The organism is Metapseudomonas resinovorans (assembly GCF_002003485.1).
GTDB classification, from domain to species: domain Bacteria; phylum Pseudomonadota; class Gammaproteobacteria; order Pseudomonadales; family Pseudomonadaceae; genus Metapseudomonas; species Metapseudomonas resinovorans_D.
The window spans coordinates 56,273-113,943 of record NZ_BDMA01000050.1 but is presented as its reverse complement, the minus strand read 5'-3'; the positions used below and the strand labels follow the sequence as shown (position 1 = coordinate 113,943).

The following is a 57,671-nucleotide window of genomic DNA, read 5'->3' as shown; positions in this document are numbered from 1 at the left end:
CCGAAGGATTAGACTCAAGTGGCCAGTCGCCACCAGTCACTCGGTATGCCGTCCCGACATCACTACATCCAGCCTGAACAGCTCTGCATCGGCCTGTACATCCAACTGGAGCTGGGCTGGTGGGAACACGACTTCGCGTTCAGCAACTTCAAGATCAAGGACGACGCACAGGTTCGGGCCCTGCAGGCCCTCGGCCTGAACCGGCTGCGCTACGACCCGGCACGCAGCGATTGCGAGCCCTTGCCGCCACCCGCCGAAGCGGAATCTCCGCCCCAGGCGCCACTCGCCGAAGACCCGGAAACAAAGGCGCGCCAGGTTCGCAGTGAAAAGCTCCGCCAGCTTCGCCAGCGCGTGGCCGAGGTGGACCGTCGGTTCATCCAGGCCAGCCAGCAGGTCAAGACGCTCAACCAGACACTGCGCAGCCGGCCGGAAGAGGCCGTGAAGCAGGCGGGAGCGATCGTCGTAGAACTGGTCGACACCCTCCTCGGCGGGCCCGGCGCGGTGCTCCACAGCATCACCGGGAAATCCGCCGAAGACAGTTACTTCCATGCACTCAACGTCACGGTGCTAGCCCTGCTGCTGGGCCGTCAGCTCGGTCTGGATGCGGAGGACTGCCATAGCCTGGGCCTCGGTGGCCTCCTGCACGACATCGGCAAGATGGAAGTGCCGACCAAGGTACTGCTGAAAAGCGAGCCCCTGACCAAACCCGAACTGCAATTCCTGCAGCTGCACACGGATTTCGGCCTGAAGATGGGCCAGCGCCTCATGCTCGACGACGAAGTGCTGCGCATCATCCACGAGCACCATGAGCACTGCGACGGCAGCGGCTATCCCCGCGGGCTGAAGGAAGCCGGCATCGGCCGCCTGAGCAAGCTGGTGGCCATCGCCAACCAGTTCGACAACCTGTGCAACCCGCTCGACCCACGCACCGCCCTTAGTCCCCACGAGGCCTTGGCGCTGATGTTCAAGCAGCAGCGCCAGCGATTCGACGAAGTCGCGCTGAAAGCCTTCATCCGCGCCATGGGTGTCTATCCGCCCGGCAGCCTGGTGCAACTGGATGACGACCGCTTCGCCCTAGTGCTGGGCGTGAACCCGTCCCAGCCGCTGAAGCCGACGCTGGTCGTCCACGATCCGGAGATTCCCAAGCAGGAAGCGCTAATCCTGGACCTGGAGCAGGAACCTCGCCTGTCCATCGCCCGCAGCCTGCGCCCGTCCCTGCTACCGCTGGAGGTGCTGGAGTATCTCAGTCCGCGCCGGCAACTGACCTACTACATCGAACCGCAACCAGGCCGCAGCTGATATCAGCAGCGGCCTGCTCCGTTCACTCTTCGATCAGCCAATCCAGCCGCCAGCCGCCCTGGCTCTGCGCCAGGCGTTCGGCGAGCCACGGCAGGGTCTGGCGCAGCTCGTCCTCGATGCCCCACGGCGGGTTGGCAATGGCCAACCCGGAACCGTTCAAGCCGGAGTCGGCGGTGTCGGCCGCATGCACCCGCAGTTCCACGCGCAGCAATTTGGGTGCGCCGCTGGCCTGCAGGCCTTGGTAGAAGCGGCGGAGCTGACGCTGATCCTTGATCGGATACCAGATGGCAACCACGGTCTGGCGCATGCGCCCAATGGCTTCCTTGAGGGCGGTGACGCAACGCTCCAGCTCATCGGCCTGTTCGAACGGCGGATCGATCAGCATCAGCGCGCGCTTCTCCGGCACCGGCAGTAGCGCTCGCGCCAGGTGCCAGCCCTCGCCCAGGTGCACGGCGACGCGGCGGTCGCCGGCCATGTTGTCCCTGAGCAGTTGGCCGTCTTCCGGGTGCTTCTCGTTCAGTTGCAGGCGGTCCTGCGGGCGGGTCAGCCGCCGCGCCAGCTCGGGCGAGCCCGGGTAGAAGCGCAGGCTGCCATCCGGGTTCAGCTCGTGGATCACCCGCAGGTAATCGGCCATGGGCGCGGGCAGATCGGGCAAGTCCCAGAGACGGCCGATGCCTTCGCGCCATTCGTCGGTGCGACTGGCCTGGTCACCCAGGAGGTCGTAAAGGCCAACGCCGGCGTGGCTGTCGAGGATGGCAAAGGGTGCCTCCTTGCGCGACAGCAGGGCGATCAGGCGGGCCAGGGTGAAGTGTTTGAGCACGTCGGCATGGTTTCCGGCGTGAAAGGCATGGCGGTAGTTCATGGGGAATCCTCGCAAGGCGCGCATTCTACCAGCCAGCGCCCAATCACGGCTTCACCCCCTTTATCACGCTCGTGGATGTTGCTAGGCGCCTTTCATTCACCGATCTAGACTCGGCTGATTCCATCCGGAGAGCCACCATGTCCGAGACCCTGCTCAGTTCCCGCAACCTGGCCTTCGAACTCTACGAAGTGCTGGACGCCGAAGCCCTGACCCAACGGGAGCGCTTCGCCGACCACAACCGCGAGACCTTCGACGCCGCCCTGGGCACAGCCCGCAGCATCGCTGAAAAATTCTTCGCTCCGCACAACCGCAAGGGCGACGAACAGGAGCCGGAGTACGTCAACGGCGCCGCGACCCTCATTCCGGAAGTGAAACCCGCAGTCGACGCCTTCCTCGAAGCCGGTTTCCTGAATGCCACGCGCAGCTTCGAACAGGGCGGCATGCAGCTTCCCACCCTGCTGTCCCAGGCCTGCTTCGCCCACTTCCAGGCGGCCAACGTCGGCAGCTCGGCGTACCCCTTCCTGACCATGGGCGCGGCCAACCTGATCGAGAGCTTCGGTAGCGACGAGCAGAAACAGCGCTTCCTGCAGCCGATGATCGACGGCCGCTTCTTCGGCACCATGGCCCTCACCGAGCCCCATGCCGGCTCGTCGCTGTCGGATATCCGCACCCGCGCGGAGCCGGCCGCTGACGGCACCTACCGCATCAAGGGCAACAAGATCTTCATTTCCGGCGGCGACCACCCGCTGTCGGACAACATCGTGCACATGGTGCTGGCCAAGCTGCCGGACGCACCGCCCGGTGTGAAAGGCATCTCGCTGTTCATCGTGCCCAAGTTCCTGGTCAACGATAACGGCTCCCTGGGCAAGCGCAACGACGTGATCCTGGCCGGTCTGTTCCACAAGATGGGCTACCGCGGCACCACCTCCACGGCGCTGAACTTCGGTGATAACGGCGAATGCGTCGGCTACCTGGTCGGCAAACCTCATGCCGGCCTGTCCTACATGTTCCAGATGATGAACGAGGCGCGCATCGGCGTCGGCATGGGCGCGGTGATGCTCGGCTACGCCGGCTATCTCTACTCCCTGGACTACGCTCGCGAACGTCCCCAGGGCCGCCTGCCGGACGGCAAAGACCCGGCCTCGCCCCAGGTGTCGATCATCCAGCACGCCGACGTGCGTCGCATGCTGCTGACCCAGAAGGCCTATGTGGAAGGCGCCTTCGACCTCGGCCTGTACTCCGCGCGCCTGTTCGACGACACCCAGACGCTGGCCACCGAGGAAGAACGCCAGCAGGCACACGAACTGCTCGACCTGCTCACGCCCATCGTCAAATCCTGGCCTTCTGAGTTCTGCCTCAAGGCGAACGAACTGGCCGTCCAGATCCTCGGCGGCCACGGCTACACCCGTGAGTACCCCGTTGAGCAGTACTACCGCGACAACCGCCTGAACCCGATCCACGAAGGCACCCATGGCATCCAGTCCCTCGACCTGCTGGGCCGCAAGCTGGCGCAGAACAAGGGCGCCGGCCTCAAGCAACTGACCCGACTGATCAATGACTGCTGCGCACGCGCCGCCGAATACGAGTCGCTGAACGCCCTGCGCCAGCCGCTGGAGCACCTGCTGGCAAGTCTTTCCAACGTCACCCTGGCGCTGCTGGGTGACCTGATGCAGGGCAAGGTCAACCAGGCGCTGGCCAACTCGGCGCTGTACCTGAAGGTCTTCGGCCATACCGTGATCGGCTGGCGCTGGCTGGAACAGGCGATCCGCGCCGAACAGGGCCTGGCCCGTGGAAACGCCGCCGACGCCGACTTCTATCGCGGCAAGCTGCAGGCCGCGCGCTACTTCCTCACCTGGGAAGTACCCGGCTGCCATCACGAACTGGCGCTGCTGGAAGCCCGCGACGACACGTGCCTGGCCATGCAGGACAACTGGTTCTAGCCCTTATTCAGGGTTCTTCATGCCCCGCGCACATGCGGGGCTTTTTTATTGCGCGCAGCACGCCCCCGATAACAGCGCCCGAAACGCCGTCAGTCGTTTCGTCATCCGCATTGCCCCCCTCTCCGGAACCTCGAACCCGTTCTCCTGCCCAAGGGCTTCCCAACGCTGGCAAGAACCCTGCATGAAATCTTGCAGAGCCTTGCCACCGGCAGGTTAGAATTCCTCGGCATGCGCCCCTGCATGCCGTTCCCAATCCCCATTTGCTAGGAGCCGCCAGTGGATGCCACCACCGTCAATAGCCTGTTCCTGATCGGCGCGGTGCTGGTAGGCATGAGCATTCTGGTCAGCGCCTTCGGATCTCGCTTCGGCGTCCCCATCCTGGTGGTGTTCCTCGTCGTCGGCATGCTCGCGGGCAGCGACGGCCCTGGCGGCATCGTCTTCAACAACTATTCCCAGGCCTATCTGGTCGGCAACCTGGCATTGGCGATCATCTTGCTCGACGGCGGCATGCGTACCCGCGCGGCGACCTTCCGCGTGGCGCTCTGGCCTTCACTGTCACTGGCCACGGTCGGTGTGCTGGTCACCGCCGGCCTGACCGGCATCGCAGCCGCCTGGCTGTTCAACCTGACTACCCTGGAGGGCCTCCTGATCGGCGCCATCGTCGGCTCCACCGACGCCGCGGCGGTGTTCAGCCTGCTCGGCGGACGCGGTCTGAACGAACGCGTCAGCGCCACCCTGGAAATCGAGTCGGGCAGCAACGACCCCATGGCCGTGTTCCTCACGGTGACCATGATCGAGATGCTCGCCACCGGCCAGAGCGGATTCAGCTGGACCTTCGTCGTGCATATCGTCCAGCAGTTCGGCGTCGGCACCGTCATGGGCTTCGCCGGCGGCTGGCTGATGCTGCAAATGATCAACCGCCTGACCCTGGCCAACGGCCTCTACCCCTTGCTGGTGGTCGCGGGCGGGCTGCTGGTATTCGCCCTGACCAACGCCGTGCACGGCAGCGGCATCCTTGCCGTCTACCTGTTCGGCCTGTTCCTCGGCAACCGGCCGATCCGCTCGCGCCACGGCATCCTGCATATCCTCGATGGCCTGACCTGGCTGGCGCAGATCGGCATGTTCCTGGTGCTGGGGCTGCTGGTCACGCCCCACGAACTCTTCCCGATCATCCTGCCGGCCCTGGGCCTGGCGCTGTGGATGATCGTGGTCGCCCGTCCGCTGTCGATCTTCCTCGGCCTGGCACCGTTCCGCGCCTTCCATGGACGCGAGAAGGCCTTCATCGCCTGGGTCGGCCTGCGTGGCGCAGTACCAATCATCCTGGCGGTGTTCCCGCTGATGGCTGGGCTACCCAATGCCCAGCTGTTCTTCAATGTCGCCTTCTTCATCGTTTTGGTCTCGCTGGTGCTGCAAGGCACCAGCCTGCCTTGGGCGGCCAAGCTGTTGCGCGTCACCGTGCCGCCGGAGCCCGCGCCCATCTCCCGCGCCGGCCTGGAGGTCCATCCCACCAGCGAGTGGGAGCTGTTCGTCTACCGACTGGGCGCCGAAAAGTGGTGCATCGGCGCTGCCCTGCGCGAACTGAAAATGCCGGACGGCACGCGCATCGCGGCACTGTTCCGGGGCAAGGAACTGCTGCACCCCTCGGGCAGTACCACCCTGGAAGCCGGCGACATCCTCTGCGTGGTTGGCCATGAGCATGACCTCTCGGCCCTGGGCAAATTGTTCAGCCAGGCACCGCAACGCGGCCTCGACCTGCGCTTCTTCGGCGATTTCGTGCTGGAGGGCGATGCCCAGCTGTCCGCAGTGGCTTCGCTTTACGGCCTCAAGCTTGGCGAACAGGACGGCCACTTGCCCCTGGGTCGCTTCATCGCCCACGAAATCGGCGGCGAGCCGGTGGTGGGCGACCAGGTGGAATGGAACGGCCTGACCTGGACCGTTGCTCTGATGGAAGGGAACAAGGTGCGCAAAGTGGGCGTCAAATTCCCCGAAGGTCAGAGCCGACCGGGGCTGTTCCTCTAGGGGGACGCTCAAGGACGGCACTTTCAGGTCCAGGTCCCCGCCACGGAAACGATGGGGTTCGCCAACAGGGCGACCCCGGATCACAACCGCTCGTGCCCGGCAGCCCCGCAAAGGCCGTCGTGGCATATCATTAGCCGCATTCGAACCCGAGCTGCCCGATCGCGATGATTGCTTCCTTGCGCACCTTTTTCGCTGCTGCCCTGCTGGGCTTCTGCCTGACGCCGGCCTACCTGCAAGCCGCCACCACCGTTACCCCCGGCCTGCCCAAGCCGGCCGCCGCGCCCGCCGAGAGCAAGGCCGCCGGTGCCGAGTCCGCGGCCAAGCCCTCGATCGAGGAGCAGACCCAGTCCTTCGTCGCCAGCCAACAGGAGAGCGAGCAGGCCCTTGCCGCCCTCAAGCGCCAGCTGGAGAGCGCTCCCCGCCTTGTCGGCGAATCCCAACGCGAGCTGGCGCGGCTGAAGACCAGCCCGACGGTGCCGGTGAAGGAGCGCTACGGCAAATCCGATCTCGGACAGCTGGAAAAGCTGCTGGACACTCGCAGCAGTGAACTGGCCGAGCTGCAGAAGGAGCTCACCGAAGCCAACAGCCTGATCATCACCTCCCAGACCCGCCCGGAGCGGGCCCAGGCCGAGATCAGCAGCAATCAGTCGCGCACCCAACAGATCAACGCCACGTTCAAATCCGGCAAGGAAGCGGGCAAGGCCATCAGTGAAGAGCAGCGCACCCTGCTCAATGCCGAGCTTGCCGCTCTCGCCACCCAGACCGAACTGCGCCGCGAGGAACTCGCCGGCAACAGCCTGCTGCAGGACCTCGGCAACAGCCGCCGCGACCTGCTCATGGAGCGCATCCGCCGTCTGGAACAGGAAACCCAGGACCTGCAGTCGGTGATCAACGGGATGCGCCGGGAGAGCTCGGAGCAGACGGTGGCGGAACTGGCCCGCGACGCCGACAAGGGCACGCCGGACAGCGTGGTGGCGAAGGAAAGCGCCATCAACCTGAAGATGTCCGATTACCTGCTGCGCTCCACCGACCGCCTCAATGAGCTCACCCAGCAGAATCTGCAGACCCGCCAGCAACTGGACAATCTCAGCCAGGCCGACCAGGCCCTGGAGGAGCAGATCAGCGTGCTCAAAGGCAGTCTGCTGCTGGCCAAGATCCTCTACCAGCAGAAGCAGGCCCTGCCCCAACTGCACCTCGACTCGAACCTGGCCGATGAAATCGCCGACATCCGCCTCTACCAGTTCGAGCTGAATCAGCAGCGCGACAAGCTGGGCAATCCCCAGGCCTACGTCGACAGCCTGCTCGCCGATCAGCCGCCGGAACAGGTCACGCCGGAACTGCGCACCACCCTGACCAATCTGATTTCCACCCGCAGCGAACTGCTCGATCGCCTGAGCCGCGAGCTGAACAACCTGCTCAACGAATCCATCACCCTGCAGCTCAACCAGAAGCAGTTGCAGGAAACCTCCCAGACCCTGCGCAACACACTCGACGAGCAGATGTTCTGGATTCCCAGCAACAAGCCGCTGGACTTCAACTGGCTCAAGTCCGCCCCGCACCTGCTGGAACGCCAACTGGCCGAGATGCCCTGGGGCGCGGGCGTGCGCGAACTGGGTGAAGGCCTGCTGGACCGCCCCTGGCTGTTCCTGCCCCTGCTGCTGGTGATCGGCGGCCTGCTGTGGAAGCGCCGCTACCTCTACGCCAAGCTCAACGAAATCAACCAGGACGTCGGCCACTTCAAGCGTGACAGCCAGCTGCATACGCCGATGGCGCTGTTCCTCACCGTGTTGCTGGCCCTACCCGTCAGCCTGTTCCTGTTGCTGTGCGGCCTTGCCCTGCAGATCGACGCCCGCGGCCAGAACGCCACGCTGGGTGCCGCACTGATGGAAATGGCCCAGGCCTGGATGGTGTTCTACACCCTCTACCGCATCCTCGCGCCGGGCGGCATCGCCGAACTGCACTTCCACTGGGACCGCCCTCAGGTCGCCTTCCTGCGCAGCCAGATACGACGCCTCGGCGGTGTGGTCATGGCGTTGGTGGCGATCGTCACCGTGGCCGAACACCAGCCGGCAGCCCTGGCCGACGACATCATCGGCGTGCTCGTGGTCCTCAGTTGCTATGCCCTGATGACCCTGGTGCTGAGCAACCTGCTGCTCGCCGAACCGATGCGCGAGCAGACCTCGCCGTTCCGCCTGCTGATCGGCGTCGCCTTCACCCTGCTGCCACTGGCGCTCATCGTCGCGGTGGGCTTCGGCTACTACTACACCTCGCTCAAGCTCACCGACCGCCTGATCACCACGCTCTACCTGCTGATCCTCCTGCTGCTGGTCGAAGCCACCTTCGTTCGTGGCCTCGCAGTGGCCGCGCGGCGCCTGGCTTACCAGCGCGTGCTCGCCAAGCGCCAGGCGCAGACCAAGGAAAACGCCGAGGGCGAGGAAGTGGTGGTGGAAGAGCCGGCCCTCGACATCGAGAAGGTCAACCAGCAATCGCTGCGCCTGATCCGCCTCGCCCTGCTGGGCGTGTTCATCACCTGCCTGTACCTGGTCTGGGCCGACCTCATCAGCGTGTTCGCCTACCTCGACCAGGTCACCCTCTACCAGTACTCCAGCGGCACCGGCGACGCTGCCACGCTGGTACCGATCAGCCTGCTGGACGTACTCGGCGCGTTGATCATCGCCGGCATCACCACGGCCCTCGCGCGCAACCTGCCGGGCCTGCTGGAAGTGCTGGTGCTGTCGCGGCTCAAGCTCGCCCAGGGCAGCGCCTACGCCACCACCACGCTGCTGTCCTATGCCATTGCCGGCATCGGCTTCGTCAGCGCGCTGTCCACCCTCGGGGTCAGCTGGGACAAGCTGCAATGGCTGGTGGCCGCGCTCTCCGTCGGTATCGGTTTCGGCATGCAGGCGATCTTCGCCAACTTCATTTCCGGCCTGATCCTGCTGTTCGAGCGCCCGGTGCGTATCGGCGACCTGGTGACCATCGGCACCGTCACCGGCACGGTGAACCGCATCCGTATCCGCGCTACGCACATCACCGACAGCGACCGCAAGGAAGTGATCGTGCCGAACCAGATCTTCCTCACCAGCCAGCTGATCAACTGGACCCTGACCGACACCGTCACCCGCATCGTGCTGGTGTACAACGTCAACCGCAGCTCCGATCTCGACCTGGAACTGGTGCGCAAGCTGCTGCTGCAGGCCACCCAGGAAAACTCGCGGGTGCTGCGCGACCCGGCGCCTACCGTACAGCTGAAGACTTACGGCGCCAGCGCCCTGGAGCACGAGCTGAAGATCTACGTTCGCGAGCTGGGTGATCGCGGCCTGGCGACCGATGAACTGAATCGACGCATCGATGAGCTGTTCAAGGAACACGACATCAACACGTCCAGCACGCCGAGGATGGATATCACCCTCTCCCGCCCAGTCGAGAAACAGGTCGAGGGTGAAGTCGAAGAAGTGACAATCAAGGGCAAGACCCCGGTTCCGGAGGCCCGATGATCTGTGCACTTCCTGTCGGCACGGCGGCGTGACAAGCTGAACCCATGAAAAAACTCGACGAACTGCGCTTCGACAACCGCTTCGCCCGCCTGGGCGACGCCTTCTCCACCGAGGTGCTGCCCGAGCCCCTCGCCGAGCCGCGCGTGGTGGTATCCAGCCCGGCGGCCATGACACTCCTCGACCTGGACCCGGCTGAAGCCGAAAACCCGGTGTTCGCCGAAGTGTTCACCGGACACAAGGTCTGGGCGGATGCCGAGCCGCGGGCAATGGTCTATTCCGGCCACCAGTTCGGCGTCTACAACCCACGCCTTGGCGATGGGCGCGGCCTGCTCCTGGGCGAAGTGCTGAACGACACGGGCGAGTACTGGGACCTGCACCTCAAGGGCGCCGGTCAGACACCCTATTCACGTATGGGCGATGGCCGCGCCGTGCTGCGCAGCTCGATTCGCGAATTTCTCGCCAGCGAGTACCTGCATGTGCTGGGCATTCCCACCAGCCGCGCGCTGTGCGTTACCGGATCCGCGACGCCGGTGTACCGGGAAACCCGCGAAACCGGTGCCATGCTGCTACGCCTGTCGCCCAGCCATGTGCGCTTCGGCCACTTCGAATACTTCTACTACACGCGTCAGCACGAGCAGCTCGAAGCCCTGGGCCGGCACGTCCTCGAATGCCACTTCCCCCACTGCCTGGAACAGGAGCAGCCCTGGGCCGCCTTCTTCCGCGAAGTGCTGGAGCGCAACGCCGAGATGATCGCCCTCTGGCAGGCCTACGGCTTCTGCCACGGCGTGATGAACACCGACAACATGTCGATCCTGGGCATCACCTTCGACTACGGCCCCTACGCCTTCCTCGACGACTTCGACGCCAACCACATCTGCAACCACTCCGATGACGGTGGCCGCTACAGCTTCAGCAACCAGGTGCCCATCGCCCACTGGAACCTGGCCGCACTGGCCCAGGCGCTGACGCCCTACATCGACGTGGAACAGCTGCGGGAAACCCTCAACCTGTTCCTGCCGCTCTACCAGGCCCACTACCTGGACCTGATGCGCCGCCGCCTAGGCTTCACTTCCGCAGCCGAAACGGACGACGCCCTGGTGCAACGCCTGCTGCAATTGATGCAGGGCAGCGCAGTGGACTACAGCCAGTTCTTCCGCCGACTGGGTGATGAAGCACCGGAACAGGCGCTGAACAGGTTGCGGGACGACTTCGTCGACCTCGCCGGCTTCGACGCCTGGGCGACGGACTACCGGGCCCGCGCGGCGCAGGATGGCGACGACCAGCAAGCACGACGCACGAGGATGCATGCGGTGAATCCGAAGTACGTCCTGCGCAATTACCTGGCCCAGCGCGCGATCGAGGCCGCCCAGCAAGGCGACTACGCCGAAGTGCGCCAACTGCACGCGGTGCTTTCGCGTCCGTTCGACGAACAACCGGGCATGGAGCGCTTTGCCGAACGCCCGCCGGAATGGGGCAAGCACCTGGAGATCAGTTGCTCGTCCTGAGCCCCGATCCCTGTAGGAGCTAGCTTGCTAGCGAATGGCTTTTTTTCGCCAGCAAGCTGGCTCCTACAAATCATGGCTAGTGGCCCAGCATCCACTCCAGCCCCATCGCCACGTGCCGCTCGGCGCTGTCCACCAGCGGCAGGGGCGACTCGCAGCCGTCCAGCAAAAGACCGATTTCGGTACAACCGAGGATGGCGGCCTGCGCACCTCGTGCCTTCAACTGCGCCAACTGGTCCAGGTAGAAAGCGCGAGCATCGGGAAGGAACTGGCCGACGCACAGTTCCTGGAAGATCACCCGGTCGATTTCGGTGATGGCCTGGTCATCCGGCACCCGCACTTCGATGCCGTAGCGCTGGCCCAAGCGCTCGCGATAGAAGGCTTCCTGCATGGTGAAGCGGGTACCGAGCAGAGCGGCGCGTTCCACCCCTTGCCCATGCAGTGCCTGGCCGACGGCATCGCCAATGTGCAGGAGCGGGATATCCACAGCCTGTTCGATGGCCGCAGCAACCTTGTGCATGGTGTTGGTCGCCAGCAACAGCGCCGTTGCGCCAGCCCCCTCCAGCCCCCGTGCGGCCTGCGCGAGCAGCTCGCCGGCCGCCTCCCATTCGCCGGCTTTCTGTTGCGCGGCGATCTGCGCGAAATCCACTGAATGCAGCAACAGCGGCGCGGAATGCAGCCCACCCAGACGGTCACGAACACCGCGATTGAGCAACTGGTAATAGGTCACGGTGGACTCCCAGCTCATTCCGCCCAACACACCCAACATGCGCATGACACCCGCTCCCCTGTAGGAAAGCTCCAGCCTAGTCCAGGCTCGTCGCAAGCCGGGCATACAGTTGCCGGGAAACGCGCAGATACAGGGCGGCCGACGGGGCAATCGCCGCCGTTGCTGCTTACAAAATGGAATATAAACCTGCACAAATCTTCTTAGACTCTCTAAGAAAAGCCAATTATCTTCAGCCCCCTGCTTATTCCAGCCTGTTCTACCACCCACTGTCAGGCGCTGTGCCCGCATGAAGATTCGCGACCTCGACCTCAGCCAGAGTTCGATCAACACCGAACACGAAGCGCTGGGGATCCCGCCAGTCGAAGATTTCGTTTCCCACCCCGACGACCACCCGGTCCTGCGGGCTGCGATGTGGGCGGCGATCCTCATCCTGGTGGGTCTGCTCTGCTTCCTCGCCTGGCGCCTGTTCTTCGATAACGGCGGCAACAGCGGCCTGGAGATCATCGAGAACGCGCTGACCAGCAAGGGCTTCTGGAGCGCGGTCGCCGTGGGCTTCTTCGCCCAGGTCATCGACGGCGCCCTGGGCATGGCCTATGGCATCACCGCCACCACCTTCCTGCTCACCACCGGCGCCTCGCCCGCCGCGGCCAGCGCCAGCGTGCACATCGCCGAAGTCTTCACCACCGGCCTGTCCGGCATCTCCCATGTGAAGTTGGGCAACGTCAACAAATCCCTGTTCCTGCGCCTGTTGCTGCCGGGCATCATCGGCGCAGTGCTTGGCGCTGTGCTGATCACCCAATTCGACGGCGCGGCGCTCAAGCCCTTCATTTCCGCCTACCTGCTGCTGATGGGCCTGTACATCCTGAGCAAGGCCTACCGTCATGTGGCCAAACGCAGGGCGCCCAAGCACGTTGCCAAGCTGGCCCTGTTCGGCGGCTTCGTCGATGCCGCAGGCGGCGGCGGCTGGGGGCCGGTGGTGACCAGCAGCCTGATCGGCTCCGGTACCGATCCGCGCACCACCATCGGTTCGGTGAACTTCGCGGAGTTCTTCCTGACCATCTCCAGTGCCACTTCCTTCATCCTTCTGGCCGGCGCGCCGGACACCTGGAAGATGGTTGCCGGCCTGGTGTTCGGCGGCCTCTTCGCGGCGCCCCTCGCCGCCCTGCTGTGCAAGAAGCTGTCGCCGCGCACCCTGCTCATCATCGTCGGCTGCCTGATCACCCTGATCAGCGCCTACAACATCTACATGGCGCTGCGCTGAAGCTGTCTTGATTTCCGCCCGGCGCGACTCCAGATAGGCGGAGTCCGCCACCGGTAATCCATCATGACCGACCCGATGTTGATCCCCTGCGCCCAGTGCGCCGGGCTGAACCGTATTCCCGCTGCCCGCCTGGGCGATTCCCCGCGCTGTGGCCACTGCAAGAGCGCCGTGATTCCTGCTGCACCCTTCGACCTGAATGAAGCCGACTTCGCCAAGCAACTGCGGGGCGACCTGCCCCTGCTGGTGGACGTCTGGGCGGACTGGTGCGGCCCCTGCAAGTCCTTCGCGCCCATCTACCAGCAGGCCGCCGGCCAGCTCCAGGGGCGCTGCCGCCTGGGCAAGCTGGACAGCGAAGCCAATCGCAATCTGGCCGGCCAGTTGGGCATCCGCTCCATTCCGACGCTGATCCTGTTCAAGGACGGCAAGGAAGTCGCCCGCCAGAGCGGCGCACTGCCCCTTGCGCAACTGCTCGGCTGGCTCAGCGCGCAGGGCGTCTGATCGCTCCGGTCAATTCGACTGACCGTCCCGGTCATTGCCGGGACGGTCAAGGTCGCTAGGCTCTGTGAATCGCCACGCCGGAGCCCGACATGTCCATGCCAATCGAGCTGGTTCGCCAGCTGACCGAGGAACACATCGCTTTCGTCAAACGTAGCGGCCTCCAGGCCGACATCCTGGAGCCCGGGCACGTGCGCCTGCGCATGCCGTTCGAGGGCAACCAGAACCACATCGGCACCCTCTATGCGGGCGCGCTCTTCACGCTCGCCGAAATGCCCGGTGGCACCCTGTTCCTCACCAGTTTCGACAGCCGGCGCTTCTACCCCGTCGTAAAGGAAATGAACCTGCGCTTCCGCCGCCCGGCCAAGGGCGACATCACGGTGGACGCCCGAATCGACCCAGCGGAAATCGCACGCATCCAGCGGGACGCCGAGGCAAACGGCAAAGCGGAATATTGGCTGGAGCTGCAATTGCTGGACGCCAGTGGCGAAGTGGTCGCCGAGAGCCGCGGGCTCTACCAGATGCGGGCCCACTGACGGCCTTGCCCTGGATCAATCCGTAGCCCGGAAAAAGGCCACAGAGTGTGGGTCTCAGAGGAGGCCCACACCATGTTCAAGCACATCCTGGTTGCCCACGACCTCAGCCATGAAGCCGACATCGCCCTGCAACGCGCCATCCAGCTAGCCCGCCAACACGGCGCAGCGCTCACCCTGCTGCATGTGCTCGAAGACCACCTTCCCAATGCGGTACAGGGCAACCTGCGCGATGCCGCGCAGCAGCACTTCCACGAGCATCTGGCGCAACTGGGCGCCGAAGACTGTCGACTGTTGCTACGCAAGGGCCGCCCCGCCCAGCAGATTCTCGAGGAGATGGGTGACAGCGGCGCCGACCTGCTGGTGATTGGCCGGCACCATCACAATGCACCGGAACTGTTCATCGGCACTACGCTGGAGCGCGTCGCCCGTCATCTGACCGCCCCCCTGCTGCTGGTGGTGGGCGAGCAACCGGAAAGGCCCTATCAGAAAGGCGCCGTGGCGCTGGACTTCTCCCTGTGCGCCTGCGACGCCTTGCGCAAGTCTTATGCGCTGCTGCCGCACGACGCCAGCCTGGTCGCGCTCAATGTGATGGAGCTCGGCAGTCGCCTGCTCTCGAAGAGCAGCCAGTCAGCTGACTTTCTCGCCACTCAACGGGAACTGCTGGAAAGGCTGCTGGAGGACGAGCTCGTCGGACTTGGTGACTCTGCACCGGCGGTGCAGCTTGAAGTGGTGCGCGGCGCCCTGCCCCGCGCGCTGGACGACGCCATCGCCGAGCAACGTCCTCAACTGCTGGCCCTCGGCAGCCACGGCCGCAGCCTGATCTCCCAGGCGCTGCTCGGCAGCCTTGCCCTGCGCTACCTGCAGAACCCGCCCTGCGACCTTTTGCTGGTCAAATAACGCATTCGCCCCGGCAAGCCGGGGCGAACAGGGTGATCTTCACTTCCGCCGGTTTCAGCTTTCCAGCAGATCGTGCAGTTCCACGAATTGCTGGGTCAGCTTGTGCCGAGGCTCCAGGAAGATCAGCGGTTTGCAAGCCTGGTGCGACTCGCGCATCTTCACCGACATCATCAGGTTCACTGGCAGTACCGGCAGCCCTTCCTCCACCAGTTCATCCAGCAACTGCTGCGGCAACGACGCACGCGGCTGGAACTGGTTGACCACGATGCCTTCCACTTCCAGGCCCTCGTTGTGGTCCTCCTTCAACTCCTCGATCTCCGCCAGCAGCCCATAGAGCGCATTGCGGGAGAAGCTGTCGCAGTCGAAGGGAATCAGGCAGCGATCGGCAGCGATCAGCGCGGAAACCGTATAGAAGTTCAAAGCTGGCGGTGTATCCAGATAGATCCGGTCGTAGTCCTCACTCAGATCCTCCAGCAACTTCCGCAGCTTGTTGATCTTGTGCTTGGCCTCCAGCTTCGGTTGCAGGTCGGCCAGCTCCGCCGTGGCGGTGACCACGTGGAGGTTGTCGTAGGGCGTCTCGTAGATATCCACCTTGCCCTTGCGGAAGGCGGTGGCCGACAGCGTCTGCTTGAAGAAATCGGCAATGCCCATGGGGATATCCTCACCGGTCAGACCGGTCAGGTAGTGTGTGGAGTTGGCCTGGGCATCCAGATCGATCAGCAGGGTGCGATACCCCTGTGAAGCACTCACCGCTGCCAGGTTGCAAGCAATGCTGGACTTGCCCACTCCGCCCTTCTGATTGAAAACCACGCGCCGCATCCCACACCTCCCAAAGCCTGACTAGTAGCGGATTCTATGCAACGCCCGTGACAAGGGCGAGGTCAGACACAAACAAAAAGGGTCGCTTTCGCGACCCTCGATGATTAGCAATGGTATTGCGCCGACAGCTCGTGCACCGCCTCGAAGAAGGCGCCAGCGTGGGCCGGGTCGACTTCCGGGGTGATGCCATGGCCGAGGTTGAATACGTGGCCAGAGCCCTTGCCGTAGGCGGCCAGGATGCGGCCCACCTCGGCGCGGATGGCGGCCGGGTTGGCGTAGAGCACCGAAGGGTCCATGTTGCCTTGCAAGGAGACCTTGTCGCCGACGCGGGCACGTGCGCTGCCGATGTCACAGGTCCAGTCCAGGCCCAGGGCTTCGGCGCCACTGTCGGCCATGGACTCCAGCCAAAGACCGCCGCCCTTGGTGAAGAGGATCACCGGTACGCGACGGCCGTCGTGCTCGCGGATCAGCCCGTCGACGATCTTCTTCATGTAGGCCAGGGAGAATTCCTGGTAGGCCGCCGCCGAGAGGCTGCCACCCCAGGAGTCGAAGATCTGTACCGCCTGGGCGCCGGCCTTGATCTGGCCGTTCAGGTAGACGGTCACCGACTGGGCCAGCTTGTCCAGCAGGGCGTGCATGGCCTGGGGATTGTCGTAGAGCATCGCCTTGGATTTGCGGAAATCACGGCTGGAACCGCCTTCGACCATGTAGGTCGCGAGCGTCCAGGGGCTGCCGGAGAAGCCGATCAGCGGCACACGGCCATTCAGCTCGCGGCGAATGTTGCGGACGGCGTCCATCACGTAGCCCAGGTCCTGCTCCGGGTCGGGAATCGGCAGGGCTTCGATGTCGGCGAGGCTGCTCACCACTTTCTTGAAGCGCGGGCCTTCGCCGGTCTCGAAGTACAGCCCCTGGCCCATGGCGTCGGGGATGGTGAGGATGTCGGAGAAGAGGATCGCCGCGTCCAGCTGGGGGTAGCGATCCAGCGGCTGGACGGTGACCTCGCAGGCCAGCTCGGGGTTCTTCATCAGGCTGACGAAGTCACCGGCCTTGGCACGGGTGGCACGGTATTCCGGCAGGTAACGACCGGCCTGGCGCATCATCCAGACGGGAGTGACATCAACGGGCTGCTTGAGCAGGGCGCGGAGGAAACGGTCGTTCTTCAAGACGGTCATGGCAGTGTCCAACGAAAAAGTGCGGGCATTTTCGCAGAGCCCAATGCAAAAGGCACGGCGGGTGCCGTGCCTTTTGTCCATCGCGACATTCGGTCGCTGCGCTCCCAGTCCCTTAAGCGCTTAGACGCCCAGGTAGTCCAGGATGCCTTCGGCAGCCGTGCGGCCCTCGAAGATCGCCGTTACCACCAGGTCGGAACCACGGACCATGTCGCCACCGGCGAAGATCTTCGGGTTGCTGGTCTGGTGCTTGAACTGCGACTGCGCGGGCGCGACCACACGACCCTGGCTGTCCACGCTGATCTCGAACTGCTCGAACCAGGGTGCCGGGCTCGGACGGAAACCGAAGGCGATCAGCACGGCTTCAGCCGGGATGATTTCCTCGGAACCCGGGATCGGCTCGGGGCTGCGACGGCCACGGGCGTCCGGCTCGCCGAGACGGGTCTCGACCACCTTCACACCTTCCACCTTGTCTTCGCCGACGATGGCGATGGGCTGGCGGTTGAAGAGGAATTTCACGCCCTCTTCCTTGGCGTTTTTTACCTCTTTGCGCGAACCCGGCATGTTTTCTTCGTCACGGCGGTAGGCACAGGTAACGGCCTTGGCGCCCTGGCGAATGGAGGTGCGGTTGCAGTCCATCGCGGTGTCGCCACCACCCAGGACCACTACGCGCTTGCCCTTCATGTCGACGAAGTCCTCGGGGGACTTCTCGAAGCCGAGGTTGCGGTTGACGTTGGCGATCAGGAAGTCGAGCGCGTCGTGCACACCCGGCAGGTCTTCGCCCGGGAAACCGCCCTTCATGTAGGTGTAAGTGCCCATGCCCATGAAGACTGCATCGAATTCCTCGATCAGTTGGTCCATGGTCACGTCCTTGCCCACTTCGGTATTCAGGCGGAACTCGACACCCATGCCGGTGAAGACTTCACGGCGACGGCTCAGCACGTGCTTCTCGAGCTTGAACTCGGGGATACCGAAGGTCAGCAGACCGCCGATTTCCGGGTTCTTGTCGAAGACCACCGGGGTCACGCCGTTGCGCACCAGCACGTCGGCGCAGCCCAGGCCCGCCGGACCGGCACCGATCACGGCAACACGCTTGCCGGTGGGCTTGACCTTGGACATGTCCGGTCGCCAGCCCATGGCGAAGGCGGTGTCGGTGATGTACTTCTCCACCGAGCCGATGGTCACTGCGCCAAAGCCGTCGTTCAGGGTGCAGGCGCCTTCGCAGAGGCGGTCCTGCGGGCACACCCGGCCGCAGACTTCCGGCAGGGTGTTGGTCTGGTGCGACAGTTCGGCGGCGGCCAGGATGTTGCCTTCCGATACCAGCTTCAGCCAGTTCGGAATGAAGTTGTGCACCGGGCACTTCCACTCGCAATACGGGTTACCGCAGCCGAGGCAGCGGTGAGCCTGGTCAGCCGCTTGCTGCGGCTTGAACAGGTCATAGATCTCGACGAATTCCTTCTTGCGCTGGCGCAACAGTTTCTTCTTCGGATCCTTGCGCCCGACCTCGATGAACTGGAAGTCGTTGTTCAGACGTTCAGTCATTAAAAAAACCTCATCAAACCACTTCAGGCGCTGTTGTTATTGCGGGTTGGCACGGGTGCTGGAAAGCAGCGAAGCGAGGCTCGCGGCCTTCGGCTTGACCAGCCAGAACTTGCGCAGGTAATCGTCCAGGTTTTCCAGCAGGTGGGCACCCCAGTCGCTGGAAGTTTCCTTCACGTACTCGACCAGCACGCTGTGCAGGTGACTACGGTAGGCCTCCATGGACTCGTTGCTGATGCGCTGGATTTCCACCAGTTCATGGTTGACCCGGTCGACGAAGCTGTTGTCCTGGTCGAGCACATAGGCGAAGCCGCCGGTCATGCCGGAACCGAAGTTGTAGCCGGTCTTGCCGAGCACGCAGACGAAACCGCCGGTCATGTACTCGCAGCAGTGGTCGCCAGTGCCTTCCACGACGGTGTGGGCGCCGGAGTTACGCACTGCGAAACGTTCGCCTGCGGTACCCGCGGCGAACAGTTTGCCGCCAGTGGCGCCGTAAAGGCAGGTGTTGCCGACGATCGCCGACTCCTGGCTCTTGAACGGGCTGCCCTTCGGCGGAGTGATCACCACCTTGCCGCCGGTCATGCCCTTGCCGACGTAGTCGTTGGCATCGCCTTCGAGGTACAGGTTCAGGCCGCCGGCGTTCCACACGCCGAAGCTCTGGCCCGCGGTACCGCGGAAGCGGAAGGTCACCGGGGCGTCTTTCATGCCCTGGTTGCCATGGCGACGGGCGATCTCACCGGAAATCCGCGCGCCGATGGAACGGTCGCAGTTGCAGATATCCAGGTCGTAGACGCCGCCGGTCTTGCCTTCGACGGCCGCCTTGGAGATGTCCCACATCTTCTCGGCCAGCAGGCCCGGGTCGAAGGGCGGGTTCTTCTCCACTTCACAGAACTGCGGCTTGTCGGCCGGGATGTGGTCGCTACCCAACAGCGGGCTGAGATCCAGGTAGCCCTGTTTCTCGGTATCCCCCGGCAGCATTTCCAGCAGGTCGGTACGGCCGATCAGCTCGCTCAGACTGCGCACGCCCAGCTTGGCCAGCCACTCGCGGGTTTCTTCGGCGATGTAGGTGAAGAAGTTCATCACCATTTCGACGGTGCCGATGAAGTGGTCCTTGCGCAGCTTGTCGTTCTGGGTGGCGACGCCAGTGGCGCAGTTGTTCAGGTGGCAGATACGCAGGTATTTGCAACCCAGGGCAATCATCGGTGCAGTACCGAAGCCGAAGCTTTCGGCGCCGAGGATGGCCGCCTTGATCACGTCGAGACCGGTCTTCAGGCCGCCGTCGGTCTGTACACGCACCTTGCCGCGCAGGTCGTTGCCGCGCAGGGTCTGGTGGGTCTCGGCCAGGCCCAGTTCCCACGGGCTGCCAGCGTACTTGATGGAGGTCAGCGGGGATGCGCCGGTGCCGCCGTCGTAGCCGGAGATGGTGATCAGGTCGGCATAGGCCTTGGCCACGCCAGCGGCGATGGTGCCGACGCCGGCCTCAGCCACCAGCTTCACCGAGACGAGCGCCTGCGGGTTGACCTGCTTGAGGTCATAGATCAGCTGGGCCAGGTCTTCAATGGAGTAGATGTCGTGGTGCGGCGGCGGCGAAATCAGGGTCACGCCGGGCACTGCATAACGCAGGCGGGCGATCAGGCCGTTGACCTTGCCACCGGGCAGCTGGCCACCCTCACCGGGCTTGGCGCCCTGGGCGACCTTGATCTGCAGCACTTCGGCGTTGACCAGGTATTCCGGGGTGACACCGAAGCGGCCGGTAGCCACCTGCTTGATCTTGGAGCTCTTCACGGTGCCATAGCGCGCCGGGTCTTCGCCGCCCTCACCGGAGTTGGAGCGACCGCCCAGGCGGTTCATGGCCTCGGCCAGGGCCTCGTGGGCCTCGGGGGACAGCGCGCCCAGGGAAATACCCGCGGCATCGAAGCGCTTGAAGATGGACTCCAGCGGCTCGATCTCGTCCAGCGACAGCGGCTGATCGATGGTCTTGACCTTGAGCAGGTCGCGCAACATCGACACCGGGCGGTTATCCACCAGCGCGGTGTATTCCTTGAACTTCTCGTAGTTGCCCTGCTGCACGGCAGCTTGCAGGGTGTTCACCACGTCCGGGTTGTAGGCGTGGTACTCGCCGCCGTAGACGAACTTCAGCAGGCCGCCTTGCTGGATGGCCTTGCGGTTGTTCCAGGCTTCGAAGGCCAGCAGCTTCTGCTCGGACTCGATGTCGACGAAGCGCGCACCCTTGATGCGGCTGGCGACGCCACGGAAGCTGAGGTCCACCACTTCTTCCGAGAGGCCGACAGCTTCGAACAGCTGGGCGCCACGGTAAGAGGCGATGGTGGAGATGCCCATCTTCGACAGGATCTTCAGCAGGCCCTTGGAGATGCCCTTGCGGTAGTGCTTGAAGACTTCGTACAGGTCGCCCAGCACTTCGCCGGTGCGGATCAGGTCAGCCAGCACTTCATAGGCGAGGAACGGGTACACAGCGGACGCGCCAAAGCCCACCAACACGGCAAAGTGGTGCGGGTCGCGGGCGGTGGCGGTCTCGACCAGGATGTTGCAGTCGCAACGCAGGCCCTTTTCCACCAGACGGTGGTGAACGGCGCCGACAGCCAGGGAGGCGTGGGCCGGCAGCTTGCCGGGGGCGATGTGACGGTCGGTCAGGACCAGCAGCACCTTGCCGGCACGCACGGCTTCTTCGGCCTGGTCGGCCATGTTGCGCACGGCCGCTTCGAGGCCGAGGCTCTCGTCGTAGTTCAGGTCGATGATCTGCCGTTCGAAGCCCGGGGTGTCCAGGCTCATCAGCGCGCTCCACTTGGCCGGGGAAATCACCGGGCTGCTGAGGATCACGCGGGTGGCATGGTCAGGCGACTCGCTGAAGATGTTGCGCTCGGCACCGAGGCAGATCTCCAGGGACATCACGATGGCTTCACGCAGCGGGTCGATCGGCGGGTTAGTGACCTGCGCGAATTGCTGGCGGAAGTAGTCGAACGTCGAACGCACACGCTGGGACAGCACGGCCATGGGCGTGTCGTCGCCCATGGAACCGACGGCCTCCTGGCCTTGCTCGGCCAGCGGGCGCAGCACCTGGTCACGCTCCTCGAAGGTGACCTGGAACATCTTCATGTACTGCTTGAGCTGGTCGCTGTCGTAGCTGGCCACGCCATGGTCGTCATCCAGCTTGGCCTGGATGCGCACGGCGCTCTGGCGCAGCCACTGCTTGTACGGGTGGCGCGACTTCAGGCGGCTGTCGATGTCGTTGGTGTTGAGGATCTGGCCGGTCTCGGTATCCACCGCGAGGATCTGGCCAGGACCGACACGGCCCTTGGCGAGTACGTCTTCCGGCTTGTAGTCCCACACGCCGATTTCCGACGCGAGGGTGATGTAGCCGTTCTTGGTGGTGACCCAGCGGGCCGGGCGCAGGCCATTGCGGTCGAGCAGGCAGACGGCGTAGCGGCCGTCGGTGAGCACGACGCCGGCCGGGCCGTCCCAGGGCTCCATGTGCATGGAGTTGTATTCGTAGAAAGCGCGCAGGTCGGCATCCATGGTTTCCATGTTCTGCCAGGCCGGCGGGATGATCATACGCACGCCACGGAACAGGTCGATGCCGCCGGTGACCATCAGTTCCAGCATGTTGTCCATGCTGGAGGAGTCGGAACCGACGCGGTTGACCAGCGGGCCCAGCTCATCGATGTCGGGCAGTTGCTCGTTGGCGAACTTGGTGCGACGAGCCACCGCCCAGTTGCGGTTGCCGGTGATGGTGTTGATCTCGCCGTTGTGGGCGAGGAAGCGGAAGGGCTGCGCCAGCGGCCACTTCGGCAGGGTGTTGGTGGAGAAGCGCTGGTGGAAGACGCAGATGGCGGTCTGCAGGCGTTCGTCACCCAGGTCCGGGTAGAACTGCTGCAGGTCGGCCGGCATCATCAGACCTTTGTAGATGATGGTCTTGTGGGAGAGGCTGCAGATGTAGTGGTCGGCGTCCGCGGCATTGGCCACGGAGGAACGGCGACGGGCACTGAACAGCTTGACTGCCATTTCCTGGTCGCCCAGGCCTTCACCACCGACGAACACCTGCTCGATCTGTGGCAGGCGCTCCAGGGCCAGGCGGCCGAGGACGCTGGTGTCCACCGGCACCTTGCGCCAGCCGATCAGTTGCAGGCCGGCAGCGAGGATCTCGCGATTCATGTTTTCGCGAGCGGCTTCGGCGCGAACCGGGTCCTGGTTGAAGAAGACCATGCCAACTGCGTACTGGGCAGGCAGATCGACCGAGAAGGTTTCCTTGGCGATGGCGCGCAGGAAAAGGTCGGGCTTCTGGATCAACAGACCACAACCGTCGCCGGTCTTGCCGTCGGCGTTGATGCCGCCGCGGTGGGTCATGCAGGTCAGGGCTTCGATGGCGGTTTTAAGAAGATTGTGGCTCGCCTCGCCCTGCATATGGGCGATCAAGCCGAAACCGCAGTTATCCTTGAATTCATCAGGATGGTACAGACCTGCTTTCATAGGGGAACTCTCACCAGGGTTGCCTTCAGAAAAAGGCAGAATTGCTTTGTAATTCAACTCCTTACCATACGCGCCGGACTTGACGCCAGCTTTTGCGTAGGGCAAAGGGAGGTCATTGTACATAGCGCTTTGGTCGACCACAAATCTTCGTGGCCAACCTATGAAAGCCAATGTCGCAAAAATGAATGAATGAACCGGGAGGTCGTGCTAGCGACCACCCAGTCAAAAGGCGGGGGATCAGGCTCGCAGAATACTAGCGAGCCATTTCCTGCTGGATGCTGGCGAAAGTCTTCGGCCAGGGTTTGCCCGCCTGAACCTTGGCCGGCAAAGACTTGACCGCGGCCTGCGCTGCGGTGCGACTGGGGAAGCTGCCGTAGGTCACGACATAGAGCGCCTTACCCTGGTGCTGCTTCTTGAAGTAGCGGTACTGGCCACCGTTCTGCTGAACGAAGGCTTTGGCGCTGCCCTCGGAACTGGTGCCGAGCACCTGCAGGGCGAAGTGGCTTCCCGTCTGACCGCTGTACCAGCCATTACCCGATGCTCCACCGGTCGACGCGGCTGCTGCCGGCGCAGGTTTCTCAGTCGGCTTGGCGACCTGGGCAGGCGCGGCAGCGGGCTTGGCTGTGGCGACTGGCTTGGTAGCGGAGGTCGGCGCAGCGGCCGGAGCCGCAGCCGGTACGGCCGGCTTGGGGGCTGCAACCGGCGCGGCGGGCACAGCCGCGATGGGCTGGACCGGCTGGGGCAACGGCTGCGCTGACGCGATCGGCTCTACCGGCGCTGCTGGCACCGGACTGGCAATCGCGCCCTGAGGCGGTGCGATGGTAGTAACGGTAGGCGGCACGTTGGCAGCCCCTTCAGGCGCCGGGCCATCCTCCTGCTCCCCCTGACCAGCGGCCTGGGCCAGCGGCTCACGAATCACCGGCTGGGCCTCACCCACCAACGGCAACGGCAGCGGTTGCGAGGAACCCGCGAACTCGACGGCCGGCGAACCGGAATCCGTTTCGCTGGCTGGCTGGCCTGCAGGCGCTTGCCCCTGGGACAACTGGGCGGCAGTTGCCGGCGCGGTCTCGGCGCCACTTTCGTTACGGCCCTGCATCATCCAGGCAGCAATCACACCGACCCCGACTACGGCGAGGGCCAGCAGGTGCTTCTTCGGCAGACTGAAGCCACCCGCGGATTTCCGCGAGGCACCGCGCTCCGCAAGCATGGCCTCGATCATGAGATCGTGTGCTACCTGGTTGATCGAACCGGGCCAGCCTCCGGACTGCAGGTGGATGTCTTCCACCTGCTCATCGCTGAGCAATTCGATGCCACGCCCCGCACCCTCAAGGCGCTGGGCGAGGTACTCGCGGGTTTCTTCCGGGCTGTAGGGCTGCAGCTCAATGATATGGAAGCGCTCCTCGCCCTCGGCCAGCGCATCCAGGCGCGCCAGCAGGGAATCCTCACCAAACAGGAATACATGGGTGCGCGCTTCGACACTGCCCTCGGCCAAGGCCAGCAGATTGTCGAGGGAAGCGTCGTCCAGCTCCTCGGCGTCATCCACCAGGAGGTAAACCTCCTGGCCAGTCAAGGCAAGCTGGCCGACCTGGGCGAGAATGGAACGCACATCAGCCTGTGCAACATTCAGCCCTTGGGCGATCTGACGCAGCATTCCACCCGCCTCGACCGAACTGCGAGCCGAAACCACCAGGCTCTGGACCGCCTGCTTGTTGGTGCTCGCCACCAGGGCCTGACGCAGCAGCGTCTTGCCGCTGCCATGCGGGCCGCTCACCACCAGCATCAGCTGGCTGTAGCGAGCCAGGTGGTGCAGTTGACCCAGCACCGGCTTGCGCTGGGCCGGAAAGAACTTAAAGCCAGGCACCCGCGCCGCGAATGGGTCATGGGTGAACTGGTAGTGACCGAGGTAGGCCTCGTCGGCGTGCAGGCTGCTCATAGGAATCCTTTACTCTCCAAGCTTGTCGGCCAGGGCGCGATAGTCAGCGGCCAAGGTGGCCTCGAGCACGTCACGCGAATAATCGGCAGTCACGACGGCATCGCCAATCCGGCGCAGCAGCACCAGGCGCAATTGGCCATCGAGTACCTTCTTGTCTACGGCCATGTGCTGGAGGAAATGTTCCGGCGTCATGTCCATTGGCGGTACGACCGGCAAGCCGGCACTACGCAGCAAGCGAATCGCCGCGTCGCGCTCGTCGGTGGAAATCCAGCCCAAGCGGCAGGACATCTCCAGGGCCATGACGGTACCCGCCGATACCGCCTCGCCGTGCAGCCAGGAGCCATAACCCATGTGGGTCTCGATGGCGTGGCCGAAGGTGTGGCCTAGGTTGAGGATCGCACGCAGCCCGGACTCACGCTCATCGACGCCGACTACCCGCGCCTTGGCGGCGCAGGAGCGTTCGATAGCATCTGTCAGTGCGCCCGCATCGAGACCGCGCAGGGCAGTCATCTTTTCCTCCAGCCAAGGCAGGAAAGGTTCGTCGCAGATCAGGCCGTACTTGATCACCTCCGCCAGACCAGCGGACAACTCGCGCTCCGGCAAGGTGCGCAGGCTGTCGGTATCGATAATCACCGCCTTGGGCTGGTAGAAGGCACCCACCATGTTCTTGCCCAGCGGGTGGTTGATCCCGGTTTTGCCGCCAACCGAGGAATCCACCTGAGACAACAGCGTCGTAGGCACCTGGATGAAGTCCACACCACGCTGGTAGCACGCAGCGGCAAAGCCGGCCATATCGCCGATGACCCCGCCGCCCAGGGCGATCACGGTGGTGCGTCGATCATGACGAGCGCCCAGCAGGGCGTCGAAGATCAACTGCAAGGTTTCCCAGTTCTTGTGCGCCTCGCCGTCGGGCAATACCACCGGCAGCACCGAGTAGCCCTGCAAGGTCTGGGTCAGCGTTTCGAGATAAAGGGGTGCCACGGTCTCGTTGGTGACGATGGCCACCTGACGACCGGCGATGTGCGGCGTGAAAAGCTCCGGGCGCGACAGCAACCCGAAACCGATATGGATGGGATAGCTACGCTCGCCAAGATCGACTTGAAGTGTCCGCATGGGGCCCCCGTTATAAAAAGGGCTAAAGGATAGCGCAGTTCCGCCCGCGCTTTAACGGGGCGGAAGTGCCTGGAGGCGCGCCAGTATTTCTTGAACCACCATGCGCGGTGGCCGTTCATCGGTTTCGATGATGATGTCGGCGATCTCCCGATAGAGCGGATCGCGAATGGCCATCAGGTCGCGCAGGACCTTGCCTGGATCAGCCGAACGCAACAGGGGCCGATTACGGTCACGCGAGGTGCGTTCAATCTGCTGCTCCACCGAGGTGTGCAAATAGACGACCCGCCCCCCGCCACGCAGAGCCTGGCGATTGGCCGGACGCAGAACCGCGCCACCACCGGTCGCCAGGACCACGCCGTCATGGCCGCAAAGTTCCTCGATCATCGATTGTTCGCGATCGCGGAAACCCTGCTCGCCCTCGACGTCGAATATCCATGGGATATCCGCTCCAGTGCGCTGTTCGATTTCCTTATCGGAGTCCTTGAAGGGAAGTCGCAGTTCTTTAGCAAGCAAACGCCCGATGGTGCTTTTTCCTGCCCCCATCGGGCCAATCAGAATCAAATTTCGCACCGATATCAGCGACTCACCGCAATGGCCTGGTTGTTCATGATGCGGGGAGTGAGGAATACCAGGAGCTCGGATTTCTTGTCCTGAACCACGTCGCGACGGAACATGCGGCCGAGGAAGGGCAGGTCGCCGAGGAAGGGCACCTTGTCCACCGCCTTGGTTTGGGTGTTGGAGAATACCCCACCTATCACGATGGTTTCACCATCATTGACCAGTACCTTGGCGTTTACCTCGTTCTTGTTGATCGGCGGTACACCGTTCAGGGCGTTGCCGAAGTCCGGAGCGTCCTTGGTGACCTTGACCTCCATGATGATGCGGTTGTCCGGAGTGATCTGCGGAGTCACTTCCAGAGAAAGGGCCGCTTCCTTGAAGGACGTGCTGGTGGCGCCGCTGGAACTGGCTTCCTGATAGGGCACTTCCTGACCCTTGAGGATCTTCGCGGTTTCCTTGTCGGAGGTGACCACCTTGGGCTGCGACACGATTTCACCGTTACCGGTCTTCTCCATCGCAGACAGTTCGAGGTCGAGGATGGTGTTGTCGGTAATGAAGCCGATGCCGATGCTCGAGGTTGCGCCAGTGGCACCCAGGTCGACGAAAGGCGCGTTGGCCAGGTTCACGTTGCCAGCCTGGTTGGCAGCTGGACGACCGAGACCACCGCCACCGACGACGAAGTTGTTGTCGCCGATGCTCGCACCGCGCCAGTTGACGCCCAGAGCCTTGTCATAGTCGACGTTGGCTTCGACGATGCGCGCCTCGATCATTACCTGACGAACCGGGATATCCAACTGGGTCACGATGCGACGCAGCTCTTCCAATTTGTCCTGGGTCTGGTAGGCGATGATGCTGTTGGTACGGTCATCCACAGTGATGGAGCCGCGCTCATCTGTACCAGCGGCGCTTGGGTCACCGCTGGTGACGGACTGGAACAGCTTGGCGATGTCTGCTGCCTTGGCGTAGTTCACCTGGATCAGCTCACGGCGCAGGGGCGCCAGTTCGGCGATCTGCTTCTGCGATTCCAGCTCTTGGCGTTCGCGGGCGGCGATCTCGTCTGCTGGCGCAACCAGCAGCACGTTACCCACTTTGCGCTTGTCCAGGCCCTTGGTCTTCAGCACCAGGTCCAGCGCCTGGTCCCAGGGCACATTCTGCAGGCGCAGGGTGATGTTGCCCTGCACGGTATCCGATGCCACAAGGTTGAGGTCGGTGAAGTCGGCAATCAGCTGGAGAACAGAACGTACGTCGATGTCCTGGAAGTTCAGCGACAGCTTCTCGCCCGAGTAGGCGAAACGCTCGGTCTTGCGCTTTTCCACGTCATCCTGGGTCAGCGGCTTGATGCTGACGGTCAGCTTGTTGTCGGTCTGATAGGCCAGGTAGTCGTAGTAACCGGTGGGTTCGATGCTGATGCTGGCATTGGCGCCGGAGCCGGAGGCGCTGACGAACTGCACCGGAGTGGCGAAATCCTTCACGTCGAGACGCACACGCAGCGGCTCGGGAATCTGGGTCTTGGAGAAGTCCAGGCGAATCTTGCCGCCCTGTTCCTGAATATCCGGACTGACGCTGGGATCGGACAGGGTGATGACCACGTTCCCCTCACCCTGCTCGCCACGCTGGAAGTCGATGTTCTCAATAGCGCGCCCAGCGCTGGCATAACTCTTGGTCGGCTGGGAGGCACTCAGGGTAGTGGCCACGGGAACTGGAGCGGACGCCACGGCGCGAGGTGCTGCGGACGAAGCCGCGGAATCACCCACCAGAACGTAGAGGTTACGGCCATCCACACGGGTGCTGTAGGGCACCAGGGTCGACAGGTTGATGATCAGGCGCGTGCGGTCCTTGGCTTCCACCACGGTCACGCTGCGGGCGTTCCCCACACCCAGCTCGCGATTCTTGGAGCCCAGCTTGTTGGTCACACCCGGCAAGTCCAGGGCGATACGCGCCGGCTGCTCGATGGTGTAGCCGCGGGGAGCCGTCACCGGCTCGTCGAATGCCAGCTTGAGTTCAACCCTGTCGCCTGGGAGAGCCGCGACATCCAGTGCCTGCAGGTTCGCAGCCAATAGCGCTGGCGACATCAGGGCGGCCAATAGCGTGATACCAAGGCGCGATAGCGAGCTTTTCATCATCTGGTTCCGTTGTGCAGACCGGTAGTTATTCTTCATCGGTGGTTAACCTCGCCCTCAAGAGCGCTCCCTGAGCGCGAGACTACGTGGACGCTCCAGCCATCCACCTTCCCCGTCCGGGACGATCTCGATCACGTCGACCTTGGCTTCGTCGATCCCGACGACACGACCATGGTTACGTCCCAGATAATCCCCAACCTTGACCCGGTGCACCCCTCCAGCACCACTGACCAAGGCAAAGGTCCCCGAGCCGTTGGACAAGGTGCCCACCATCTCGAAGGACTCGATATTGAAGCCTTCGAGGAACTGTTTGACCCGGGTTTCGTCCGGGTGAATGTCCTTCGAACCCTTCTGCTGCTTTGCCAGATCGATCTTGATCGGCGGCTGGAAGGGGCTGCGCAGGGCGGCAGCGCTGTAGGTGAACGCCTCATAGGGCTGGAATTTCGGCAAGGGCTCGATGGAGCCCTTGGGGCGGGCGCGAACTTCGTCCATGTAGGCTTGCAGATCGCCGAAGTCGTTGCCGACACCGCAGCCGGAAAGGCCGGCCAGCATCAGGGCACAGAGCGCCAGACGGGCGCGAGGACTACTCATTTCTGCAGCCCCTTGTCGTTGTAACGGTAGGTCTTGGCCAGGATCGACATACGCAGCTTGGAACCGCTTTCGCTCGACAGCGGCTTGATCTCGAAATCATGCAAAGTCACGATTCGCGGCAGGCTGGCGACGCCACTGACGAAGGTGGCCAGGTCGTGATAGCCGCCCACCACCGAAATCTGGATCGGCAGCTCGATATAGAACTGCTGCACCACTTCAGGCAGCAGCTTGATTTCTTCGAACTCGAGGCCACTGCCCAGACCGGTACGGGTAATGTCTTCCAGCAGGCCCGGCACCTCGGTATCGCTGGGCAGTTGGCGCAGCAAGGCACCGAAGGAGGTTTCCATCTCCTTCATCTGCTCCTTGTAGGCTTCCAGGTTTGCGGCCTGGAACGCCTTCGCGGCGAACTGTTCCTTCAGCGTCGCCTCTTCGGCGCGCTTCGAGTCCCACTGGAGCTCGAGGTCCTTGAGGTGGAAGTTGTAGCCCAGCACCAGCACGAGAATCAGCAGCAGGATGCAGGCAATCACCTTGACCGCAATGGGCCAGGAACCGAGGTTGTTGACGTCGAGATCGGCGAGGTCGATCTTGCGCAGGCTTTCCAGGGAGTCGGAGAAACTCATTTCGCGGCTCCTTTGTTGGCGGTGATCGCAGTTCCAGGCTTGCCGCTTTCTTCCTCAGAGCCTGGCTGGGTCTGCTGCACAGTCAGCTGGAATACGTTGGCCTGGTCTACCGCGCCGGCCGTGACCGCCTTGACTCCGGTGAGGTTTGGCGAGGTCAGCCACTCAGAAGCATCCAGGTTACGCATCAGGTTGGAGACACGGTTATTCGACTCGGCTGCACCGACGATGTCGATATTCTTGCCATTCATCTTCACGCCCGTGAAGAAGACGCCATCGGGCAGCGTCCGCACCAATTGATCGAATACACGACCGATGATCGGCCGGTTGCCCTGCAGATCCTGGATGATCTTCATCCGCTCGAGAAGCTGCTGGCGGCGGGTCTTCAGCTCGCTGATTTCCTTGATCCTGGCGTCCAGGACGGCGATTTCCTTGCGAACGAAGTCGTTGCGTGCCTGCTGGTTCTCGATAGCGTTGTTCAGGTATTGGTCACCGAGGAACACCGCGCCGGCGCCCAGCGCCAGTACGGCTCCCAGCGCTACCAGGAACCGCTGCTTGCGCTCCTCGCGTAGCTGCTCACGCCAGGGGAGTAGGTTGATGCGCGCCATCAGTCGAAACTCCTCATCGCCAAGCCGCAAGCAATCATCAGGGCAGGGGCATCGCTGGCCAGGGCGCCCGCATTGACCTTGCTACTGAGCGCCATATCGGCGAATGGGTTGGCAACCAGGGTCGGAGTACCGATCTTCTGCTGGATCAGGCGATCCAGATCAGGAATCGAAGCCGTACCGCCAGCCAGGAGGATGTAATCCACGTCGTTGTACTGACCCGCGGCGAAGAAGAATTGCAAGGAACGGGATACCTGCTGGACGACAGCATCCTTGAACGGTTGCAAAACCTCGCTGTCGTAGTCATCCGGAAGACCACCTTGCTTCTTGGCAAGACCAGCTTCCTCGACCGAAAGCCCATAGCGGCGCTGGATCTCCTCGGTCAGCTGACGCCCCCCGAAAAGCTGCTCCCGCGTATAGATGGTGCGACCGCTGTGCAGCACGCTAAGGGTGGTCATGGTCGCGCCGATGTCGACGACAGCCACGGTGAGCTCGTCGTGGGAATCACCGAGTTGGGCCGAAAGCAGTGAATAGGCACGTTCCAGCGCATAGGCTTCAACGTCGACCACCTTGGCGGCTAGCCCCGCCAGGGCGAGCGCTGCCTCCCGCACTTCGACGTTCTCCTTCCGGCAAGCAGCCAGAAGTACGTCGACCCGCTCCGGGTTGCGAGCCGAGGCGCCCTGCACTTCGAAGTCGATGGCGACTTCTTCCAGCGGATAGGGAATGTACTGGTCGGCCTCGATCTTCAGCTGGTTCTCCAGATCATCATCGGAGAGACCGGCTTCCATCTCGATAGTCTTGGTGATCACGGCCGAACCCGCCACGGCGACCGCAGCGGCCTTGACGCCGGTTCGCGCCTTGGTGACCACACGGGAAAGCGCCTGCCCGACGCCCTCAAGTTCAGCGATGTTCTTTTCGACGACCGCGTTTGGAGGGAGTGGCTCGACGGCATAGGACTCCACTTTGAAGCGGCTTCCCGAGCGACTCAATTCAAGGAGCTTGACTGAGGTCGAGCTGATGTCGATCCCCAACAGCGAATTCGCTTTCTTATTGAAGAGCCCTAGCACGACCGATTTCCTATCAGCGTCCGAGACTTACGGACGATTTATGTTTTTCCACATTAAATAGCAGTCTTGACAGAAGCGCAAATGGCTCCCCCGGAAAAAAAACGCTTATAATGTGATCGGCTTTTGCCTTTTATCATCGCCTTTCGTTTAACTCATTCTTTTGTCTGGAAATCCACAAGCCTTGATGCGCCTGCTGAAGTTCTTCTGGTGGTCTTTCGTTGCCGTTTTCTGTGGCCTGTTGCTCAGTTTCAGCGGCGCTTACCTCTATCTTAGCCCCAGCCTTCCGTCCGTCGACTCGCTACGCCGGATCCAGCTCCAGATCCCGCTGCGCGTGTATAGCAGCGATGGCAAGCTGATAGCTGAATTCGGCGAGATGCGCCGTTCTCCCGTACGTTTCGCCGACATTCCGCCCGATTTCATCCAGGCTCTGCTGGCTGCCGAGGACGACAATTTCGCGAACCATTATGGCGTCGACCTCACCAGCCTGATGCGCGCTGCCACGCAATTATTGAAGACCGGCCACATACAGACGGGCGGTAGCACCATCACCATGCAGGTGGCGAAGAACTACTTCCTCACCAGCGAAAGAAGTTTCTCTCGCAAGATCAATGAAATATTGCTGGCCCTGCAAATTGAACGGGAACTCAGCAAAGACGAAATTCTTGAACTTTATGTGAACAAGATCTACCTCGGTAACCGCGCATACGGTATCGAGGCAGCCGCACAGGTCTATTACGGCAAGTCCATTCGTGAAATCAGCCTGGCACAGATGGCCATGATCGCCGGCCTGCCCAAGGCCCCCTCCCGCTTCAACCCGCTGGTCAATCCGACCCGCAGCAAAGAGCGTCGCGACTGGATCCTCGGCCGAATGTACAAGCTGGGACGAATCGACGAAGCCCGCTATCAGCAAGCCATCAACGAGCCGATCAACGCCAGCTACCACGTTCCGACCCCTGAACTCGCCGCACCCTATATCGCCGAGATGGCCCGAGCCGAAATGGTCGGCCGCTACGGCAGCGACGCCTATACCGAAGGTTTCCGGGTCACCACCACCGTTCCCAGCGACCTTCAGCAGGCAGCCAACTCCGCCCTGCGCGAGGGCCTGATCGACTACGACCAGCGCCACGGCTACCGCGGCCCCGAAACCCGCCTGCCAGGCATGACCAAAGAGACCTGGCTGCAGGAGCTGGCCAAGCAGAAATCCCTCGGCGGCCTGGAACCGGCCATCGTCACCCAGGTAGAGAAAAGCGGCATCCTGGCCCTGACCCGCAGCGGTCAGGAAGAAGCCGTGAGCTGGGACAGCATGAAATGGGCCCGCCCCTTCCTCAACACCAACAGCCTGGGCGCTCGCCCTCAGCAGCCTGCCGATGTCACCCAGGTGGGCGACCTGGTCCGCGTACAGCGCCAGGCCGATGGAAGTCTGCGCTTCGTCCAGCTGCCGGCGGCGCAGAGCGCGCTGGTCTCGCTGGACCCGATCGACGGCGCCATTCGCGCCCTGGTGGGTGGTTTCTCCTTCGAACAGAGCAACTACAACCGCGCCGCCCAGGCCAAGCGCCAGCCGGGCTCCAGCTTCAAACCCTTCCTTTATGCCGCCGCGCTCGATAACGGCTTCACCGCCGCGAGCCTGGTGAACGACGCTCCAATCGTCTTCCAGGAAGCGGGCATGGAAGAAGCCTGGCGCCCGAAGAACGACAACAACACCTTCCTCGGCCCGATCCGCCTGCGCGAAGCCCTGTACAAGTCACGCAACCTGGTTTCGATCCGCGTCCTGCAGGCAGTCGGGATCGACTATGCGCTGAATTACGTCAGCCGCTTCGGCTTCAACAAGGATGACTTGCCGCGCAACCTGTCCCTGGCCCTCGGCACCGCCAACCTCACACCGCTGGAGATCGCTGGCGGCTGGAGCACCTTCGCCAACGGCGGTTACAAGGTTCAGCCCTACCTGATCGATCGCATCGAGAGCCGCGACGGCAAGACGCTGTTCGTTGCCAATCCGCCACGAGTTCCGGAGGGGGAAGTGCAATCCACCGAGGTGGCACAAGCCAACGCCGCGCCAGACACACTGCTCGCCTCTGCCGATGCCGCAGCACCTCAAAGCCAGGCTCCGGCCGTCGCCGAGCGCATCGTCGACCCACGCACCACCTTCATCCTGAACAGCATGCTGCAGGATGTGATCAAACGCGGCACCGGCCGCCGCGCGCTGTCCATGGGGCGTAGTGATATCGCCGGCAAGACCGGGACCACCAACGAGTCCAAGGACAGTTGGTTCTCCGGCTACAACGCTGACTACGTCACCACGGTCTGGGTCGGCTTCGACCAGCCGGAGAGCCTGGGTCGCCACGAGTATGGCGGCACCGTGGCACTGCCGATCTGGATGAACTACATGAGCGCTGCATTGAAAGACAAGCCGGCTCACGTCCAGCCCGAGCCTGCTGGCCTGCTGACCCTGCGTATCGACCCGCTCAGCGGCCGCGCCGCCAGCCCCGGCACGCCGGATGCGTTCTTCGAATTGTTCAAGAGCGAGGACACGCCGCCGCCCATGAGCGAACTCGAACCTGGCCTGGCCATTCCAGGCAGCCCGCTGCCAGCCGACGAGGCCGCTCCCATCGACCTGTTCTAAGAACAGGCCAATAAAAAGCCCCGCATTTGCGGGGCTTTTTTTGCGTCCGGACTTAGCCGTTGAACACTTCGTCCACCGATTTCAGCGGATAGTGCTTCGGATAAGGCAGGGTCGCTACGCCGGATTCGATGGCAGCCTTGGCCACGGCATCGGAAACGACGGTGATCAGGCGCTTGTCCATGGGCTTCGGAATGATGTACTCACGACCGAATTCCAGGGAGGCCACGCCGTAGGCGTCGCAGACGTCCTTCGGTACCGGCAGCTTGGCCAGATCGCGCAGGGCGTTGGCGGCGGCGATCTTCATCTCTTCGTTGATGCGGGTGGCGCGTACGTCCAGGGCACCGCGGAAGATGAAGGGGAAGCCCAGCACGTTGTTGACCTGGTTCGGGTAGTCGGACCGACCGGTAGCCATGATCACGTCGTTGCGAGTCTCGTGAGCCAGTTCCGGCTTGATTTCCGGATCCGGGTTGGAGCACGCGAAGACGATCGGGTTGGCCGCCATGCGCTTCAGGTCTTCCGGGCTCAGCAGGTTGGCGCCGGAGAGGCCGACGAACACGTCAGCGCCATCCAGGGCTTCGGACAGGGTGCGCTTGTCGGTTTCGTGGGCGAAGACGGCCTTGTACTGGTTCAGGTCGTCGCGACCGGCATGGACTACGCCCTTGCGGTCGATCATGAAGATGTTCTCGACCTTCGCGCCCATGCTCACCAGCAGCTTCATGCAGGAGATGGCGGCCGCACCGGCGCCGAGGCAGACGATTTTGGCTTCGGCCAGGCTCTTGCCGGCGATTTCCAGGGCGTTGAGCATGCCAGCGGCAGTCACGATGGCGGTGCCATGCTGGTCATCGTGGAAGACTGGGATGTCGCACTGCTCGATCAGGGTGCGCTCGATCTCGAAGCACTCGGGTGCCTTGATGTCTTCGAGGTTGATGCCACCGAAGGTGATGGAGATGCGCTTGACGGTGTCGATGAAGGCCTGAGGGCTTTCAGCGTCCACTTCAATGTCGAATACGTCGATGCCAGCGAAACGCTTGAACAGGACGCCCTTGCCTTCCATTACCGGCTTGGAGGCCAGCGGGCCGAGGTTGCCCAGACCGAGGATTGCAGTGCCATCGGAAATGACCGCTACCAGATTGCCCTTGCCGGTGTACTTGAAGGCCAGTTCGGGATCACGCGCGATCTCGCGTACCGGCTCGGCGACGCCCGGGCTGTAGGCCAGCGACAGGTCGCGGGCGGTGGCGGTCGGCTTGGTCAGCTCGACGCTGAGTTTCCCGGGGCGGGGTTGGGCATGGTATTCGAGAGCGGCCGTTTTCAGATCAGACATTTTGGCATTTCCGCTTTTGCTTGTGACAGACGTGACGGGCGAGCATACGCAAGATACATGGGGCTAACAAGACCGTTCAGTCACCCGGCGTCAACCCCTCTAACGTACGACTTTTAGCCAATCTCCGGGCTTTGGCTCGCCGATTGGATACAAATTATTAAGCAATCGGATACGATTCTCCAGATCTGCTTGAGGTCCCGGCAATTTGCTTTCCCGAGCCAGGCTGGCAACGGTCTGGCCGGCCTTCACCTGGATCAGATGAAGGCGTAGCGGCTGACCCAGGGCCAACTCCTCCTTCTTCATCGGACGGAAGCTACGAATCACCGAGAGGAACTTGTCATCTTGGCTTTCCAGGGACGCCTTGTTGCGGATCGCTCCCACGAAAAGATAAGCCTTGTCTTCCTTGTAGATCACCGCCACACGTCGCGCGGGACTACCCGCCAGCACGGCCGTGGCGCCCTGGAGGCCGGCCTGCTGCAGCGGCTCCTCCATGGACAGGCGCTGACTGCCAGCCTTCTGCCGCAGGTAGTCGGCGGGCGGCAAGCTGGGCTTGCTGCCATCCATGGTCATGGCGATGAAAGCCTGCTGGTCTGCGCTGTGGGTAATCACCGCATCCGGACGATTGACCAGGCCCCAGCCATCAGGGAAATGGAAGGTGAAGTCCAGTCCGGCGTGATAGAAATCCTGCCCACGACGCACGCCGGTTTCAGCCGAATCACCGAACGGCAGCCCCTCGAGATGCTTGAGGAAGACCTCCCGGTTCACCACCTGATTGCCGCCAGCCAGCGACTTCGCCGGGCCCACGACCTGTTTCAGCCGGGTATCGTTGTCCGGGTGGGTATCGAACAGCCCGTGATAGCCCGACGGCGGTGCCTCCTGCCCCTTGCGCTGCGCCTGGCTACGGGCAAATTCCTCCTGGTTCTTCAGAACTTTCACCACTTCGATCATGGCTTGCGGGTCATAGCCGCTGCGCGCCAGGTACTGGGCGCCGAGACCGTCAGCCTCCAGCTCCATGTCGCGACCATAGCCGCGCACGAAGGCAGTCCCCAGCACATTGGTCAGGTCACCGGCGGCGCCGACGCCAGTACCGATGGCGACCGCCTGGCCCAAAATGTTCCAGGCAGTGGACTGGCTCTGCTGCTGCACGCTGTGCCGGGCGGTAACGTGCCCCACCTCGTGCCCCAGCACTGCGGCGAGCTCCGCTTCCGAGTTCAGGTACGCCAGCAGGCCGCGATGGATATAGATGTAGCCGCCCGGAAGGGCGAAGGCATTGATATCCGGCGAATCGACCAAGGTGAAGCGGTACGGGATGCCGCTGCGATGGCTGTGAGTGGCGACGCGCTGCCCGACCTCCTGCACATAAGCCTGCAGTTTCTGGTCGGCATAGGGTGGGTTCTGCTTGACGATTTCCTGGTTGTAACGACGACCGAGATCCAGCTCCTGCTGCTCGCTCATCATCACGAAATTGGTCTTGCCGGTGGCGGGATTGACTGCACAGCCAGCCAGCAGGGAAGAAGCGAGAAGCAGCGCCATGACGAGCGCAGGGAATCTCATCGAATCACCTCGAGCATTCCATTGTGAGTAAGGGGGAGCATCCAGCGGGGAACCTTCGTATTTACGCCGCCGCCGCGTGCACGGTCAATGACCCAACCCCTCGCCTCCACTCGCCTACCCACCAGCCGTTGCAGCGCGGCCGTATTGAACTGGTGCTGGTGCTTGAGATCGATCCGCAGTACCAGCGGCCCCTCAAGCTCCAGCCAGATCCCACCCCGGTTGCGCTCCACCCGGGCGATACGCCCCTGCACCAGCGCGAATCCGCTGCGGCGCAGTTGCCAGGGCGTCTGCTGAGGTGCCTGGCGCCACAGCCCACGGCTAGCTCGACGAGCCGAACGCTCAGCCAGCGCATGGCAGTCATTCAGGGCTGCATTGGGTGCGATGACGATGCGAAACGCCAGTCCGTCAGTGAGCAGGAACTCTTCGAGATTGCGCCCGCGATTGTCATAGAGATGGGCGAGGGTTCGACCGTAGCGATCCTTCGGCTCGCGCCCCAGCCGAAGCGCTACGCGTCCGCCACTGGCTTGCACCAGCCCTGCGAGTCGTTGACGGGCGGCTACGGCGTAAGGCTCAGCCGACCGTCCCTTGCGAGCCAACTCAGGCGCATTCAGACCGATCAGACGAACGCTGCGTCCATCAACCAGACGCAGGGTGTCCCCATCGACGACATTTCGGACTTGGTAGGTAGGAAGCTTCCCGGGAACCGGGCAGGCGGCATGAAGGGAGAAACTAAGGAGCCAGAAAAAGAAAAAGGCGCCTGTCAGAGGCGCCTTTTTCGTCAGCGGGGACTTGGCCATCAGGCCTTCCCGGGCTGTATCGGCTCTTACTTGGCGCCGAATACGCCGAAACGCTGCTTGAAGCGATCGATACGGCCGCCGGTGTCCAGGACCTTCTGCTTGCCGGTGTAGAACGGGTGGCACTCGGAGCATACGTCGAGGCTGATGTTCTTGCCGAGGGTGGAGCGGGTCTTGATGACGTTGCCGCAGCTGCAGGTAGCTTCGATCGCGACGTATTCGGGATGGATTTCCGGTTTCATTGCTTGATCCTCAGGTCTGGCGTGCCGCCACCCGACCCTATGTCGAGTACCGCACGGAAACAGGCGGCGGATGATACCAGAGTGAGTGTGCGTTGCAACCTGCCGGCCGCGCCGGCTGTCGCGCTGCGCCGTGCTAAGATCGCGCCTTTTCCGACAGGACCGTCGCTTGCCTGACGCCCCCATCTTGCGCCTCGCGCTGCCCTCCCCGCTGCGCCGCCTGTTCGACTACCGTGCGCCCGCCGGTGTACCCCGCGCGTCCCTGCAACCGGGCGTGCGCCTGCGGGTGCCCTTCGGTCGCCGTGAGATTATCGGCGTGCTGGTGGAACTGGCCGAGAAAAGCGAGGTGCCGGCCGACAAGCTCAAGCCCGCACTGGAATTGCTGGACAGTCGCCCGCCGCTCCCACCGGCGCTGTTCAAGCTGTGCCTGTGGACCGCCCAGTATTACCAGCACAGCCTCGGCGACACCCTGAGCTGGGCACTGCCGGTGCTGCTGCGCCAGGGCGAGCCGGCGGAAGCCCGCCAGGAACGCTTCTGGCACGCGACGCCCGGCGCCAGCCTCGATGATCCACGCCTGGCCCGCGCGCCGCGCCAGCGCCAGGCCCTGGCCACCCTCGCCCAGCATCCCCACGGCGTAGCGCACCAGTTGCTCGGCCAGTTGCAACTGAACAAGGACAGCCTCGACATACTCCTGGAAAAAGGCCTGGCCCGGGTTGAAGTGCGCCGCCACGCACCCAGCGAGCGCCACGGTCCTCTGCTGGCCCAGCCGGAGCTGCCACTCAACCCGGAGCAGCGGGCCGCCTTCGACGCAGTGCATGCCTCATTCGGCAGCTTCAACGCCCTGCTCCTGGCTGGCGTCACCGGCAGCGGCAAGACCGAGGTCTACCTGCAGCTGATTCGTCAGACTCTCGAAGCCGGCAAGCAGGCCCTGGTGCTGATTCCCGAGATCAACCTCGGCCCACAGACCCTCGAACGCTTCTCCCGCCGCTTCAATGCGCGCATCGCCCTGCTGCACTCGGCGGTGAACGACCGCGAACGCCTGGACGCCTGGCTAGCGGCCCGCGACGGCGAGGCTGACATCGTCATCGGCACGCGGTCGGCGCTGTTCACGCCCCTGAAGAACCCAGGCCTGATCATCATCGACGAGGAGCACGACGCTTCCTATAAACAGCAGGAGGGCCTGCGCTACCACGCCCGCGACCTGGCACTGGTACGCGCCCGCCAGGAGAACATTCCGATCCTGCTGGGCTCCGCCACGCCCTCCCTGGAAAGCCTGCAGAACGCGCACGCTGGGCGCTATGGGTTGCTGCGCCTGACACAACGCGCTGGTGGTGCCAAGCAACCGCGCTTCCTGCGTCTGGACGTGAAGAGCCTGCCACTGGACTCCGGCATTTCCATGCCTCTGCAACAGGCCATCGCTCAAACCCTGGCAGCAGGCCAGCAAGTGCTGGTGTTCCTCAATCGGCGTGGATTCGCCCCCACCCTGCTCTGCCATGACTGCGGCTGGATAAGCCAGTGCCCGCGCTGCGACGCGCGAATGACGCTGCACCAGCGCTTCAATGAACTGCGCTGCCACCATTGCGGCCATACCCAGCGCCAGCCGACCTGCTGTCCCGACTGCGGCAAGGTCGATCTGCGTCCTGTCGGCGCCGGCACCGAGCGCGCCGAAGAACGCCTGGCGATCCTCTTCCCGAAGACACCGGTGCTGCGCATCGACCGCGACAGCACGTCGCGCAAGGACGCCATGGACAAGCTGTTCGCCACTATCCAGCGCGGCGAGCCCTGCATCCTGGTCGGCACCCAGATGCTCGCCAAGGGGCACCACTTCCCCCGTGTAACCCTGGTGGCCATCCTCGATGCAGACGGCGGGCTGTTCTCCGCGGACTTCCGCGCCAGCGAGCGCATGGCTCAGCTCATCGTCCAGGTCGCAGGCCGGGCCGGGCGCGCCGAAGAGCCGGGCAAGGTGATCATCCAGACCCACCTGGCCGAGCACCCGCTGCTGGTGCAGCTCACCGAACAAGGCTATTTCGCCTTCGCCGAACAAGCCCTGTCCGAACGCCGCGCCGCCGGCCTGCCGCCCTTCGCGCACCTGGCCCTGCTGCGTGCGGAAGCGCACAAGCCGGGGCAGGCGGAAGAATTCCTCGACAGCGCCTGCGGGGAAGCCGAACAACAACTGGCCGAGATGGGACTCAACAACGTCGAACTCCTCGGCCCCGTGCCCGCCCCCATGGAACGCCGCGCCGGCCGCTATCGGGCGCAGCTGCTGCTCCAGGCCAACGCCCGTGCGCCGCTGCACCGGCTGCTGACGCCCTGGAGCCAGGCCCTGGAACAACTTCCCGGCGGCCGTGCAGTGCGCTGGTCGCTGGATGTGGACCCCATCGATCTGTTCTAGAACGACCACCCGGCCGATATTGCCCACTGGTCCTTGCAGCCCGCCGCTTAAAACTTGAAGCTGCGGCCGCAGCCCGCCGATAATGCACAGTTTTCAACCAGCGCCAGCCCTTCCCGGGCGGCCGGAAGAGCAGAAGATGAAAGACACCATTCGCCAGCTGATCCAGCAAGCCCTGACCCGACTCGCCAGCGAGGGCGTGCTGCCCGAGGGCCTCAGCCCGGCTATCCAGGTGGAGAACACCAAGGACAAGAGCAACGGCGACTTCGCCAGCAACATCGCGATGATGCTGGCCAAACCCGCCGGCATGAAGCCGCGCGACCTGGCTGAAAAGCTCATTGCCGCTCTACCCCAGGATGAGCAGGTGGCCAAGGTGGAAATCGCCGGCCCCGGCTTCCTCAACTTCTTCCAAAACACCCAGGCCCTGGCCAAGCGACTCGAAGCGGCGCTGGCCGACGACTACCTCGGCGTGCGCAAGAACGGCCCGCAGCAACGCGTCGTAGTCGATCTGTCGGCGCCGAACCTGGCAAAGGAAATGCACGTCGGCCATCTGCGCTCCACCATCATCGGTGACGGCGTCGCACGCGTCCTGGAGTTCCTCGGCGACACCGTGATTCGCCAGAACCACGTGGGCGACTGGGGCACCCAGTTCGGCATGCTGCTGGCCTATATGCAGGAACAACCGGTCGGCAGCGATGCCGAGCTGTCCGACCTGGAATCCTTCTACCGCGCCGCCAAGAAGCGTTTCGACGAGTCCGCCGAGTTCGCCGATCGCGCCCGCGAGCTGGTGGTCAAGCTCCAGGCTGGCGATCCCGACTGCCTGAAGCTCTGGACCCGTTTCAACGAGATTTCCCTGAGCCACTGCCAGGCCGTCTACGACCGCCTGGGCGTGAAACTCACCATGGCCGACGTGAAGGGCGAGAGCGCCTACAACGACGATCTGGCCAACGTGGTCGCCGACCTGCGCGCCAAGGGCCTGCTTACCGAAAGCGACGGCGCCCTGTGCGTGTTCATGGATGAGTTCAAGAACGCCGAAGGCAACCCGTTGCCGCTGATCGTACAAAAGGCCGGTGGCGGCTACCTCTACGCCACCACCGACCTGGCGGCGACCCGCTACCGCAGCGGCGTGCTGAAGGCTGATCGCGCGCTCTACTTCGTCGACCAGCGCCAGGCCCTGCACTTCCAGATGGTCTTCGCCTGTGCCCGCCTTGCCGGGTTCGTGCCCGACAGCTTCGACATGGAGCACATGGGCTTCGGCACCATGAACGGCGCAGACGGCCGCCCGTTCAAGACTCGCGATGGCGGCACCGTGAAGCTCATCGACCTGCTGGACGAAGCCGAGCAGCGCGCCTATGACCTGGTGAAGGGCAAGAACCCCGACCTGGAAGAGGCCGAGCTGCGCCAGATCGCACGCGCCGTGGGCATCGGTGCGGTGAAGTACGCGGACCTGTCCAAGCACCGCACCAGCGACTACAGCTTCAACTTCGAGCTGATGTTGAGCTTCGAGGGCAATACCGCACCCTACCTGCTCTACGCGTACACCCGCGTGGCCAGCGTGTTCCGCAAGCGGGGCTTGGACTTCTCCGAGATCGACGGCCAGATCATCCTCGCCGCCGAACAGGAGCAGGCCCTGGCCGCCAAGCTGGCGCAGTTCGCCGACACCCTCGGCAATGTGGCCGAGAAGGGCGTACCGCACATCCTCTGTGCCTACCTCTACGACCTGGCCGGTCTGTTCTCCAGCTTCTACGAGAACTGCCCGATCCTCACTGCCGAAGATCAGGCCACCCAACAGAGCCGCCTGCGCCTCGCCGCGCTGACCGGCCGCACCCTCAAGCAAGGCCTGGAGCTGCTCGGCCTGCAAACTCTGGAACGCATGTAACGGACTATGGCGAAGAAAAAACCTGCACCCAAGCGCGGGGCCAGCCGCTACCAGGCGCCGGCCAAGAAACCGGTGCCCGGCTGGGTCTGGTTGGCCATCGGACTGGTCATCGGTGGCTTCGTGGTCTTCCTCAACCAGCTCGAGCCCGGCCGCGACGAAGTGCGCCGGACCAAGCCCGAGCAGACCACGAACCGTTCCGCCAGCGGCAAGGCCAGCAGTGATGCCGGCAAGGTCCAGGCCAAGCCGGCGACACCGCCAGCCCAGGAACCGGCGAAGCCGAAGTACGACTTCTACACCCTGCTGCCGGAGTCGGAAGTGATAGTGCCGCCGGAAGCTGTGGCCAAGGAGACGCCGGCCACGCCGCCTGCGCAGAAGCCGGTCACCCCGGAAGAAGCCGCCAAGATCGACGCTGCGCGCGCCCAGGCCGCCCTCAACGGCGAAACCCCGCCGCCCGCGCCGCCGGTTGTGGCCAAAGCGCCGGTCACCAACCAGTTCTTCCTCCAGGCCGGCTCGTTCCGCAAGCGTGACGACGCTGACCGGGTGCGCGCGCAGATCATTCTTCTGGGACAGAACGTCCAGGTGGAATCCGGCACCGTGCGCGAGGAAACCTGGTACCGCGTGCTGGTCGGTCCCTACGCCAACCGCGAGCAACTCGCTTCGGCGCAGAAGCAGCTGGCTGGCAGCGGTTTCAGCAATCTGCTGTTACAGCAGCGCCAGAGCCGTTGAGCTGTTGATTACTGCGCCCGGTTGAAAAGCCGGGCAAGCCCCCCCATCTGAGTTTCCATTCGGGCATTTCCGCCCCGCTGCGTGGAGACTCTCCCCTTGACCACCATCGTTTCAGTCCGCCGCAACGGCAAAGTCGTCATGGGCGGCGACGGCCAGGTTTCCCTCGGCAACACCGTCATGAAGAGCAACGCCCGCAAGGTCCGCCGTCTCTACCACGGTCAGGTCCTGGCCGGATTCGCCGGTGCCACCGCCGATGCCTTCACCCTGTTCGAGCGCTTCGAAGGCCAGCTGGAAAAACACCAGGGCCACCTCGTCCGTGCCGCCGTCGAACTGGCCAAGGACTGGCGTACCGATCGCTCCCTGAGCCGCCTGGAAGCCATGCTCGCCGTGGCCAACAAGGATGCCTCTCTGATCATCACCGGCAATGGTGACGTGGTCGAACCCGAGCACGGCCTGATCGCCATGGGCTCCGGCGGCGGGTTTGCCCAGGCCGCCGCCATGGCGCTACTGCAACACACCGAGCTGTCCGCCCGCGAAGTGGCCGAGACCGCCCTGAACATCGCCGGCTCCATCTGCGTGTTCACTAACCAGACCCTGACCATCGAGGAGCTGGACAGCGCCGAGTAAGGCCGCCGTCCCGCATTGGAGCAACATTCATGTCCATGACGCCCCGCGAAATCGTCCACGAACTCAACCGCCACATCGTGGGCCAGGACGACGCCAAGCGCGCCGTCGCCATTGCCCTGCGCAACCGCTGGCGCCGCATGCAGCTGCCGGCCGAGCTGCGCGCCGAGGTAACGCCGAAGAACATCCTGATGATCGGGCCGACCGGTGTCGGCAAGACCGAGATCGCCCGTCGCCTGGCCAAGCTGGCCAACGCGCCGTTCATCAAGGTGGAAGCGACCAAGTTCACCGAGGTGGGCTACGTCGGCCGCGACGTCGAGTCGATCATTCGCGACCTGGCCGACGCCGCCGTGAAAATGATGCGCGAGCAGGAAATACATCGCGTGCGCTACCGCGCCGAAGATGCCGCCGAAGATCGCATCCTCGACGCCCTTCTGCCCCCGGCACGTACCGGCTTCGGCGACGAGCAGCCGCGTGAGGATTCCAACACCCGTCAGCTGTTCCGCAAGCGTCTGCGCGAAGGCCAGCTGGACGACAAGGAAATCGATATCGAAGTGGCCGAATCCCCGGCCGGCGTGGAAATCATGGCCCCGCCCGGTATGGAGGAAATGACCAACCAGCTGCAGAACCTCTTCTCCAACCTCGGCAAAGGCAAGCGCAAGACCCGCAAGCTGAAGGTCAAGGAAGCGATGAAGCTGGTGCGCGACGAAGAAGCCGCGCGCCTGGTCAACGAGGAAGACCTGAAAGCCGCTGCGCTGGAAGCCGTGGAACAGAACGGCATCGTCTTCATCGATGAGATCGACAAGGTGGCCAAGCGCGGCAACGTGGGTGGCGCCGATGTCTCCCGCGAGGGCGTCCAGCGCGACCTGCTGCCGCTGATCGAAGGCTGCACCGTGAACACCAAGCTGGGCATGGTGAAGACGGACCACATCCTGTTCATCGCCTCCGGCGCCTTCCACCTGTCCAAGCCCAGCGACCTGGTGCCGGAACTGCAAGGCCGACTGCCGATCCGCGTCGAACTCAAGGCGCTGTCGCCGGAAGACTTCGAGCGCATCCTCACCGAGCCCCATGCATCGCTGACCGAGCAATACAGTGCGCTGCTGAAGACCGAAGGCCTGAACATCGAGTTCGCCCCGGACGGCATCAAGCGTCTCGCCGAGATTGCCTGGCAGGTCAACGAGAAGACCGAGAACATCGGTGCCCGTCGCCTGCACACGCTGATCGAGCGCCTGCTGGAAGAGGTTTCCTTCAGCGCCGGCGATCTCGCCGCGCAACACGACGAGACGCCGATCCACATCGATGCCGCGTACGTGAACGGCCACCTCGGCGAGCTGGCCCAGGACGAAGACCTGTCGCGCTACATCCTCTGACAGGTGCACACTGAAGATAGCCGGCACGCGCCGGCTATCTTCGTTTGGAGACCCCGACATGCGCATCCCCAGCGGTATCGAACTGCACAAGGCCTCCAGGACCTTGACGCTGAAGTACGGTCCGGATGAAAGCTACACGCTGAGCGCCGAATTCCTGCGCGTGCATTCCCCCTCGGCGGAGGTACAGGGCCACGGCAAACCCATCTTGCAGTACGGCAAGCTGAACGTCGGCCTGACCAAGCTCGAGCCGGCCGGCAACTATGCCCTGAAATTGACCTTCGATGACGGTCACGACAGCGGCCTGTTTACCTGGGATTACCTCTACGAACTCGCCACCCGCCAGCAAGCGCTGTGGAACGATTATCTGCAGGAGCTTGCAGCCGCCGGCCGCTCTCGCGACCCGGATGAATCCGTCGTCAAGCTCATGCTCTGAAGCGGTGCGCAACGCGCCCCATTCCCGCTCTGACCGCCCAAGGTTAGGGCGCTTTTTCTAAATGCTCGCGACATACTCCCGCTGCAGCGAACTCTCTGCGGTCCGCTTGCGCAAACTGACAAACTCGGGTAACCAAGTTCTGGCAAGTTCCATGCATTTGGCATCGCCAGATACAGAGAAATTCGCGAAGTTCGCTTCGCCTTCCCGGTAACCCGAGCGTATCAGCGCGCTGTTCCGCCAGAGCGCTGTTCGACTCAGGACAATGGAGCGTCGTAGATGAGCAACAAGAACAATGAAGACCTGCAGCACCAAGCCTCGGATAACACCCTGAACCTCAATCCGGTCATAGGGATCCGCGGCAAGGACTTGCTGTCTTCAGCGCGGATGGTGCTGTTGCAGGCCATCAAGCAGCCTTTTCACAGTGCAAAACACGTCGCCCATTTCGGTCTGGAATTGAAAAACGTTCTGCTTGGCCAATCCGGTCTGCATCCGGAAGCCGATGACCGCCGCTTCAATGACCCGGCCTGGAGCCAGAATCCGCTCTACAGACGCTACCTGCAGACCTACCTGGCCTGGCGCAAGGAGCTGCATAGCTGGATCTCCGAAAGCAACCTGTCGAGCCAGGACGCCAGCCGCGGACACTTCGTCATCAACCTGATGACCGAAGCCATGGCGCCCACCAACAGCATGGCCAACCCGGCTGCGGTCAAGCGCTTCTTCGAGACGGGCGGGAAGAGCCTGCTGGATGGCCTCTCCCATCTGGCCAAGGACATGGTGAACAACGGCGGCATGCCCAGCCAGGTGAACATGGATGCCTTCGAGGTCGGCCAGAACGTCGCCACCACCGAAGGTGCCGTGGTCTATCGCAATGATGTCCTCGAACTGATCCAGTACAAGCCCATCACCGAAAGCGTGCATGAACGTCCATTGCTGGTGGTACCGCCGCAGATCAACAAGTTCTACGTCTTCGACCTGTCACCGGAAAAGAGTCTGGCGCGCTTCTGCCTGCGCAATGGCCTGCAGACTTTCATCATCAGTTGGCGCAACCCGACCAAAGCGCAACGCGAATGGGGTCTGTCCACCTACATCCAGGCCCTCAAGGACACGATCGACGTGGTCTTGAAGATCACCGGCAGCAAGGACCTCAACATGCTTGGGGCCTGTTCCGGCGGCATCACCACCGTCGCCCTGCTTGGCCACTACCAGGCCATTGGCGAGAACAAGGTCAATGCCTTCACCCAGATGGTCAGTGTGCTCGACTTCAACCTCGACACCCAGGTCGCCCTGTTCGCCGATGAACAAACCCTGGAAGCCGCCAAGCGCCGCTCGTACCAAGCCGGCGTGCTGGAAGGCAAGGACATGGCCAAGGTCTTCGCCTGGATGCGTCCCAACGACCTGATCTGGAACTACTGGGTCAACAACTACCTGCTGGGCAACGAGCCGCCGGCCTTCGACATCCTTTATTGGAACAACGACACTACGCGCTTGCCCGCAGCCTTCCACGGCGAGCTGGTGGAGATGTTCAAGACCAACCCGTTGACCCGGCCCAACGCCCTGGAAGTCTGCGACACGCCCATCGACCTCAAGCAGGTCACCTGCGACTTCTACTGCCTCGCGGGCACCTCGGACCACATCACCCCCTGGGAAGCCTGCTACCGCTCGGCGCGGCTGCTGGGTGGCAAGTGTGAGTTCGTGCTGTCCAACAGCGGCCACATCCAGAGCATCCTCAACCCGCCTGGCAACCCCAAGGCGCGGTTCTCCACCAGCAGCGACATGCCGGCAGACCCGAAAGTCTGGCTGGAGAACGCCACCAAGCACGCCGACTCCTGGTGGCTGCATTGGCAGCAGTGGATCGGTGAGCGCTCCGGCAAAACCAAGAAAGCCAACTTCACCCTGGGCAACAAGGCCTTCCCGGCCGGTGAAGCTGCGCCTGGCACCTATGTGCACGAGCGATGACAGACTGCGCCCTGCGCACCACTGCCCATGGCACCAGGAAGTGCCCTACGCGCCGCCGGCATCTGCCGGCGGTGCTGGTCAGGCACCGCCTGGCAGATTCGGGGGGCGCTCGCGAACGCTTCCCCCGGCGTTCTAATCAATAGGGCTTTGCGCATGCCGCTACCTTTCGTATTCCGCACCATCGAGCTGGATGGCCAGACCATCCGAACCGCCGTTCGCCCCGGTCAGTCGCACATGACGCCGCTGCTGATCTTCAACGGCATTGGCGCCAACCTCGAACTGGTGTTTCCCTTCGTTCAGGCCCTGGACCCGGACCTGGAAGTGATCGCCTTCGACGTACCCGGTGTCGGCGGTTCATCCACCCCGCGTTCGCCCTACCGTTTCTCCGGCCTGGCCAAGCTCGCCGCGCGCATGCTGGACTACCTGGATTACGGTCAGGTCAGCGCCATTGGTGTGTCCTGGGGCGGTGCACTGGCACAGCAGTTCGCCCACGACTATCCAGAACGCTGCAAGAAACTGATTCTCGCCGCCACCTCGGCCGGCGCCGTAATGGTGCCCGGCAAGCCCAAGGTGCTCTGGCGCATGGCGAGCCCGCGCCGCTACATACAGCCGTCCTACGGCGTGCACATTGCACCCGACATCTACGGGGGCGCCTTCCGCCGCGACCCGGGCCTGGCCATGGCCCACGCCAGCAAGGTGCGCTCGTCCGGCAAGATGGGCTACTACTGGCAACTGTTCGCCGGCTTCGGCTGGACCAGCATCCATTGGCTGCACCGCATCCGCCAACCCACCCTGGTGCTGGCAGGCGACGACGATCCGATCATTCCCCTGGTGAACATGCGTCTGCTGGCCTGGCGGATTCCGAATGCGGAACTCCACGTCATCGACGACGGTCATCTGTTCCTCGTGACCCGTGCCGAAACGGTGGCTCCGATCATCATGAAGTTCCTCGCCGAGGAGCGTCATCGTGCCGTGATCCATCCACAGGCATTGCCGCTGCGTAATAGCTGAGAACCTGCCGCTCCCTTGTGGGGCGGCCGCATGACGCCCGAACCAGACCGGTGCGTGCTGTCATCAACTTGAATTTTGCTGGAGATAGTCTGGAATGCCCTTCGGGCTCCTGGTGGTACAAGCCTTGCTGTAGTCCTCCTGAACCACGGACCGAATACGGAGCGTTGCCCCATGCGAGAAAAACAAGTCCCGGGCACCTTGCCGGCACCAGCCGCTTTCATGAACGCGCAGAACGCCATCGTCGGCTTGCGCGGCAAGGATCTGTTTTCCACCGTACGCAACCTGGCGCTGCAAGGACTGCGGCATCCGGTGCACAGCGCACGGCACATGCTCGCTTTCGGCGGCCAGGTCGGTCGTGTGCTGCTTGGCGATACCCTGCACCAGCCCAATCCGCAGGACAGCCGCTTCGCCGATCCGTCCTGGCAGCACAACCCCTTCTACCGTCGCGGCCTGCAGGTGTACCTCGCCTGGCAGAAGCAACTCAGCACCTGGATCGACGAGAGCGACCTCAGCGACGACGACCGCGCCCGTGCCCGCTTCGTCATGGCCCAACTCAGCGACGCGCTGTCACCCACCAACAGCCTGCTCAATCCGCTGGCCGTGAAGGAGCTGTTCAACACCGGCGGCCTCAGCCTGATCAAGGGTCTCAGTCATCTGGTGGACGACCTGCTGCACAACGACGGCATGCCCAGCCAGGTCAGCAAGCACGCCTTCGAGATCGGCCGCAACCTCGCCAACACGCCGGGTGCAGTGGTCTACCGCAACGAGCTGCTGGAGCTGATCCAGTACAAACCGATGAGCGAAAAGCAGTACCTGCGCCCCTTGCTGGTGGTACCGCCGCAGATCAACAAGTACTACATCTTCGACCTCGCGCCGGATAAGAGCTTCGTCCAGTACGCCCTGAAGAACGGCCTGCAAGTGTTCATGGTGAGCTGGCGAAACCCTGATGCGCGGCACCGTGAATGGGGCCTGTCGACCTATGTGCAGGCCCTCGAAGAAGCCTTCGAAGCCTGCCGCGCCATCACCGGCAGCAAGGAAGTCAACCTGGCGGGGGCTTGCGCTGGCGGCCTCACCATTGCCGCATTGCAGGGACACCTGCAGGCGCGCCGGCAGTTGCGCAAGGTCACCAGCGCCACCTACCTGGTCAGCCTGCTGGATAGCCAGGTGGACAGCCCCGCGGCGCTCTTCGCCGATGAGCAGACACTGGAAGCCGCCAAGCGCCGCTCGTACCAGGCCGGCGTTCTGGACGGCAAGGACATGGCGAAAATCTTCGCCTGGATGCGTCCCAACGACCTGGTGTGGAACTACTTCGTCAACAACTACCTGCTGGGCCGCGAACCTCCGGCATTCGACATCCTTTACTGGAACAACGACAACACCCGGCTGCCCGCCGCCTTGCACGGCGACATGCTGGACTTCTTCAAGCACAACCCGTTGACCCGCAGCGGTGGCCTGGAGATCTGCGGCACCTCCATCGACCTGCAGAAGGTCACTGTGGACAGCTTCAGCGTCGCTGGCATCAATGACCACATCACCCCGTGGGACGCCGTCTACCGCTCCGCGATGCTGCTGGGCGGCGACAGCCGCTTCGTGCTGTCCAACAGCGGCCACATCCAGAGCATTCTCAATCCGCCGGGCAACCCCAAGGCCAATTTCTACGAGAACGGCAAGCTCAGCTCCGACCCGCGCGCCTGGTACTACGACGCCAAGCACGTACAAGGCAGTTGGTGGGGTCAGTGGCTGGGCTGGATCCAGGAGCGCTCCGGCGAGCAACGGGAAACCATCATGGCGCTGGGTAATCAGGACTACCCGCCAATGGAGGCCGCTCCCGGCACCTACGTTCACGTGCGCTAGAAAACATGCGTGGCCGGCCGGGCGAGAAGCCGGCCGGTCCTTCACTTCCACTTTGAATGCCTGACAAGAAACCTGGATGAAGACCCGCGACCGCGTCCTCGAATGCGCCCTCGAGCTGTTCAATCTCAACGGCGAACCCAACGTCACCACCCTGGAAATCGCCACCGAACTGGGCATCAGCCCCGGCAATCTCTACTACCACTTCCACGGCAAGGAACCGCTGGTGATGGCGCTGTTCGAGCGCTTCCAGGAAGAGCTGGCGCCGCTGCTCGACCCACCGGCCGATGCGCAACTCGACGCCGAGGATTACTGGCTGTTCCTGCACCTGATCGTGGAACGCCTGTCGCAGTACCGATTCCTGTTCCAGGACCTGTCCAACCTGGCCGGCCGCCTGCCCAAGCTGGCCCGCGGCATGCGCAACTGGCTGAACCACCTCAAGCGCACCCTGGCCGCCCTGCTGGCGCGGTTGAAGTCCGAGGACCAGTTGGTCAGCGATACCGAGGCCCTTGGCCAACTGGTGGAGCAGATCACCCTGACCCTGCTGTTCTCCCTCGATTACCAGCGGGTGCTGGGCAGCGGAGGCGAGATACGCCTGGTGGTCTATCAGGTGATGATGCTGGTCGCTCCGCACTTGCGACCAGGCTCCCGGCACGCTGCCGAAAATCTCGCCCGGCGCTACCGGGATACCTGAAACGAAAACGCCCGGCAAAGCCGGGCGTTTTCGTCATTCCGATACAGCTCAGGACTGGCTGGCCGGCGGAGTTGCCGGTGCGGCCGGTGCTGCCGGTGCTGGTGTCACTGCCGGTGCCGCGCTGGGCGCCGGTGTAGCTGCTGCGGCCGGTGCTGCAGGAGCAGCTGTCGGAGCGGCAGGCTTGGCGGCCTTGGGCGCAGCGGGTTTCTTCACTGCCGGCTTCTTCGCGGCTGCAGGCTTGGCCGCTACCGGTTTTGCAGCTGCCGGCTTCGCAGCAGGTTTCGCTGCAGCGGGCTTGGCGGCTGTGGCCGGTTTCGCAGCGGGCTTGGCCGCGGCTGCCGGCTTGGCGGCAGGTTTCGCCGCAGCTTTTGCCGCAGGCTTGGCAGCCGGTTTGGCAGCGGCTGCCTTGGGCGCCGGTTTGGCAGCGGCGACTTTCGCAGCCGGTTTTGCCGCAGCTTTAGCGGCTGGCTTGGCAGCGGGCTTCGCGGCAGCTTTGGCGGCCGGTTTGGCGGCAGCCTTGGCAGCGGCGGGCTTGACCGATTTCGCCGACACGCCAGTGAGTTTCTCGAGCTGCTTGGTCAGGGTATCGACCTTGCCTTGCAGGTCTTTCACTTCACTACGGCTGGGCACGCCGAGACGGGAAATGGCGCTGTTCAGACGCTTGTCGAAAGCCTCTTCCAGCTCGCCCCATTTGCCGATCGCCTTGCCCCGGACCTCTTCGACCTTGGACTTGGCCGTACCCACGCGGGAGCCAACCTTCGACTTGACCGCGTCTACTTGCTTGTCCACTTCGGTCTTGGCCTGCTTTTCAGCCTTCTCACCATCCTTGACCAGCGTATCGAACAGCTTGGTGCCGTCGTTGCTGACCTTCGAGTAGGCCCCCAAGCCAGCCAGCCAGATCTGGCGCGAGTATTTCTCGATCTCGCCGATCCAGGAGTTGGTGTCTTTATCGGTTTTCTTCTTGCCAGCCATCCTGCTCTCCTTATTTGGTTCGCGCGACGTGCTCGAGCAACGCGCTCAGCTCATCAAGCTTAGCAGAGAGTGCCTCAACGTCCTGCCGGGAGGGAATACCAATGCGGTTGAGCGCGCTGGCCACTCGGTTGTCGAACGCCTTCTCGATCTTGTCGAGTTGGACTTCGACCTTTTCCTTCACGCCGGTGACGCTGTTCTTCACGCTGTCGAACTGGGTGTTGGCGGCTTCGACCTGCTCATCGACGAGCTTCTTGCCCTGCTTCTCGACGCCTTCGCCGGCCTTCACCAGCTCCTTGAAGTAGTCGACGCCTTCGGCGCCGGCCTTGGCGTAGGCACCCAGGCCAGCCAGCCAGATCTTGCGGGCGTAGAGCTTCACGTCGCTGACGACAGTGGACTTGCTTTCGGCTTTCTCGACTTTCTTTTTGACGGCTACTTTGGCCATGGTGCACCTCACGCGGAATGGTAGATGACTCGCCCTTTTTCAGGACTTGAGCGCAAGGTAGCGAGGAAAATTAGAAACCGCATACTAGCCGCGAAATGAGCCGCTCAGGTGGGAGCGAATTCATTCGCGAAGGGCGGCCAGGCGGCCCCGGGAAGGGGCCTGACTCAGACCAGGTATTCGTCCAGCGCCTTCTCGATCTCGCGCTTGATGCTGCCGCTCATGGCCGACAGCAGCAGGCCCAGCTTGACCTCCACGCGCACCTTCGAATCGCTTACCTCGATCTGTCCATCAGCGCCGCTGCGCTTGAACTCCAAGGTGTCTCCGCGCCACTGGTAACGCACGTCGTATTCACGCGCCAGGCGCTCGGCCAGCTTCTCGGCTTTCCCACGGACGGCTTCGCGACCGAGGGCATGGGAACGTTCGACTTGGATGCGGGACATGGGGGGTTCCTGAACTGCGACCTTTGGTCGCGTGAATATACCAGTGCCCGCGGCCCCTGACCGCGTCCGCCGCCGTCGGGCGCCAAGACAAAGCCGGACGCGGGCATTAGAATGGCCGCCATTCAATTCCGGTGGCAGCGACATGAACGATCAGCGCAAAGGCAACGACGCCGAACCCACGACCCACTTCGGTTATCAGCAAGTTCCCGAAAGCCAGAAGGCCGACAAGGTCGCCGAGGTCTTCCACTCGGTAGCGGCCAAGTACGACCTGATGAACGACCTGATGTCCGGGGGCGTCCACCGCCTGTGGAAGCGCTTCACCATCGAGCTGTCCGGCGTTCGACCGGGCAACCGCGTGCTGGATATCGCCGGCGGTACCGGCGATCTCACCCGCCAGTTCTCCCGCCTGGTCGGCATGACCGGTGAAGTGGTACTGGCCGACATCAACGCCTCGATGCTCAAGGTGGGCCGCGACAAGCTGCTGGACAGCGGCGTCGCCGGCAACGTCAGCTTCGTCCAGGCCGACGCCGAGAAGCTGCCCTTCCCCGATAACCACTTCGACGTGGTCACCATCGCCTTCGGCCTGCGCAACGTCACCCACAAGGACGAAGCCATCCGTTCGATGCTGCGCGTACTCAAGCCCGGTGGCCGCCTGCTGGTGTTGGAGTTCTCCAAACCCACCAGCGGCCTGCTGTCCAAGGCGTATGACGCCTACTCCTTCAGCCTGCTGCCGCTGATGGGCAAGCTGATCACCAACGACTCCGAAAGCTATCGCTACCTGGCCGAATCCATCCGCATGCACCCGGATCAGGAAACCCTGAAGGCGATGATGGTCGAAGCCGGCTTCGAGCGCGTCACCTACCACAACATGACCGGCGGCATCGTCGCCCTGCACCGCGGCATCAAGCCCTGATGCTGACCCAGGCGCTGCTGGCCGGTATCGAGCTCGGCCTGAACCGGGTGCTGACACTGGACAGCACGGCGCTGCCGCGCATGGCATCCCTAGAAGGCAGCGTCATCGAAGTCGACTGCCAGAGCCCCGCCCTGACCCTTTTCCTGCTCCCCGGCGGCGACGGCCTGAAGCTGTCCGCCCACTGGTCCGCCCCCGCCGATTGCCGGCTGCGCGCGCCGGCCAGCAGCCTGCTGAAGCTGGCCACCACGCGGGAAAAGACCGCCGTCCTGCATAGCCCGGAAGTCACCCTCGAAGGCAACAGCGCCGTGCTGCTGGAACTGGCCGCGATCCTCCAGGACCTCGAGCTGGATTGGGAATACGAGCTGTCGCGCTGGCTCGGCCCGGTCGGTACCCAGTTGCTCGCCGGCCACCTGAAGCTTCGCGCCAATTGGGCAGGCCAGGGCCTGGAAAGCCTGCGCCAGAACCTCGCTGACTACCTGGCCGAAGAGTCACGCACCCTCGTGGGCCGCCGTGAAGCCGACGCACGCTTCGCTGAACTGGATCGCCTCAAGCTCGCCCTCGATCGCCTCGACGCCCGCGTCGAACGCCTGAACCAGAGAATCAAACCCATCGCATGAAGCTGCTCGCCGCCCGCCGCCTGTTGCGCATCCAGCAGGTCGTCATCCGCTACCGCCTCGACGACCTGCTGCTCGAACTGCCGCTGCCCTGGTGGCTGCGCACGCTGAGCCACGTCCTGCCCTGGCGCTGGCTGCCGCGCAAGGAACTCAGCCTGACCCGCGGTGAGCGCCTGCGCCTCGCCCTGGAAGACCTCGGCCCGATCTTCATCAAGTTCGGCCAGCTGCTTTCGACCCGCCGCGACCTGATGCCGCCGGACATCGCCGATGAGCTGGCGCGCCTGCAGGACCAGGTACCGCCCTTCGCTCCGGAGAAAGCCGTCGCGCGCATCGAGGAACAGCTCGGCGCCAGCGTCAGCGAAGTATTCGCCCGCTTCGACGTGGAGCCGCTGGCTTCGGCATCGGTGGCGCAGGTCCACGCCGCGCAACTGAAAAGCGGCGAAGAAGTGGTGGTGAAGGTGATCCGCCCGAACCTGCGACCGATCATTCGCCAGGACCTCGCCTGGCTGTTCATCCTCGCCCGGCTCGCCGAGCGCGTCTCCGCCGACGCCCGCCGGCTGCGCCCGGTGGAAGTGGTGGACGACTACGAGAAGACCATCTACGACGAACTCGACCTGCTCCGCGAGGCGGCCAACGCGAGCCAGCTGCGCCGCAACTTCGATGGCTCGCCGTTGCTCTACGTGCCCCAGGTGTACTGGGACTGGTGCCGTCCCAAGGTGCTGGTGATGGAGCGCATCTACGGCATCCCGGTGACCGACCTCGCCACCCTCGCCGACCAGCGCACCGACATGAAACTGCTGGCCGAACGCGGTGTGGAAATCTTCTTCACCCAGGTGTTCCGCGACAGCTTCTTCCACGCCGACATGCACCCCGGCAACATCTTCGTCGCCACCCGCCAGCCCTGGAACCCGCAGTACATCGCCATCGACTGCGGGATCATCGGCAGCCTCACCCCCGAGGACCAGGACTACCTCGCCCGCAACCTGATCGCCTTCTTCAAGCGCGATTATCGGCGCGTGGCCCAGCTGCACATCGACTCCGGCTGGGTGCCGGCGGAAACCAAGGTCAACGATTTCGAGGCGGCCATCCGCACCGTCTGCGAACCCATTTTCGAGAAGCCGCTGAAGGACATTTCCTTCGGCCAGTTGCTGCTGCGCCTGTTCCAGACCGCGCGCCGCTTCAACATGGAAGTCCAGCCGCAGCTGGTGCTGCTGCAGAAGACCCTGCTCAACATCGAGGGCCTGGGCCGCCAGCTCTACCCGGACCTGGACCTCTGGGCCACCGCCCAGCCGTTCCTCGAGCGCTGGATGCGCGAGCGCGTCAGCCCAAGGAGCCTGTTGAACAACCTGCAATCCCAGGTGGAACAGGTGCCCCACCTGGCAGGCATGACCCGCGACCTTCTGGAGCGCATGAGCCAGCCGCACGCCGCCGCCCCGTCGCCGTCCTGGCAGAAGCGCAACGACGGCCTGGCCCTGCGCCTGCTCGGCGTCGGCCTGCTGCTGGGCGCCGCCAGCCTGGGCCTGGAGCAGCACCTGCAGGCCTGGCCGAGCTGGCTGATGCTGGCCGGCGGTCTATATCTGGTGCTGCGCCGATAGCCAGCCCCGAATGGCACTGGCACACTATTTCGAATCCGAGCGCCGGCCCTTGAGGCCGGCACAGTTGTGGAAGACGCAATGAAAGACTGGCTGGAAGAGATTCACTGGAACGCCGATGGCCTGGTCCCGGCGATCGCCCAGGACTACAAGACGGGCCGCGTGCTGATGATGGCCTGGATGAACCGCGAAGCCCTCACCCTCACCGCCGCCGAGAACCGCGCCATCTACTGGTCACGCTCCCGTGGCAAGTTGTGGCGCAAGGGCGAGGAGTCCGGTCATGTACAGCGTCTCCACGAATTGCGCCTGGATTGCGACGCCGATGTCGTCATCCTGATGGTCGAACAGCTGGGCGGCATCGCCTGCCATACTGGACGCGAAAGCTGCTTCTACCGTGTCTTCGAGAATGGCGGCTGGAAGACCGTCGACCCCGTACTCAAGGATCCGCATGCCATCTATGCCGCAGGACACAACCATGAGTGATACCCTCGCCCGCCTGGCCGAGGTGCTGGAGGAGCGCAAGAACGCCGCCGCCGACAGCTCCTACGTCGCCAGCCTGTACCACAAGGGCCTGAACAAGATTCTGGAAAAGGTCGGCGAAGAAGCGGTGGAAACCATACTCGCCGCCAAGGACGCCGCCGTCAGCGGCGATTCCAGCGACCTGATCTACGAAACCGCCGACCTCTGGTTCCACAGCCTGATCATGCTCGCCGCCCTCGGCCAGCACCCCCAGGCCGTACTGGACGAACTGGACCGTCGCTTTGGCCTGTCCGGGCACGCCGAAAAGGCCGCTCGCCAGCCCTCCGCCTGACAAAGACAATCAAGAGGAACACACCATGGGCATCTTCGACTGGAAACACTGGCTGGTCATTCTCATCGTCGTCGTACTGGTCTTCGGCACCAAGCGCCTGAAGAACCTCGGTTCCGACGTCGGCGAAGCCATCAAGGGCTTCCGCAAGGCCATGAACACCGAGGAAGCCGACAAGGCCTCCGAGCAGACCACCACCGCGCAGCAACCCGGCGCCTCGCTGAACCAGCCGCACACCATCGACGGCCAGGCGCAGCAGGTGCAGGACCCGGTGACCCGCAAGGACTGATGACCCATGTTCGGTATCAGCTTCGGTGAACTGCTGCTGATCGGCCTGATCGCCCTCCTGGTGCTCGGGCCCGAGCGGCTGCCCGGCGCGGCGCGCACGGCGGGTCTCTGGATCGGCCGCCTCAAGCGCAGCTTCAACGCGATCAAGACCGAGGTCGAGCGCGAAATCGGCGCCGACGAGATCCGTCGCCAGCTGCATAACGAACACATCATGGCGCTGGAAAAGCAGATCAAGGAAAGCATCGTGCCTCCCACGGTCGAATCCCTGCTTTCCGAGGCAGAGCCTGAAAGCGATGCCGCACCAGCAAGTCCCGCGCCCGTCGCCCCGGCTACGCAACCCGCACAGGCTGCGCCGGTACCGGCAACCGCCAAGGCGCCGGCAACCGCAGGCGCGGCCGCTCCTAACCAGGCCGCCCCGACTGCGCCTGGCCAGGCCCCCAGTGCCGCGTCGACGTCTCAGCCATCGCCCCAGGCCCCCATTGAACCG

The 57,671-nt window shown here is 63.6% G+C and carries 48 protein-coding genes (1 of these 48 cut by a window edge); 27 read left to right on the top strand and 21 right to left on the bottom strand.

Going from position 1 to position 57,671, the window contains the following annotated elements; all coding sequences use genetic code 11:
* Window positions 1-18 precede the first annotated feature (18 nt).
* The gene (locus tag MnOB_RS13655; protein WP_234358255.1) at window positions 19-1,299 is read left to right on the top strand and encodes an HD-GYP domain-containing protein; all 1,281 of its coding nucleotides are present in this window, start codon (window positions 19-21) and stop codon (window positions 1,297-1,299) included.
* A gap of 22 nt (window positions 1,300-1,321) precedes the next feature.
* Here MnOB_RS13655 and MnOB_RS13650 read toward each other — a convergent pair whose 3' ends face one another.
* A complete protein-coding gene (locus tag MnOB_RS13650) occupies window positions 1,322-2,161 on the bottom strand; it encodes a 23S rRNA (adenine(2030)-N(6))-methyltransferase RlmJ (protein ID WP_077524769.1) in 840 nt (279 codons plus the stop codon).
* Window positions 2,162-2,298: 137 nt separating this feature from the next.
* Between MnOB_RS13650 and MnOB_RS13645 the strand changes: the two genes are divergently transcribed.
* The 4 genes from MnOB_RS13645 to selO all read left to right on the top strand — a co-directional run bounded on the left by MnOB_RS13645 (window position 2,299) and on the right by selO (window position 11,122).
* Window positions 2,299-4,101 (top strand): acyl-CoA dehydrogenase, encoded by a 1,803-nt coding sequence (locus tag MnOB_RS13645; protein ID WP_077524768.1) that lies wholly within the window; start codon window positions 2,299-2,301, stop codon window positions 4,099-4,101.
* 276 nt (window positions 4,102-4,377) lie between these two features.
* A complete protein-coding gene (locus MnOB_RS13640; protein ID WP_077524767.1) occupies window positions 4,378-6,120 on the top strand; it encodes a potassium/proton antiporter in 1,743 nt (580 codons plus the stop codon).
* 164 nt (window positions 6,121-6,284) lie between these two features.
* Window positions 6,285-9,617: a mechanosensitive channel MscK gene (gene mscK / locus MnOB_RS13635; RefSeq protein ID WP_077524766.1), complete on the top strand. Its 3,333-nt coding sequence runs from the start codon at window positions 6,285-6,287 to the stop codon at window positions 9,615-9,617.
* 44 nt (window positions 9,618-9,661) lie between these two features.
* Complete coding sequence (gene selO, locus MnOB_RS13630; protein WP_077524765.1) at window positions 9,662-11,122, top strand: protein adenylyltransferase SelO; 1,461 nt, start codon at window positions 9,662-9,664, stop codon at window positions 11,120-11,122.
* Between the two features lie 76 nt (window positions 11,123-11,198).
* Here selO and MnOB_RS13625 read toward each other — a convergent pair whose 3' ends face one another.
* On the bottom strand, window positions 11,199-11,894 hold the full coding sequence (locus tag MnOB_RS13625) for an aspartate/glutamate racemase family protein (RefSeq protein ID WP_077524764.1): 696 nt from the start codon (window positions 11,892-11,894) through the stop codon (window positions 11,199-11,201).
* 241 nt (window positions 11,895-12,135) lie between these two features.
* On the opposite strand from MnOB_RS13625, the gene MnOB_RS13620 reads away from it, so the two are divergent.
* The 4 genes from MnOB_RS13620 (at window position 12,136) to MnOB_RS13605 (ending at window position 15,038) form a co-directional block, all read left to right on the top strand.
* Complete coding sequence (locus MnOB_RS13620) at window positions 12,136-13,110, top strand: sulfite exporter TauE/SafE family protein (protein ID WP_077524763.1); 975 nt, start codon at window positions 12,136-12,138, stop codon at window positions 13,108-13,110.
* Between the two features lie 63 nt (window positions 13,111-13,173).
* On the top strand, window positions 13,174-13,608 hold the full coding sequence (trxC, locus tag MnOB_RS13615; RefSeq protein WP_077524762.1) for a thioredoxin TrxC: 435 nt from the start codon (window positions 13,174-13,176) through the stop codon (window positions 13,606-13,608).
* Between the two features lie 89 nt (window positions 13,609-13,697).
* Window positions 13,698-14,141, top strand: a complete 444-nt coding sequence (locus MnOB_RS13610; RefSeq protein ID WP_077524761.1) for a PaaI family thioesterase — start codon at window positions 13,698-13,700, stop codon at window positions 14,139-14,141.
* Window positions 14,142-14,213: 72 nt separating this feature from the next.
* Window positions 14,214-15,038 (top strand): universal stress protein, encoded by an 825-nt coding sequence (locus MnOB_RS13605; RefSeq protein ID WP_077524760.1) that lies wholly within the window; start codon window positions 14,214-14,216, stop codon window positions 15,036-15,038.
* 54 nt (window positions 15,039-15,092) lie between these two features.
* Here MnOB_RS13605 and MnOB_RS13600 read toward each other — a convergent pair whose 3' ends face one another.
* From MnOB_RS13600 to MnOB_RS13545, 12 genes are all read right to left on the bottom strand, one after another.
* Window positions 15,093-15,857 carry a ParA family protein gene (locus MnOB_RS13600; RefSeq protein ID WP_077524759.1) on the bottom strand — a complete coding sequence of 255 codons (765 nt, stop codon included), beginning with the start codon at window positions 15,855-15,857 and terminating at the stop codon, window positions 15,093-15,095.
* A 104-nt stretch (window positions 15,858-15,961) separates the two neighbouring features.
* Window positions 15,962-17,029 carry a uroporphyrinogen decarboxylase gene (gene hemE / locus MnOB_RS13595; RefSeq protein WP_077524758.1) on the bottom strand — a complete coding sequence of 356 codons (1,068 nt, stop codon included), beginning with the start codon at window positions 17,027-17,029 and terminating at the stop codon, window positions 15,962-15,964.
* A 120-nt stretch (window positions 17,030-17,149) separates the two neighbouring features.
* Window positions 17,150-18,568, bottom strand: a complete 1,419-nt coding sequence (locus MnOB_RS13590) for an FAD-dependent oxidoreductase (RefSeq protein WP_077524757.1) — start codon at window positions 18,566-18,568, stop codon at window positions 17,150-17,152.
* Window positions 18,569-18,604: 36 nt separating this feature from the next.
* Window positions 18,605-23,050, bottom strand: a complete 4,446-nt coding sequence (gltB, locus tag MnOB_RS13585; protein WP_077524756.1) for a glutamate synthase large subunit — start codon at window positions 23,048-23,050, stop codon at window positions 18,605-18,607.
* 253 nt (window positions 23,051-23,303) lie between these two features.
* Window positions 23,304-24,983 carry an AAA family ATPase gene (locus tag MnOB_RS13580; RefSeq protein ID WP_077524755.1) on the bottom strand — a complete coding sequence of 560 codons (1,680 nt, stop codon included), beginning with the start codon at window positions 24,981-24,983 and terminating at the stop codon, window positions 23,304-23,306.
* Window positions 24,984-24,992: 9 nt separating this feature from the next.
* Complete coding sequence (aroB, locus tag MnOB_RS13575; RefSeq protein ID WP_077524754.1) at window positions 24,993-26,096, bottom strand: 3-dehydroquinate synthase; 1,104 nt, start codon at window positions 26,094-26,096, stop codon at window positions 24,993-24,995.
* A gap of 51 nt (window positions 26,097-26,147) precedes the next feature.
* Window positions 26,148-26,666, bottom strand: coding sequence for a shikimate kinase AroK (gene aroK / locus MnOB_RS13570; protein ID WP_077524753.1), 519 nt, complete (start codon window positions 26,664-26,666; stop codon window positions 26,148-26,150).
* A 5-nt stretch (window positions 26,667-26,671) separates the two neighbouring features.
* On the bottom strand, window positions 26,672-28,774 hold the full coding sequence (locus tag MnOB_RS13565; RefSeq protein WP_077524752.1) for a type IV pilus secretin PilQ: 2,103 nt from the start codon (window positions 28,772-28,774) through the stop codon (window positions 26,672-26,674).
* 57 nt (window positions 28,775-28,831) lie between these two features.
* Window positions 28,832-29,365, bottom strand: a complete 534-nt coding sequence (gene pilP / locus MnOB_RS13560) for a type 4a pilus biogenesis lipoprotein PilP (RefSeq protein ID WP_077524751.1) — start codon at window positions 29,363-29,365, stop codon at window positions 28,832-28,834.
* Window positions 29,362-29,985 carry a type 4a pilus biogenesis protein PilO gene (gene pilO, locus MnOB_RS13555; protein WP_077524750.1) on the bottom strand — a complete coding sequence of 208 codons (624 nt, stop codon included), beginning with the start codon at window positions 29,983-29,985 and terminating at the stop codon, window positions 29,362-29,364. Before pilO ends, pilP begins: the two co-directional genes overlap by 4 nt.
* Window positions 29,982-30,590, bottom strand: coding sequence for a type 4a pilus biogenesis protein PilN (pilN, locus tag MnOB_RS13550; RefSeq protein ID WP_077524749.1), 609 nt, complete (start codon window positions 30,588-30,590; stop codon window positions 29,982-29,984). The genes pilO and pilN overlap by 4 nt, the downstream gene beginning before the upstream one ends.
* Window positions 30,590-31,654 carry a pilus assembly protein PilM gene (locus tag MnOB_RS13545; protein WP_077524748.1) on the bottom strand — a complete coding sequence of 355 codons (1,065 nt, stop codon included), beginning with the start codon at window positions 31,652-31,654 and terminating at the stop codon, window positions 30,590-30,592. Before MnOB_RS13545 ends, pilN begins: the two co-directional genes overlap by 1 nt.
* A gap of 181 nt (window positions 31,655-31,835) precedes the next feature.
* Between MnOB_RS13545 and MnOB_RS13540 the strand changes: the two genes are divergently transcribed.
* Entirely contained in the window at window positions 31,836-34,274 is a 2,439-nt protein-coding gene (locus MnOB_RS13540) for a penicillin-binding protein 1A (protein WP_077524747.1), read from the top strand.
* Between the two features lie 52 nt (window positions 34,275-34,326).
* On the opposite strand, the gene MnOB_RS13535 is transcribed toward MnOB_RS13540, so the two are convergent.
* The 4 genes from MnOB_RS13535 to rpmE form a co-directional block, all read right to left on the bottom strand.
* Window positions 34,327-35,595: a malic enzyme-like NAD(P)-binding protein gene (locus MnOB_RS13535; RefSeq protein ID WP_077524746.1), complete on the bottom strand. Its 1,269-nt coding sequence runs from the start codon at window positions 35,593-35,595 to the stop codon at window positions 34,327-34,329.
* Between the two features lie 99 nt (window positions 35,596-35,694).
* Complete coding sequence (locus tag MnOB_RS13530) at window positions 35,695-37,149, bottom strand: M48 family metalloprotease (RefSeq protein ID WP_077524745.1); 1,455 nt, start codon at window positions 37,147-37,149, stop codon at window positions 35,695-35,697.
* A complete protein-coding gene (locus MnOB_RS13525; RefSeq protein WP_077524744.1) occupies window positions 37,146-37,946 on the bottom strand; it encodes a thermonuclease family protein in 801 nt (266 codons plus the stop codon). Before MnOB_RS13525 ends, MnOB_RS13530 begins: the two co-directional genes overlap by 4 nt.
* Before the next feature lie 26 nt (window positions 37,947-37,972).
* Window positions 37,973-38,185 carry a 50S ribosomal protein L31 gene (gene rpmE, locus MnOB_RS13520; protein WP_003453200.1) on the bottom strand — a complete coding sequence of 71 codons (213 nt, stop codon included), beginning with the start codon at window positions 38,183-38,185 and terminating at the stop codon, window positions 37,973-37,975.
* 166 nt (window positions 38,186-38,351) lie between these two features.
* On the opposite strand from rpmE, the gene MnOB_RS13515 reads away from it, so the two are divergent.
* From MnOB_RS13515 to MnOB_RS13470, 10 genes are all read left to right on the top strand, one after another.
* Window positions 38,352-40,574 carry a primosomal protein N' gene (locus MnOB_RS13515; protein WP_077524743.1) on the top strand — a complete coding sequence of 741 codons (2,223 nt, stop codon included), beginning with the start codon at window positions 38,352-38,354 and terminating at the stop codon, window positions 40,572-40,574.
* A 136-nt stretch (window positions 40,575-40,710) separates the two neighbouring features.
* Window positions 40,711-42,450, top strand: a complete 1,740-nt coding sequence (gene argS / locus MnOB_RS13510) for an arginine--tRNA ligase (RefSeq protein ID WP_077524742.1) — start codon at window positions 40,711-40,713, stop codon at window positions 42,448-42,450.
* Window positions 42,451-42,456: 6 nt separating this feature from the next.
* A complete protein-coding gene (locus tag MnOB_RS13505) occupies window positions 42,457-43,176 on the top strand; it encodes an SPOR domain-containing protein (RefSeq protein WP_077524741.1) in 720 nt (239 codons plus the stop codon).
* Between the two features lie 96 nt (window positions 43,177-43,272).
* A complete protein-coding gene (hslV, locus tag MnOB_RS13500) occupies window positions 43,273-43,803 on the top strand; it encodes an ATP-dependent protease subunit HslV (protein ID WP_077524740.1) in 531 nt (176 codons plus the stop codon).
* A 29-nt stretch (window positions 43,804-43,832) separates the two neighbouring features.
* Window positions 43,833-45,170 (top strand): HslU--HslV peptidase ATPase subunit, encoded by a 1,338-nt coding sequence (gene hslU, locus MnOB_RS13495; RefSeq protein WP_077524739.1) that lies wholly within the window; start codon window positions 43,833-43,835, stop codon window positions 45,168-45,170.
* 58 nt (window positions 45,171-45,228) lie between these two features.
* On the top strand, window positions 45,229-45,603 hold the full coding sequence (locus MnOB_RS13490) for a gamma-butyrobetaine hydroxylase family protein (protein ID WP_077524738.1): 375 nt from the start codon (window positions 45,229-45,231) through the stop codon (window positions 45,601-45,603).
* Window positions 45,604-45,879: 276 nt separating this feature from the next.
* On the top strand, window positions 45,880-47,559 hold the full coding sequence (gene phaC, locus MnOB_RS13485) for a class II poly(R)-hydroxyalkanoic acid synthase (RefSeq protein ID WP_077524737.1): 1,680 nt from the start codon (window positions 45,880-45,882) through the stop codon (window positions 47,557-47,559).
* 153 nt (window positions 47,560-47,712) lie between these two features.
* Entirely contained in the window at window positions 47,713-48,570 is an 858-nt protein-coding gene (phaZ, locus tag MnOB_RS13480) for a poly(3-hydroxyalkanoate) depolymerase (protein ID WP_077524736.1), read from the top strand.
* 171 nt (window positions 48,571-48,741) lie between these two features.
* A complete protein-coding gene (phaC, locus tag MnOB_RS13475) occupies window positions 48,742-50,424 on the top strand; it encodes a class II poly(R)-hydroxyalkanoic acid synthase (protein ID WP_077524735.1) in 1,683 nt (560 codons plus the stop codon).
* Window positions 50,425-50,500: 76 nt separating this feature from the next.
* Complete coding sequence (locus tag MnOB_RS13470) at window positions 50,501-51,115, top strand: TetR/AcrR family transcriptional regulator (protein WP_077524734.1); 615 nt, start codon at window positions 50,501-50,503, stop codon at window positions 51,113-51,115.
* A 48-nt stretch (window positions 51,116-51,163) separates the two neighbouring features.
* On the opposite strand, the gene MnOB_RS13465 is transcribed toward MnOB_RS13470, so the two are convergent.
* The 3 genes from MnOB_RS13465 to MnOB_RS13455 all read right to left on the bottom strand — a co-directional run bounded on the left by MnOB_RS13465 (window position 51,164) and on the right by MnOB_RS13455 (window position 52,969).
* Window positions 51,164-52,087 (bottom strand): phasin family protein, encoded by a 924-nt coding sequence (locus MnOB_RS13465; RefSeq protein WP_077524733.1) that lies wholly within the window; start codon window positions 52,085-52,087, stop codon window positions 51,164-51,166.
* Window positions 52,088-52,097: 10 nt separating this feature from the next.
* Window positions 52,098-52,529 (bottom strand): phasin family protein, encoded by a 432-nt coding sequence (locus MnOB_RS13460; RefSeq protein WP_077524732.1) that lies wholly within the window; start codon window positions 52,527-52,529, stop codon window positions 52,098-52,100.
* Between the two features lie 164 nt (window positions 52,530-52,693).
* Complete coding sequence (locus tag MnOB_RS13455; RefSeq protein ID WP_077524731.1) at window positions 52,694-52,969, bottom strand: polyhydroxyalkanoic acid system family protein; 276 nt, start codon at window positions 52,967-52,969, stop codon at window positions 52,694-52,696.
* A gap of 142 nt (window positions 52,970-53,111) precedes the next feature.
* On the opposite strand from MnOB_RS13455, the gene ubiE reads away from it, so the two are divergent.
* From ubiE to tatB, 7 genes are all read left to right on the top strand, one after another.
* On the top strand, window positions 53,112-53,882 hold the full coding sequence (gene ubiE, locus MnOB_RS13450; RefSeq protein WP_077524730.1) for a bifunctional demethylmenaquinone methyltransferase/2-methoxy-6-polyprenyl-1,4-benzoquinol methylase UbiE: 771 nt from the start codon (window positions 53,112-53,114) through the stop codon (window positions 53,880-53,882).
* On the top strand, window positions 53,882-54,499 hold the full coding sequence (locus MnOB_RS13445; protein WP_077524729.1) for a ubiquinone biosynthesis accessory factor UbiJ: 618 nt from the start codon (window positions 53,882-53,884) through the stop codon (window positions 54,497-54,499). Before ubiE ends, MnOB_RS13445 begins: the two co-directional genes overlap by 1 nt.
* Window positions 54,496-56,091, top strand: coding sequence for a ubiquinone biosynthesis regulatory protein kinase UbiB (gene ubiB / locus MnOB_RS13440; protein ID WP_077524728.1), 1,596 nt, complete (start codon window positions 54,496-54,498; stop codon window positions 56,089-56,091). Before MnOB_RS13445 ends, ubiB begins: the two co-directional genes overlap by 4 nt.
* 78 nt (window positions 56,092-56,169) lie before the next feature.
* A complete protein-coding gene (gene hisI, locus MnOB_RS13435) occupies window positions 56,170-56,571 on the top strand; it encodes a phosphoribosyl-AMP cyclohydrolase (protein ID WP_077524727.1) in 402 nt (133 codons plus the stop codon).
* Window positions 56,564-56,899: a phosphoribosyl-ATP diphosphatase gene (locus MnOB_RS13430; RefSeq protein ID WP_077524726.1), complete on the top strand. Its 336-nt coding sequence runs from the start codon at window positions 56,564-56,566 to the stop codon at window positions 56,897-56,899. Before hisI ends, MnOB_RS13430 begins: the two co-directional genes overlap by 8 nt.
* Window positions 56,900-56,924: 25 nt before the next feature.
* On the top strand, window positions 56,925-57,185 hold the full coding sequence (locus MnOB_RS13425; RefSeq protein ID WP_077524725.1) for a twin-arginine translocase TatA/TatE family subunit: 261 nt from the start codon (window positions 56,925-56,927) through the stop codon (window positions 57,183-57,185).
* A 6-nt stretch (window positions 57,186-57,191) separates the two neighbouring features.
* On the top strand, window positions 57,192-57,671 hold the 5' portion of the coding sequence (gene tatB / locus MnOB_RS13420) for a Sec-independent protein translocase protein TatB (protein WP_077524724.1). It continues 24 nt past the right edge of the window; only the first 480 of its 504 coding nucleotides appear in the window; it begins with the start codon at window positions 57,192-57,194; its stop codon lies beyond the right edge, outside the window.

Excerpts from the sequence above, each read along its gene's own strand:
- phaC (WP_077524737.1), top strand. The coding sequence starts at position 45,880 with ATGAGCAACAAGAACAATGAAGACCTGCAGCACCAAGCCTCGGATAAC.
- MnOB_RS13445 (WP_077524729.1), top strand. The coding sequence starts at position 53,882 with ATGCTGACCCAGGCGCTGCTGGCCGGTATCGAGCTCGGCCTGAACCGG.
- MnOB_RS13455 (WP_077524731.1), bottom strand. The coding sequence starts at position 52,969 with ATGTCCCGCATCCAAGTCGAACGTTCCCATGCCCTCGGTCGCGAAGCC.
- mscK (WP_077524766.1), top strand. The coding sequence starts at position 6,285 with ATGATTGCTTCCTTGCGCACCTTTTTCGCTGCTGCCCTGCTGGGCTTC.
- pilN (WP_077524749.1), bottom strand. The coding sequence starts at position 30,590 with ATGGCGCGCATCAACCTACTCCCCTGGCGTGAGCAGCTACGCGAGGAG.
- MnOB_RS13590 (WP_077524757.1), bottom strand. The coding sequence starts at position 18,568 with ATGACTGAACGTCTGAACAACGACTTCCAGTTCATCGAGGTCGGGCGC.
- MnOB_RS13650 (WP_077524769.1), bottom strand. The coding sequence starts at position 2,161 with ATGAACTACCGCCATGCCTTTCACGCCGGAAACCATGCCGACGTGCTC.
- MnOB_RS13645 (WP_077524768.1), top strand. The coding sequence starts at position 2,299 with ATGTCCGAGACCCTGCTCAGTTCCCGCAACCTGGCCTTCGAACTCTAC.
- pilO (WP_077524750.1), bottom strand. The coding sequence starts at position 29,985 with ATGAGTTTCTCCGACTCCCTGGAAAGCCTGCGCAAGATCGACCTCGCC.
- hslU (WP_077524739.1), top strand. The coding sequence starts at position 43,833 with ATGTCCATGACGCCCCGCGAAATCGTCCACGAACTCAACCGCCACATC.
- argS (WP_077524742.1), top strand. The coding sequence starts at position 40,711 with ATGAAAGACACCATTCGCCAGCTGATCCAGCAAGCCCTGACCCGACTC.
- MnOB_RS13610 (WP_077524761.1), top strand. The coding sequence starts at position 13,698 with ATGTCCATGCCAATCGAGCTGGTTCGCCAGCTGACCGAGGAACACATC.
- phaZ (WP_077524736.1), top strand. The coding sequence starts at position 47,713 with ATGCCGCTACCTTTCGTATTCCGCACCATCGAGCTGGATGGCCAGACC.
- rpmE (WP_003453200.1), bottom strand. The coding sequence starts at position 38,185 with ATGAAACCGGAAATCCATCCCGAATACGTCGCGATCGAAGCTACCTGC.
- selO (WP_077524765.1), top strand. The coding sequence starts at position 9,662 with ATGAAAAAACTCGACGAACTGCGCTTCGACAACCGCTTCGCCCGCCTG.
- MnOB_RS13605 (WP_077524760.1), top strand. The coding sequence starts at position 14,214 with ATGTTCAAGCACATCCTGGTTGCCCACGACCTCAGCCATGAAGCCGAC.
- ubiE (WP_077524730.1), top strand. The coding sequence starts at position 53,112 with ATGAACGATCAGCGCAAAGGCAACGACGCCGAACCCACGACCCACTTC.
- gltB (WP_077524756.1), bottom strand. The coding sequence starts at position 23,050 with ATGAAAGCAGGTCTGTACCATCCTGATGAATTCAAGGATAACTGCGGT.
- MnOB_RS13505 (WP_077524741.1), top strand. The coding sequence starts at position 42,457 with ATGGCGAAGAAAAAACCTGCACCCAAGCGCGGGGCCAGCCGCTACCAG.
- MnOB_RS13490 (WP_077524738.1), top strand. The coding sequence starts at position 45,229 with ATGCGCATCCCCAGCGGTATCGAACTGCACAAGGCCTCCAGGACCTTG.
- MnOB_RS13465 (WP_077524733.1), bottom strand. The coding sequence starts at position 52,087 with ATGGCTGGCAAGAAGAAAACCGATAAAGACACCAACTCCTGGATCGGC.
- MnOB_RS13530 (WP_077524745.1), bottom strand. The coding sequence starts at position 37,149 with ATGAGATTCCCTGCGCTCGTCATGGCGCTGCTTCTCGCTTCTTCCCTG.
- trxC (WP_077524762.1), top strand. The coding sequence starts at position 13,174 with ATGACCGACCCGATGTTGATCCCCTGCGCCCAGTGCGCCGGGCTGAAC.
- MnOB_RS13580 (WP_077524755.1), bottom strand. The coding sequence starts at position 24,983 with ATGAGCAGCCTGCACGCCGACGAGGCCTACCTCGGTCACTACCAGTTC.
- MnOB_RS13535 (WP_077524746.1), bottom strand. The coding sequence starts at position 35,595 with ATGTCTGATCTGAAAACGGCCGCTCTCGAATACCATGCCCAACCCCGC.
- phaC (WP_077524735.1), top strand. The coding sequence starts at position 48,742 with ATGCGAGAAAAACAAGTCCCGGGCACCTTGCCGGCACCAGCCGCTTTC.
- MnOB_RS13525 (WP_077524744.1), bottom strand. The coding sequence starts at position 37,946 with ATGGCCAAGTCCCCGCTGACGAAAAAGGCGCCTCTGACAGGCGCCTTT.
- MnOB_RS13430 (WP_077524726.1), top strand. The coding sequence starts at position 56,564 with ATGAGTGATACCCTCGCCCGCCTGGCCGAGGTGCTGGAGGAGCGCAAG.
- MnOB_RS13460 (WP_077524732.1), bottom strand. The coding sequence starts at position 52,529 with ATGGCCAAAGTAGCCGTCAAAAAGAAAGTCGAGAAAGCCGAAAGCAAG.
- hisI (WP_077524727.1), top strand. The coding sequence starts at position 56,170 with ATGAAAGACTGGCTGGAAGAGATTCACTGGAACGCCGATGGCCTGGTC.
- MnOB_RS13600 (WP_077524759.1), bottom strand. The coding sequence starts at position 15,857 with ATGCGGCGCGTGGTTTTCAATCAGAAGGGCGGAGTGGGCAAGTCCAGC.
- MnOB_RS13470 (WP_077524734.1), top strand. The coding sequence starts at position 50,501 with ATGAAGACCCGCGACCGCGTCCTCGAATGCGCCCTCGAGCTGTTCAAT.
- pilP (WP_077524751.1), bottom strand. The coding sequence starts at position 29,365 with ATGAGTAGTCCTCGCGCCCGTCTGGCGCTCTGTGCCCTGATGCTGGCC.
- ubiB (WP_077524728.1), top strand. The coding sequence starts at position 54,496 with ATGAAGCTGCTCGCCGCCCGCCGCCTGTTGCGCATCCAGCAGGTCGTC.
- hemE (WP_077524758.1), bottom strand. The coding sequence starts at position 17,029 with ATGACCGTCTTGAAGAACGACCGTTTCCTCCGCGCCCTGCTCAAGCAG.
- MnOB_RS13620 (WP_077524763.1), top strand. The coding sequence starts at position 12,136 with ATGAAGATTCGCGACCTCGACCTCAGCCAGAGTTCGATCAACACCGAA.
- MnOB_RS13625 (WP_077524764.1), bottom strand. The coding sequence starts at position 11,894 with ATGCGCATGTTGGGTGTGTTGGGCGGAATGAGCTGGGAGTCCACCGTG.
- aroB (WP_077524754.1), bottom strand. The coding sequence starts at position 26,096 with ATGCGGACACTTCAAGTCGATCTTGGCGAGCGTAGCTATCCCATCCAT.
- MnOB_RS13565 (WP_077524752.1), bottom strand. The coding sequence starts at position 28,774 with ATGAAAAGCTCGCTATCGCGCCTTGGTATCACGCTATTGGCCGCCCTG.
- MnOB_RS13425 (WP_077524725.1), top strand. The coding sequence starts at position 56,925 with ATGGGCATCTTCGACTGGAAACACTGGCTGGTCATTCTCATCGTCGTC.